The organism is Roseiarcus fermentans, assembly GCF_003315135.1.
GTDB lineage: Bacteria > Pseudomonadota > Alphaproteobacteria > Rhizobiales > Beijerinckiaceae > Roseiarcus > Roseiarcus fermentans.
On the sequence record NZ_QNRK01000007.1, the window covers coordinates 1 to 56,401 of the forward strand.

Consider the following 56,401-nt stretch of genomic DNA (forward strand, 5'->3'; position numbering starts at 1 on the left):
TGGAACCCGGTCACCAACCTGAACTTCGACCTCGAGTTGATGTATCAGAGCACGAACCAGACCAAGCCCTCGGGCTTCCTCGGCACCGTCTACAACGTCGGCGGCGCCGGCGGCGCGGTCTTCGCCCCGGGCGCCTGGGAAGGCAACTCGAGCGGCTTCGCCGGCCGTCTCCGCATCACTCGTTACTTCTGATCGCAACCCGATCGGTTGAAACGCCGAACCCCGGAGCGCAAGCTCCGGGGTTTTTCGCGTCGCCGCCCCGGGAACGCGCGCAGGGGCGCCGGGACGGCCGCTGACCGCGCGCGCGCGCCCGGCGCGGCGACGGGAGCGAACCTCGAAGCGCGCATCCGCCAGCCGCCGCCGTCCAGGGCGATGGCCAATCGGCGCCGGAAGAGCTAGCCTTCAGGCTTTCCTTCGTCACCGGAGCGTCCATGGCCGAGACAAGGGTCCCATCGCCGGCTCGTCCCGCCGCCGCGCCCCCGAGCTTTCACCTGCTCGCCAAGCCGAGCGGCTCGACCTGCAACATCGATTGCGCCTACTGCTTCTTTCTGTCGAAGGAGGCGCTCTATCCCGACGACCGGCATCGGATGTCGGAGGCGACGCTCGAGACCTACATCCGGCAACTGCTCGAAGCGCATCGCACGCCCGAGGTGACCGTCGCCTGGCAGGGCGGCGAGCCGACCCTGATGAAGCTCGCGTTCTTCGAGAAGGCCGTCGCCCTCGTCGAGACATACCGCAAGCCCGGGCAGCGGATTCAGCAGACCTTCCAGACCAACGGCCTTCTGCTCGATGACGCCTGGTGCGCCTTCTTCAAGAGGCGCGGCTTCGTCGTCGGCCTCAGCGTCGACGGGCCGCAGGCGCTTCACGACGCCTATCGGCGCGACCGGAGAGGGCAGGGCACTTTCGACCTGGTGATGCGCGCTCAGCGGCTTCTGGCGAAACACGGCGTCGAGTTCAACATCCTGTGCACCGTCAATGCGGCCAACCAGACGCGCGGCCGGGAGGTCTATCGCTTCTTTCGCGACGACCTCGCGGCGAAGTGGATCCAGTTCATTCCGATCGTCGAGCGCGCGACCGCCGAGACGCTCGCCATCGCCAATCAGGGGTGGAGCGACAAGGGGGGCGGCAAGCGCCTGCTGTACACCCAGACCGGCGACCTCGTGACCGACCGCTCGGTCGGGCCCGAGGCGTACGGGCGGTTCCTGATCGACGTGTTCGAGGAATGGGTGCGGCGCGACGTCGGAAAGGTGTTCGTGCAGCTGTTCGACGTGACGCTCGAGGCCTGGTTCGGCCGCCACCTCCTCTGCATCCATGCGCCGACCTGCGGCTTGGGGCCGGCGCTCGAGCACAACGGCGACGTCTACACCTGCGATCACTTCGTCGAGCCCGGGCAGCGGCTCGGCAACATCGCCGACACGCCGCTGGCAAAACTCGTCGCCTCGCCGCAGATGCGCCGCTTCGGCGACGCCAAGCGCGATACGCTGACGAGCCAATGCCGGTCGTGCGCCGTGCGCAATCTTTGCAACGGCGGCTGCCCCAAGGACCGGTTCGCGCTGTCGAAGGACGGCGAGCCGGGTCACAACTATCTTTGTCCCGGGCTGGAGCTGTTCTTCACCCACACGCGCACGCTGATGGCGGTGATGGGGCGCCTCTACCAGCGCGGCCGCCCGCCCGCCGACGTCATGCTCTGGGTGGCGAACGAGGACGCCAAGCGCGATCCTCGCGCCCCGTGCCCGTGCGGAAGCGGGCGGGCGTTCGAGTTCTGCCACGGCGACAAGGCGAAGGCGGCGGCGTCGGCCTGAGCCGGGCCCATCAGCGCCGCTGCCGCCCGTCCGCGCCGGCCGCCGGCGCATCCTCGCCGATCGCCTGGGTTTCCCGGATGTCGCGCTCGAGGAAGAAATTGAGGAAGGTGCGGATCAGGGCGATCGCCGCCAGCCGGCCGATGTCGTCCCAGCTCGGCGCGCGCGCCGAGACGATGATGTCGTTGGCGAGCTGGAACGTCAGCCCGGCCATCAGCCAGCGCGCGTAGCGCAGATAGCCGTCGCGCAGCTCGCGGCCGGTCGGCGAGGGCGAGAACGCCGAGCGCACGCAGGTCACAAACATTTCCAGCGTGCCGACGACGATGATCGCCACCGCCATCACGTCGATCGCCACGATCGCGCCGTCGGTGAAAAGCGAAATCCAGTCCTTCACGACGCGCTCCCCGGGCCCACGCCTCGCCGCCCCGCTCACGCCCCCGGCGAGGACGAGGGGCGGCGTCGACCCGAGGTCGGCGCCGCCCCGTCACGACCCTGCGCCTCGCGCCGGCGACAGGCGAAGCGTCAGTGCCCGGCGCTGCTGTGCGCTTCCTGCAGCGTTCGCATCACCGCGTCGAGGTTGAACGAAGCCGGCTTCTGCCGCGGCGGGAACGCTTCGAAATCCTTGATCTGGCCCGCCACCACCGCCTGCATCCCATACAAGATGTAGGCGTGCGAAATGACCCAGTCCCAGTAGGTGTTCGAGTTCTCGTCCGCCCGCTCGAACGGATCGCGGCGCAAATTGAACATCTTCGGCGCCCGGAGTTTCACGAACGGCTCGAACCAGCACATCAACTGCTTGGCGCGCTGCTCCATCAGCACGACCTTCCAGTCCTTCATCCGGATGCTGAGGATGTCGCCGTCGTCGCTCATGTAGAAAAAGAAGTTCCTGGGGCTCTCCTTCGCTTCGCCGCTGAGATACGGCAACATGTCGAGACCGTCGATGTGAACCTTGTAGGTCCTGTCGCCGACCGTGTAGCCGTCGTGGAGCTTCGTGGCGATGTCCGTTTCGCCCGCGGCCGCCAGCAGCGTCGGCAGCCAGTCCTGATGGCTGACGATGCCGTTGAGCACCGTGCCCGCCTTGAATTTCGCCGGCCAGCGCACGAAGGCCGGGACTCGCCAGCCGCCTTCCCAGTTGGTGTTCTTCTCGGAGCGGAACGGCGTGATGCCTGCGTCCGGCCACGAGTTGTAGTGCGGACCGTTGTCGGTCGAATACATCACGATGGTGTCGTCAGCGATGCCGAGCTCGTCGAGTTTGGCGAGCATCCGGCCGATGTGCTCGTCGTGCGCGACCATCACGTCGTTGTAGTCGCCCTGGCCGTTGCTCTTGCCCTTGTGCTTGGCGGCGGGATGCGTGCGGAAATGCATGCCAGTCGTGTTGTACCAGAGGAAGAACGGCTGGCCGGACTTCACCGTCTCGTCGATGAACGTGAGCGCGCGGTCCGTCACTTCGTCGTCGATCGTCTCCATCCGCTTCCTGGTCAGCGGCCCGGTGTCCTCGATCGTCTGTCCGCCCTGGCCGTCCGCCTTGCAGTGCAGGACGCCGCGCGGGCCGAAATGCTTCTTGAACTCCGGGTCCTTGGGGTAGTCCGGGTCCTCCGGCTCCTCTTCGGCGTTGAGGTGATAGAGGTTGCCGAAGAACTCGTCGAAGCCGTGCACGGTCGGCAAGTACTGGTCCTTGTCGCCGAGATGGTTCTTGCCGAATTGTCCGGTCGCGTAGCCGAGCGGCTTCAGGAGCTCGGCGATCGTCGGGTCTTCGGCGCTCAGGCCGACGTCCGCCCCGGGCATGCCGACCTTGGTCAGGCCGGTGCGAATCGGGTTCTGCCCGGTGATGAACGCCGCGCGGCCCGCGGTGCAGCTCTGCTGCCCGTAATAGTCGGTGAAGGCGACGCCCTCGTTGGCGATGCGGTCGATGTTGGGGGTGCGGTATCCCATCTGCCCGCGGCTGTTGTAGCTGATGTTCCACCAGCCGATGTCGTCGCCCCAGAGAATGAGGATGTTCGGTTTCTTCTCAGGCATCTCGCTCTCCTGCCAAGGATCTTGGTTCTCGCTCGCGAGTCGAACCCGCGTCGGACGCGTTCGTGTTCCTATCCGAACGGTCCGATGTCAAATTGCATGCTGGCGATCGCCGCGACCCCCGTCGCCAGCAGCAGCAGCGCCGTGATCAGGGTCAGCGACACGGGAAACGCCGTCTCGCCGTGGATCAGCCCCTCGTCGCGCATCGACTGGCGCAGGCGGCGCAGGCCGAGCATGAACTGGACGTGATAAGCGATCCCCAGGGCCAGCATCAAAACGCCGAGCCAGACCAGCGCCATGCCGAAATGACGCGGCGCGCCGGCGTGGGTGACCAGATTCTGATCGCGCAGCTTCTGGAAGAACTGGAAGATCGTGAAGCCGAAGCCGATCAGCGACAGCGCGGTGCGGATCACCGCCATCAGCGTGCGGTCCTCGGCGAGGCGGGTGCGCTGGAACGCCATGCCGGTCCGGCGCGCCGCAAGCTCGGTGTTGACGTCCAGCTTGAGTTCCGGTCCCGCCATCCTCATCCTCCCGCAAGCGTTTTCCCCCTTTTCCCTTGCGACCGCCGCCCGCGGCGGCCGCAACGGAGCACGACAGGCCCGCGCCGGCAAGTCCGGTCGGGCGCGTCCCGGTCACGGGCCCGCTTGCGGCGGCCGGTTTCGCGCGCCCTTCAGCGGCAGGCGCGCGGCGCGACCCAGCGCCGCGCGATCCGGCCGATCGGGCCGCGCAGCAGGGCGTAGGGCGCGAAGGCCAGCAGAACCGCGACGATCGCAGCCTCCGCCGGAAAGAACTGACCGAGCACGGCGACCTGATAGACGATGTCCATGACGACGCCGAGTATGAGAATTCTCGACGTCGACAGGGCGCCTTCCCACAGCAGCGCGCCGCGTCGCTCCGCGCCGGACAGGACCGCGGACAGGTAAGGCGTGCGGTCGAGCCGCGCGTCGGCGACGCCGTCGCTGAACGCCGCGATCGCCGCCATGGTCGGCTGGAGGACGAACCGGAACGTCATCGGCCCGCCGGGCCGGGCTGCGAGGCTGCGCCAGATGCGAACGAGCACGTCCGTCGAAACGCCGTACCAGACGAGGCCTGCGACCGCGAGACCGACGATCAGGGCGACCGCCGCCCGGGCGAGAAGGATCTGCGTCTTCGACGGAGCCTCGGGCAACCTGTCGCCCTCCCTGCGCTGCGCAGTGTCCCGACTGCGCCTTCGACGGACGGCGCCGCACGCTTTCGAGACGTCCCGAGGGCGCGCCTCAGTTCGTCTTGCAACCCAGCCGTCGTTGCTGGCGGGCGATGTCGTTCACCCGCCTCTGGTCCCTGTACGTCAGTTTGCCGTAGGGACGGAAACACTTCTGGCCGAACACCCTGAGCGCGCGCTCGTCCTTGAAACACATGCCGCGCCGGGCGTAGATCGCAGTGCGATTGTACCACAGGCTGTCGCAGGTCGGCGCCGATCGCGCCGCAGCGGGCGACGGGCCGACATCCGCAGCGATCGCCGCGAGACAGACCAGAAGAAGCCATCTCTTCATATCGGATCAACCCCCGTGGAATCCCTGCGCCGCCCCGGCTCCGCGACTGGCGGCCCCGTCGGGCTCGCTTCGGCCGACGGCCGGCGCAAAGCGCCGGCCGTCCCGGATTCTCGTCGCGATGCTACGTCATGCGGATCGGCGGGGCTAGGGGCGGCGGCAAGCCGCCCTCGCGCGACCGCCCCGACCACTTTCGGCTTGCGCGCCCGTCGCCGCGGGCCGATGATCGACGGGAAGCCTGCGCGGAAGCGTGCGGCGAGACGCGTCCGGTCCGGGCAGCTGGCCTTTGCGCCCAGATCTCCCTGTCGCATGGTCTTGGCCGTTGGCGCAGGCGACCACAGTCGGCTCCGGGAGACGTTGAGATTCTGCGGCGATGATGCGGCAATACGAATTGGTGGAAAGGGTCCGCCGCTACAATCCCAACGCCGACGAAGACCTGCTCAATCGCGCCTACGTCTTCGCCATGAAGGCGCACGGCACGCAGAAGCGGGCCTCCGGCGATCCCTATTTCTCGCATCCGCTCGAAGTCGCGGCGATCCTGACCGATCTCAAGCTCGACGACGCCACGATCGTCGCGGCGATGCTGCACGACACGATCGAGGACACCGAGACCTCGCGCGAGGACATCGACAAGGCGTTCGGCGAGGAGATCGGCGGGCTGGTCGACGGCCTGACCAAGCTCGGCAAGCTCGACTTCGTCACCAAGCACGCCCAGCAGGCGGAGAATTTTCGCAAGCTCCTGCTCGCCATCGCCGACGACGCGCGCGTGCTCATGGTCAAGCTCGCCGACCGGCTGCACAACATGCGCACCCTTCAGTACATGCCGGAGGCCAAGCGCGCCCGCATCGCCCAGGACACGCTCGACATCTACGCGCCGCTCGCCGGCCGCATGGGCATGCAGTCCATGCGCACCGAGCTCGAGGACCTGTCGTTCCGCTGCCTGATGCCGGAAGCCTACAAGCTGATCGTCACCCGCCTCGAGGCGCTCAAAGGCAAGAACGGCGCGCTGATCGCCCGCATCGCCGCCGAGCTCACCGACCAGTTCGTCCGGCGTGGCATCAAGGTCGAGGTCAAGGGCCGGCAGAAGGCGCCGTATTCGATCTGGAAGAAGATGGAGCGCCGCTCGATCGCGTTCGAGCAGCTCAGCGACATCTACGGTTTTCGCATCCTGGTCGACACCGTCGCCGACTGCTACGCCGCCGTCGGCGTCGCCCACACCACCTGGCCGGCCGTGCCCGGCCGGTTCAAGGACTATGTCTCGACGCCCAAGCAGAACGACTACCGCTCGATCCACACCACCGTCATCGGCCCGGGCAGCCAGCGCGTCGAATTGCAGATCCGCACCCACGAGATGCATCAGATCGCCGAATACGGCATCGCTGCGCACGCGATCTACAAGGACGGCCGCCCCGACACGCCGGGGGTGAGCGAGAGCCGCGCCTACCGGGGGTTGCGGCAGACGATCGAAGCGCTGGCGAGCGACGATTCGGAAAAATTCCTCGAGCACACCAAGCTCGAGCTGTTCCACGACCAGGTGTTCTGCTTCACCCCCAAGGGCCGGCTGATCGCGCTGCCGCGCGGGGCGACGGCGATCGACTTCGCCTACGCCGTTCACACCGACATCGGCAATTCGGCGGTCGGCTGCAAGATCAACGGCCGGATCGCGCCGCTGATCTCGATTTTGCAGAACGGCGACGAGGTCCAGATCTCGCGCTCGGACCGCGCCACGCCGCCGGCCGCGTGGGACAGCGTGGTCCTCACCGGGCGGGCGCGCGCCGCCATCCGCCGCGCCACCCGCGAGGCGGCCAAGCAGCAGTTCGGCGGGCTCGGACGACAGATCATTGAACGCGCCTTCGAGCGCGCCGGCAAGAAGTTTTCCGAATCGAAGCTCAAGGCCGCGCTGCCGCGGCTCGCCCGCGCTTCCGTCGACGACGTGCTGGTCGGCGTCGGGCGCGGCGAGATCTATTCCAGCGACGTCGTGCGCGCCGTCCATCCGGACTTCAAGGACGAGCGCAAGGCCGGGCCGGCGGTGCCGCAGAACGAGACCGGCTGGTTCGAACTGCCGAAGGCGGCCAACCTCGTCTTCCGCGTGCCGGGGAAGTCGGCGCCGGGCGACGCGCCCTCGCCGCTCCGGGGCCTCGACCCCGACACCGCCGTGCGCTTCTCGCCCAAGGGCGGCGCCGTGCCCGGCGAGCGCATCATCGGCATCCGCGGGCCCGAGGGGATCACCGTCTACCCGATCCACTCGCCGGCGCTCGCCGACTTCAACGACGAGCCGGACCGGTGGCTCGACGTCCGCTGGGATCTCGAGGCGGCGGACAAGGCGGTCTATTCGACCCAGATCGTGATCACCATGCTGAACGAGCCGGGCGCGCTCGGCGTGATCGCGACGACGGTGGGCGAATACGGGGCCAACATCGACCAGATCGCCTCGGCGCCGAGCGGGCCGGACTTCCGCGACCTGCGCATCGACCTGCAGGTGCGCGACATCCAGCACCTCAACGCCATCCTCGCCGAACTGAAGGGCAAGAGCGTGGTCCACAAGGTGGAAAGGCTGAGCGGGTAGATGCCTCTCGTCTTCGCCTACGGCTCGAACATGGACACGACCGCCATGGCGCGCCGCTGCCCGCGCTCGACCCCCGTCGGCCTCGCCCGTCTCGAGCGCCACCGCCTCGCGATCATGCGCGAGGGCTGGCTGACCGTGGTGCGCGCCCCGCGCGGCGCGGTTCACGGTCTCCTGTGGGACCTCGCGCTCGCCGACCTCAGCGCCCTCGACCGCTACGAGGGGCTGCACGCGGGCCTCTACGCCAAGGTGGTCCAGCCGGTGGTCACGGGCGCGGGGGCGAAGCGGGCGATCGTTTATGTCGGGGCCGACGCCGGGCCGGGCGTCGCCAAGTCGGACTACCTGGCCGCGGTCCTCGCCGCCGCCCGCGCCGCCGGCCTGCCGGCCGAGGGCGTCGCGGCGCTGGAGGCGCTGGGGCAGGGGGGATCGCCGGAGCCCGCCGTGCGCCGCCCGCTGCCCCGCGCGCCGCTTTCGACCCTGGACTGACCCTCTTGGGTCGTCCATCCCCGGCGAGGCCGGGGATGGGAGGCCGCGCGCCGTCGGCGCCTAGAGCGAGCGCGCGAGACGCGCGGCGCCGCGCGGGCCCTTGATCACCAGGTCGCCGTTGACCAGGTCCCAGGTCGGACTGCCGAGCAGGGTCGACAGGAAGCCGATTTCGATCTGCATCACGTCCTTGCCGCACTGCTTCTTGGTCAGCGCGAACGGGCCGACCATCAGGTGCTGGTCCTTGACCGGATAGAGCGTCGCCGACCAGGAGTTGCAGCCGGTGAAGCCGGAGCCGCGCAAGGTGCCGTCGATCTTCAGGCTGGCGTCGAGCCCGGCAGGCACCGGCTTGCCGTTGAGCTCCTTCAGCGACCACGTCTGATCGAGCGGAAAGTTCTTCTGCAGCGGCGGCAGCGGCTTCGGCTTCTCGTCCTCCTCGTCGACCGGCCCCTTCGGCGCGGCCAGCGCCGGAACGGCGAAGCTCAAGGCGAGTGCGGCGGCGAGCGCGGCCGCCAAAAAAGACTTCAGCATGCGTTCATCACCCCATCGATCGGAGGCCTCAGCCTCCCGGTTCGGCGCTATATCGGGCGGCCCTCGGCCGCGCAATCCGCGCCATGGCCGACGAGGTTGTGTTTTTGATGGCGCCGCCCCGCCCTTGACGAATCCTGTTCCCGTCCCATCTCAAGCGTGCGGGGTCCATGACGGAACCGCAAGCGGAAAGCGCCGCCGATCGGGGCGATTTTCCGCCATGTCGCTCAATGAGGATGTGACCGATGCTCAACTATGATCTTTCCCCGTTCTACCGCTCCACCGTCGGCTTCGACCGGCTGCTCTCGATGCTCGACAAGGCCGTCGGCGCCGAGCAGAACGCTCCCACTTATCCGCCCTACAACATCGAGCGGACCGGCGAAAACGCCTACCGGATCACCCTCGCGGTGGCCGGCTTCGCCGACAAGGAGCTCTCGGTCGAAAGCCGCGAGAACACCCTGACCGTGCGCGGCTCGAAGGAGACGGGCGTCAAGGACGAGAAGCGCGATATGCTCTACCAGGGCATCGCCGCGCGTGCGTTCGAGCGCCGCTTCCAGCTCGCCGACCACGTGGTCGTGACGGGCGCCGCGAGCGAGAACGGGCTGCTTCACATCGACCTCGTCCGCGAGGTGCCGGAGGCCCAGAAGCCCCGGACGATCGCGATCAACGGCGCCGCCAAGCCGGCGCGGACGATCGAGGCCGCGCCCGAGAAGCAGGCTGCGTAATTCGAACGCGCGAGCGTTCGAGGAGGGGCGCCCGGACGGGCGCCCTTTTTTTGGTGACGCGGTCGCGGACGCGTCCGTCGCGATCGGCGATCGCGGCTACAGAGCTGGCGCGACGCCGAGCGTCGAATTGCCTCCGTTCTCTTTTCGGTTCTCCTTGTCAAACGAGTCGTGAAGTCCGGCGATGTCCCACCGAGGGAGCGCTGGGCGCCCTGACGTTCGGGCCCTCGCCCGCCTGACGGAAACGGACTATGCTTCTCGTCATGACTCGCTTGCTCGACGAAGCCGTGGCCGTAGCCGCTCGCTTGCCGGAAGATCAGCAGGACGAACTCGCGCGCGTTCTGTTGCAACTCGCAGGGCACGAACCCCCGCCATACATTCTGACGCCGGACGAAGACGCCGACATCGACGCTTCGACGGCGGCCGAGGCGAACGGCGCGTTCGCCACAGACGACGACATGCGCGCGATCGGCGCCAAATACGGCCGGTGAAGATACGGTATACCCGGCCGGCCTCGCGACAGCCCGAGCGAGCAGCGTCGAGGTCGTGGGCCACGGCATCCGCCACACGTCGCGCTGACCGCGGGACGAATAGCCCCGCTGCAAAAAATAAACTTGATCTCTGCTCCACCGCGCGGCGCGCGGATTTAACCGTTGAGCGAAATTCTATATCCTCGACAAAATCCATTTGGGACCACCCGCACATGCCATTACACATTCGGGCGGCAAAGAACGACGATTTTCCTGTTCTGGCGCAACTGAGCGAGCCAGTACAAAAACTTCATGCAGCATTGTATCCAGTAGATTTCAAGAGAGACGTTGATGCGGTGAACGTCGCATCCTTTTTCGAACGCGTGGCGGCGAGGCCGGAAAGCGCGATCGCCATTGCTGAACAGGACGGCGTTCCGGTCGGCTACATTTGGTTCGATATATCGTCCCGCCCCGAAAATGCGTTCAAGCCTCCTCAGTCATTTGTTTATATCCATCACGTCTCAGTCGCCCCCGACGCTCGACGCAGAGGCGTCGCCTCCGCAATGCTCGCCTATGCCAAGGAAAAAGCTCATGCGGCCGGGGTCGATGAAATTCGGCTCGACACGTGGATCGCCAATGTCGAAGCTCGCCAATTTTTCGAAGCTCACGGCTTCGCGCCCTTCATCGTAATGCTTCGGCGACCCGCCTTCACCCCGTAATCTCGATCTGTCGAGAGCCGCCGATTTTCCGCCTGAAAGATTCCTGCGCCAGCCTCGTCACCGCGAGGGGCGGAGCGGCGATCCAGGGGGCGGGCCGATGTCTGCCGCATGCGGGCGCCGCCTCTCTTCCACCCCGGCGCAGGCGGCCCCTGGATCGCCGCGTCGCCTTCGGCTCCTCGCGAGGACGGCGGACTGCGCTGTCGCGCCGGACCGCTTGCCCCTCCCGGACCCGCCGGACGGCGAGTCGCGCGCTCTAAGCGGGCGCCGCCGCGAGCCCGACCAGCCGCTCGATCTCCTCCGGCGCCGTCTCGAACGAGGTCACCAGCCGCACCAGCGTCTCCCCGGCGCGCGGCGCGCGCTCCGGCGCGAGCGACCGGGTGGTCCACTCGTAAAACTTCGCGCCGGCCTCCCGCCACGCCGCGGCGGTCGCGTCGGGCGCGACGGCGAAGACTTCGTTCGCCTGCGTCGGCCAGGCGATGCGGACTCCTGGCGCGGTCGAGAGCCCCCGGCTCAACCGCGCCGCCGCGCCGTTGGCGCGCTCCGCAAGCTGAAGCCACAGGTCCCCTTTCAGATAGGCCTCCATCTGGGCGCCGAGGAGGCGGCCCTTGGACAGCGTGTGGCCGCCGCGCTTGCGCAAATAGGCGAAGCTCTCCGCCAGCGTCGGATCGAAGAACACCACGGCTTCGCAGGCGAGCGCGCCGTTCTTGGTCGCCCCGAACGACAGCGCCTCGATCCCGGCGCGCCAGGTGAGGTCGGCGGGCGACCGGCCGCTCGAGACGAGCGCGTTGGCGAACCGGGCGCCGTCCATGTGCGTCCTCACGCCCGCGGCGCGCGCGATCGCGCATAAGTCCGCGATCTCGTCGGCGCGGTAGATCGTTCCGGCCTCGGTCGCCTGCGACAGCGACAGCGCCCCCGGCTGGGGCGACTTGACGAGACCGCGGGGAAAGCGCGCCAGCGTCTCGCGCAGCGCGTCGGGCGTCAGCTTGCCGGCCTCGCCCGCAACCCCCACGAGCTTCGCGCCGCCGGTGAACAGTTCCGGCGCGCCGCATTCGTCGTCGTGGATATGCGCCTCCTCGTGGCAGAACACCGCCTCCCACGGCCGCGCCAGCGCCGACAGCGCCAGCGCGTTGGCGGCCGTTCCGGTCGCGACCAGGAAGGCCGCGACCTTCGTCTCGAACACTTCGCTCAAGGCGGCCGCCGCGCGCGCGCTGAAGTCGTCGGCGCCGTAAGCCGGCGCGTTGACCCGCGACGACGCCGCGATCGCCTCGAGAATTTCCGGCGCGACGCCCGCCCCGTTGTCGCTCGCGAACTGCATGTCGAAACACCCCTTGCTCTGGTCTTCCGTCCCGTTTGCCAAAAGTTTCGGCGCCTTGGCAAATCGACGGCGCCTCCGTGGCCGGCGCCCGCGAAAGCGCCCGAATTGCGCTTGTGTCCGGGGTCCGTTTCTGGCAAGGTCCTAAATTAGGACAGTTTTGCTGACCATTTGCGTGTCGAGGCTGTGGGGCCGGGGCGCGCGCCAATTCGCGGGGCCACGGCGTTGTCGTATCGAACGACGAAAACGGATAGAAAAAAATCCGACGCGTGACGCCGTTACGGCCGCGCGCCGCGCAGCCCTCGCAAGCCCACGAAACGCCTTCAAAATTTGGAACGACAGTTGCATAACAGCGGCGACTGTGCCCCCGGGGAGCAGAAAGATGAACGCCAGATCCGTTGAGACGCCGATCGAGAGCCGCGCGGCGACGCAGGCGCTCCACATCGTCGGCGCCGACCCGCTGACCCCCCGCGCCCAGGGCCTGTACGACCCCGCCAACGAGCACGATTCCTGCGGCGTCGGCTTCGTCGCCGACATGAAGAACCGCAGGTCGCACGCCATCCTCGAGAAGGGCCTGCAGATCCTGGCCAACCTCGACCATCGCGGCGCGGTCGGGGCGGACCCGATGCTCGGCGACGGCTGCGGCGTGCTGACCCAGATCCCGCACGCGTTCTTCGCGGCGGAATGCGAGAAGCTCGGCTTCACTTTGCCCGAGCCCGGCCATTACGCGATCGGCCAGTTCTTCATGCCGCGCGACGCCGCCGCGCGCGCCCAGGTGCGCGAGACGGTCGACTTCACCGTCGCCGGCGAAGGCCAGACGGTGCTCGGCTGGCGCGACGTTCCGGTCGACAATTCGGTGATCGGCGAGCGCGTCAAGGCGGTCGAGCCGGTGATGCAGCAGATCTTCGTCGGCCGCTCGCCCAAGCTCGCCTCCGAGGACGACTTCGAGCGCCGCCTGTTCATCATCCGCAAGGTGGTCTCGAACCGGCTGTACGACACCAAGGACCTCAAGCTCGCCGAGTACTATCCGGTGTCGTTCTCGGCCCGCACGATCACCTACAAGGGCATGGTTCTGGTCGGCCAGCTCGCGCCCTATTATCGCGACCTTCAGGACCCGCGCTACGAGACCGCGCTGGCGCTGGTGCACCAGCGCTTCGCCACCAACACCTTCCCGTCCTGGCGGCGCGCGCATCCGTATCGGATGGTCGCCCACAACGGCGAGATCAACACGCTGCGCGGCAACGTCAACTGGATGGCGGCGCGGCAGGCGAGCGTCGATTCGGATCTGTTCGGCAACGACATCCAGAAGCTGTGGCCGGTCTCGTACGAGGGGCAGTCGGACACCGCCTGCTTCGACAACGCGCTCGAATTCCTCATGCGCGGCGGCTATTCGCTGAGCCACGCGATGATGATGCTGATCCCGGAGGCCTGGGCGGGCAACCCGCTCATGGACGAGGAGCGGCGCGCCTTCTACGAGTATCACGCCGCGCTCATGGAGCCTTGGGACGGGCCGGCGGCCGTGACCTTCACCGATGGGCGGCAGATCGGCGCGACCCTCGACCGCAACGGCCTGAGGCCGGCGCGCTACTACGTCACCACCGACGACCTCGTCGTGCTGGCGTCCGAGATGGGCGTCCTTCCGGTGCCCGAGGAGACCATCGTCTCCAAGTGGCGCCTGCAACCCGGCAAGATGCTGCTCGTCGACCTGGTCGAGCACCGCATCGTGTCCGACGCCGAGATCAAGCAGACGCTTTCGCGCGCCCACCCTTACGCCGAGTGGCTGAAGAAGACGCAGATCGTGCTCGAGGACCTGAACCCGGTCGAGCCGCGCGCGCCCCGCACCGACGTCAGCCTGCTCGATCGCCAGCAGGCGTTCGGCTATTCGCAGGAGGACCTGTCGTTCCTGCTGTCGCCGATGGCGGCGACCGGCCAGGAGGCGATCGGCTCGATGGGCACCGACACGCCGATTTCGGCGCTGTCGTCGCGGTCCAAGCTGCTCTACACCTATTTCAAGCAGAATTTCGCCCAGGTGACCAACCCGCCGATCGATCCGATCCGCGAGGAGCTGGTGATGAGCCTCGTCTCGTTCATCGGGCCGCGGCCGAACCTGCTCGACCTCGAGGGCACGGCGCGCCACAAGCGGCTCGAGGTGCGCCAGCCGATCCTGACCAACGAGGACCTCGAGAAGATCCGCTGCATCGGTCAGATGGAGGATTCGTTCGACACCAAGACGCTCGACATCACCTATGCGGCGCAGCGCGGCGCCGACGGGATGCGCGGGGCGCTGACGCGGCTGTGCGAACGCGCCGAAGCCGCCGTCCACGGACGCTACAACATCATCGTGCTCTCCGACCGGATGGTCGGGGCCGACCGGATTCCGATCCCGGCGCTGTTGGCGACGGCCGCGGTCCATCATCACCTGATCCGCAAGGGCCTGCGCACCTCGGTCGGCCTCGTGGTCGAGACCGGCGAAGCGCGCGAGATCCATCACTTCGCTTGCCTCGCCGGTTACGGGGCGGAGGCGATCAACCCCTATCTCGCCTTCGAGACCCTGACGGCGATGGCGAAGGACCTGCCGGAGCCGATCAGCGGCTACGAGGTGGTCAAGCGCTTCATCAAGTCGGTCGACAAGGGCTTGCTCAAGGTCATGTCCAAGATGGGCATCTCGACCTATCAGTCCTATTGCGGCGCGCAGATCTTCGACGCCGTCGGCCTGTCGAAGGCGTTCGTCAACGAGTTCTTCTTCGGCACCGCGACCGTGATCGAGGGCGCCGGCCTGCAGGAGGTGGCCGAGGAGACGGTGCGGCGGCACAGGGACGCCTTCGGCGACTCGCCGGTGCTGCGCTCGTCGCTCGATGTCGGCGGCGAATACGCCTACCGGGTGCGCGGCGAAGCGCACAGCTGGACGCCGGAGACGGTGTCGCTGCTGCAGCACGCCGTGCGCGGCAACGCGCGCGACCGCTACGACGCCTTCGCCAGGACGCTCAACGAGCAGAGCGCGCATCTCCTCACCATTCGCGGCCTGTTCCGGATCAAGGGGGCCGAGGAGGACGGGCGCGGCGCGGTCGCGCTCGACGAGGTCGAGCCCGCGTCCGAGATCGTCAAGCGCTTCGCCACCGGCGCGATGTCGTTCGGCTCGATCTCGCGCGAGGCGCACACCACGCTCGCGATCGCGATGAACCGGATCGGCGGCAAGTCGAACACCGGCGAAGGCGGCGAGGAGCCCGACCGCTTCAAGCCGATGGCCAACGGCGATTCGATGCGCAGCGCGATCAAGCAGGTCGCGTCCGGGCGGTTCGGGGTGACGGCCGAATATCTCGCCAATTCCGACATGATGCAGATCAAGATGGCGCAGGGCGCGAAGCCCGGCGAGGGCGGCCAGCTGCCCGGCCACAAGGTCGACGCCGTGATCGCCAAGGTGCGCCATTCGACGCAGGGGGTCGGGTTGATTTCCCCGCCGCCGCACCACGACATCTATTCGATCGAGGACCTGAAGCAGCTCGTCTACGACCTCAAGAACGTCAACCCGGACGCCGACGTGTCCGTCAAGCTCGTCAGCGAGGTCGGGGTCGGCACGGTGGCGGCGGGCGTCGCCAAGTGCAAGGCCGACCACGTCACCATCTCGGGCTTCGAGGGCGGGACCGGCGCGTCGCCGCTGACCTCGATCAAGCACGCCGGCAGCCCGTGGGAGATCGGCCTCGCCGAAACCCACCAGACGCTGGTGATGAACGGCCTGCGCTCGCGCATCGTGGTGCAGGTCGACGGCGGCCTGCGCACCGGCCGCGACGTGGTGGTCGGCGCGCTGCTCGGCGCCGACGAGTTCGGCTTCGCCACCGCGCCCTTGATCGCGGCCGGCTGCATCATGATGCGCAAGTGCCACCTCAACACCTGCCCGGTCGGCGTCGCGACGCAGGATCCGGTGCTGCGCAAGCGCTTCGTCGGCAAGCCGGAGCACGTCATCAACTACTTCTTCTTCGTCGCCGAGGAGGTGCGCCGGCTGATGGCCGCGCTCGGCTACCGGACATTCGACGAGATGATCGGCCAGCGGCAGATGCTCGACAAGGCGGAGCTGGTCGCCCACGCCAAGGCCGAAGGGCTCGACTTCTCGCGGCTGTTCCTGAAGCCGGAGCCGTGGCCGGGCGACACGATCTACCAGAGCGCGATTCAGGACCACGAGATCGACCACGTTCTCGACCGGCGCCTGATCCGGGACGCCGAGGACGCGATCGAGCGCGGCAAGCACGTGCGGCTCGACCTCGCCATCCGCAACTCGGACCGCTCGACCGGCGCGATGCTCTCCGGCGCGATCGCCAAGCGCTACGGCCACGCCGGCCTGCGCGACGGGGCGATTCACGTCAAGTTCAAGGGCACGGCCGGCCAGAGCTTCGGCGCCTTCCTCGCCAGGGGCGTGACGCTGGAGCTCGAAGGCGAGGCCAACGACTATGTCGGCAAGGGCCTGTCGGGCGGGCGCATCGTCGTCTATCCGCCGCAGGAGGCGAAGCGGCTGGTGCCCGAGGAATCGATCATCGTCGGCAACACCGTGCTCTACGGCGCGATCGCCGGCGAGTGCTACTTCCGCGGCGTGGCGGGCGAGCGCTTCGGCGTGCGCAACTCCGGCGCGATCGCCGTCGTCGAGGGCGTCGGCGACCACGGCTGCGAATACATGACCGGCGGCGTCGTCGTCGTGATCGGGACGACCGGGCGCAACTTCGCCGCCGGCATGTCCGGCGGCATCGCCTACGTGCTCGACGAGGACGACAGCTTCGCCCAGCGCTGCAATCTGTCGATGGTCGAACTCGAGCCGGTCGCGGCCGAAGAGGAGGTGATGCTGAACCACCTGCATTCCGGCGGCGATCTGGCCTCGCACGGACGGGTCGACGTGATGAGCGACATGAGCCGGTTCGACGGCGAACGGCTGCATCAGCTGATCGTCAACCACGCGCGGGCGACCGGGTCGCTGCGGGCGCGGCACGTGCTTGAGAACTGGGACGTCTACCTGCCGAAGTTCCGCAAGGTCATGCCGGTCGAGTACCGGCGCGCGCTGGCGGAGCTGGCGGCGCGGAACGAGCACATGCTGGCGGCGGGCGAGTGAGGATCAATCCCGCTGCGGCGAGCGCGTCGGGCTCCGCACGGCCGAACGCGGCCTGCGGAGCGACCCGGCTCGTCGTGGCCTGAGTGGCTCACAAGGCGGAGAAAAGGCGATGAACACTCGACCGTCCGAAGCGGTCCTCGTCGTCCATTTCTGTGCGGCGAAAGTCGATCGGGTGGATGACGTCGAGGGCGTCCGCGTCGGCTATGACGACGGCGGCCTTATCGTCGATGTGGCTGTACCGGCCAGGAACGCGCCGGCGCTGCTCGACTTCGGGCGCCACGATGGCGGCGCGTTTCCCGCCAGAGTGACCTACGATGCGACGGCGGATGCGATCGCCGTCGATCTGGATACGTCGCCGTACGCGGACTCGGACGAGGTCGCGCCGGGTTTGATCGTCGACCGCGACGTCGACGGCCTCGTTCGCGGTCTGGAGATATTGAATGCGTCGCGTCTGTTGTCTGCGGAAGCGATGTCGGGGGTTCGCAAGCGCGCGATCCTGTTGTGATGTCGCGTCTCGCCCGTGAGGGCGGTCGACCTTGCATCGCGGGTCGAGATGGGAGATGGGATCGCGCATTGCGAGGCGGGGCGCCGGCTTGAACTCGGGAGCGGGGAAGAACAGGGTATGGGCAAGGTGACGGGTTTTCTCGAGATCGACCGCGCGGACCGGCGCTACGCGCCCGCCTCCGATCGCATTCGCAACTACCGCGAGTTCGTCATTCCGCTGAGCGAGGAGGCGACCCGCAACCAGGCGGCGCGCTGCATGAACTGCGGCATCCCGTATTGTCATAACGGCTGCCCGGTCAACAACCAGATCCCGGACTGGAACGACCTCGCCTATCGCGGCGACTGGGAGGAGGCGGCGCGCAACCTGCTCTCGACCAACAATTTTCCCGAATTCACCGGCCGCGTGTGCCCGGCGCCGTGCGAGGCCTCGTGCACGCTCAACATCCAGGACACGCCGGTGACGATCAAGACGATCGAATGCGCGATCATCGACCGGGCGTTCGCGGAAGGCTGGATCAGGCCCGAGCCGCCGGCCCAGAAATCGGGCAAGTCGGTCGCCGTCGTCGGTTCCGGTCCCGCCGGCCTCGCCTGCGCCCAGCAGCTCGCCCGCGCCGGCCATGACGTCCACGTCTATGAGAAGAACGCCAAGGCCGGCGGCCTGCTCCGCTACGGCATTCCGGATTTCAAGCTGGAGAAGCGCCACATCGACCGGCGCATCGAGCAGATGGAGGGCGAGGGCGTCACTTTCCATTACAACGCCCATGTCGGCGAGAGCGTGAGCGCGCGGGAGCTGGCGGACCGCCACGACGCCCTCGCGCTCGCGGGCGGCGCGGAAGCCTCGCGCGACCTGCCGGTCCCGGGCCGCGACCTCGCCGGGGTGCACTTCGCGATGGATTTCCTGCCGCAGCAGAACCGCCGCGTCTCGGGCGAGCCGGTGACCAGCAACCAGCCGATTCTCGCCGGCGGCAAGCACGTCGTGGTGATTGGCGGCGGCGACACCGGCTCCGACTGCATCGGCACCTCGATCCGGCAGGGCGCCGTCCGGGTGACCCAGCTCGAGATCCTGCCGATGCCGCCCAAGCACGAGGACAAGATGCTGACGTGGCCGGACTGGCCGCTCAAGCTCAGGACCTCGTCGAGCCACGAGGAGGGCGCCGAGCGCGAATTCGCGGTGATGACCAGCGCCTTCGAGGGCGAGAACGGCGTCGTCACCGGCCTGAAATGCATCCGCGTCGACGACAAGATGAAGCCGGTTCCGGGCACGGAGTTTACCCTCAAGGCCGATCTCGTGCTGCTGGCGATGGGCTTCGTCTCCCCGGTCAAGGAGGGTCTGCTGGCCGAGCTCGGCGTCGCGCTCGACAGGCGCGGCAATGTCGAAGCCAACACCCTCGGCTACGCCACGTCGCTGCCCAAAGTGTTCGCCTGCGGCGACATGCGCCGCGGCCAGTCGCTCGTCGTCTGGGCGATCCGCGAGGGCCGCCAGTGCGCCGCGGCGATCGATCAGGCGCTGATGGGCGCGACGGCGCTGCCGCGGTAGCGCGCGCCGGAAGATATTCGACGCGGGCGCGCGGCTTTCCCGTCAGAGGATCGCGCGCCGGGCGTGCTGTCGCGTCAATTCACACACGCATTATGAGACAAAACCGCCCGCGCTTGTCAGTCGAGCGACGGTCGCGGTAGATTCCGCTTATGACCGATTACGAGACCGATCTCCACGAATGGACGAAGGCGCAGGCCGACGCCCTGCGCCGTCGCGCCTCGAACGAGCTCGACTGGGACAATCTGGCGGAGGAAATCGAAACCTTGGGGAGAAGCGACCGCCATCAGATCGAATCCCGCCTGGAAAACTTGATCTTGCATCTCCTGAAGTGGCGCTATCAGCCCGAGAGCCAATGCGGCAGCTGGCGCGGATCGATATTCGAGGCGCGACATCGGCTCGAACGGCTCCTCGCCGACAGTCCGTCATTGCGATCCTATCCCGCAGAATACCTGGCGCGGGCCTATCCCTATGCGCGGACAAAGGCTCTCGAAGAAACCGGCCTCCTGCGCTTGCCCGACGATTGTCCGTGGACGGTCGACGAGATTCTTTCGCCCGATTTCCTTCCCTGAACGGAAGTCGCCGCCGAGCCTATTCCGCCGCGGTCGCCGCCTCCACCGTCGCCGGCCGCCCCTCCTCGCCCGGCACGAAGGCGATGCGGCGCTTGTGGAAGGCGTTGAGGGTCGAGCGGTGGCCGATCGACACCAGCGTGGTGTCGGGCAGGGTCGCGGCGATGGCGCGGTAGAGGTCGGCTTCGCTGGTTTCGTCGAGCGATGCGGTCGCCTCGTCGAGGAACAGCCAGTCGGGTCTCGCCAGCAGGGCGCGCGCCACCGCCAGCCGCTGCTGCTCGCCCCCCGACATGCGCATCTGCCAGTTGTCGTGGTCGTCGAGCCGGTCCTGGAAGCGGGGCAGGCCGACCTTGACCAGCGCCTCGCACAATTGCTGGTCGGTGTAGGCCGAGGCCGCGGCCGGGTAGGCGAGGGCGTCGCGCAGGGCGCCGATGGGGATGTAGGGGCGCTGCGGCAGCAGCATCAGTTTGGCGTAGGCCGGCTGCCGGATCGCGCCGGCGCCGAACTGCCAGATGCCGGAGATGGCGCGGAAGAGCGTCGACTTGCCGACCCCGGAGGGCCCGGTGACGAGCGTCGATTCCTGCGGGATCAGCGCGAGATCGCCGACATGGGCGAGCTTGCGCCCGTCCGGCAGCGCGAGGTCGACGCCGGGGAGGGCGAGGATGGGGCCGTCGCCGGGTTCGGCCCGGATGCGCGGCTCGCGCTTGTCCTGTTCGCGCGCCTGCGCGAAGGCGTCCTCGAACGAGGTCAGACGGCGGATCGCCGCGCTGAAGTCGGCGAGGCCGATGTAACGGTCGACGAAGAAGTTCATCGAGCCGTTGACGGCTCCGAAGGCGTCGGCCGATTGGCTGAAGCGGCCGAAGTCGACGATCTTCAGGTAGTAGAACGGGGCGACGACGACATAGGGGATGATGACGGAGATCTGGCTGTAAAACTGGTTGAAGGCGATCAGCCAGGTTCGCACCTGAATGATGCGCTGGATGGTGTGGAACACGTCCTCGAACACGGTCCCGGCGCGGGCGATCTCCCGGTCCTCGCCCTTGAGCAGCGCGATCTGCTCGCTGTACTCGCGGATGCGGGCGAGATCGAAGCGGAAATTCGCCTCGACCGCCTGCTGGCGGAAGTAGAGGCGCGAGAGACTCCGGCCGATGAGATGAGTGATCCCGGTCGCCACCGCCGCGTAGAGGGTGGCGACCCAGAACAGGAAGCCGGGAATCTTGACGCCGAGGATCGGCGCGTCGAGCGCGTTCGAAATCCCCCACAAAATGATCGAGAACGAGACCAGATTCGTCGCCGACGAGATCAACTGGATCGTGTAGTTGTAGATGCCGGCGTTGCCGGAATTGATGCCGGTGCCGCTGCCGTTGATGAAGCCGCCGACGTCCTGCGAGATGCGCTGGTCGGGGTTGTCGGCCTCGCCGGCGTTGAGGGCGAGCTTGTAATGCATCGACTGCAGCAGCCAGCGCGAGGTGAAGGACGCGGTCATCCAGCGCCGCCATTGCAGCACGAAGTTCGAGGCGACGAAGAACTCGACGAGGCCGGCGAGAATGGCGATGAAGGCGAGCGGCACGAAGACGTAGACGAGCTGAAACCAGAAGGCGGCGCGGTGGGCTTCGTCGGCGACCTGGATCGCGTTGCCGAAATCGCGCTGGAAGAAGTTGAACCGCAGGGCGAGGGCGACCTGGAACTGGTTGACCAGGATCAGGAACCAGATGTTGATGCGGGCGTAGACGTCCTGCCGGACGATTGTGCGGGGAAGCGGCCAGGGGCGGATTGAGATCGGCGTGCGGGCTTCGAAGAACGGGTCGGCGATGCTCGTCATCCGCCGGACCATGCCGAAATGCGAGACGGCGAAGATCGCGAGCACGAAGATGGCGGTCGCGAGCGGCAGGTAGGTAGGCAGCTGGTATTCCTCGTACGCCTTCGGCCAGTAGCCCAGGAGCGCGACGATGTCGGCGAGGCCGAAAACCACCGTCTCGACCACGAACAGTTCGGAGAGAATGGTCAGGAAGGTCGACAGCCGCCAGCGGGGCAGGGAGGCGACAGCGGCCAGCGCCGAGACGACGCCGATCAGGATCGTCATGCCGCTCTCCTCCCAGGCGCCGACCGTGAGCGCGATGACGGCGAAGACGGCGAGGCTCAGCATGCGCATGGGGCGGTGTGACCTTTGCGGCGGACGACAGACGGGAACGCGGGCGATAGCAGAGGCGGGCGGGCAAAAGAAGGGCGGCCGGATTTCGGCGCGGTGAAATGATGGAAAGGTTTGCCCGTGCGCCTGAGGCGCGAGGGGGCGGCCGGCCGCGCGAGGCTCCGCGCATCTCCGTGGTGAGCCCGTCGTTTCGCGAGACCTTCTTCCCGGTTGTGCGCCGCGCCCCGAGGCGCTACGTGGCGGGGCGCATGTCGACGCGAACCCGTTGCGGTGCGGACAAGGGGAATGGATCGAAAGAGAGCCGGCAAGCGCAGGGGGAAGGCGGTCCTGGTCCAGTACGGCGCGCTGCCCTATCGGTTCACCGCCGATGCGGCGCTCGAGATCCTCGTCGTCACGACGCGCCAGACCCGACGCTGGATCATCCCCAAGGGCTGGCCGATCAAGGGCCTGAGGCCGGCGAAGGCCGCCGCGCGGGAAGCGTTCGAAGAGGCCGGCGTGACCGGCCGGATCGGCGTCCGGCCGCTCGGGCGCTTCGGCTACGACAAGGCGCTCGACGAATCGGGCCGGCTCGCAGCCTGCGAGGTCACGGTCTATCCGCTGCTGGTGCGGAGCCAGAGCGAGACCTGGCCGGAATTCGATCAGCGGATGACGCAGTGGGTCGAGCCGAGCGAGGCCGCGGCCATGGTCAACGAGCCGGAACTCAAGGCGCTGATCGCGGTCTTCGCCAAGCGCGTCGCGGCGGCGGCGAGCAAGCTCGCGTTCTGACGCGCGCGGCGCGCCTGGCCGAAATCGTGTGCATTCCGGCAGCAGCAGGCCGGGAAGGGGTCCGTCACCCCGTGCCCGGGCCGCTGTCCTCGGCGATCCGGGTCTGCATCAGCTCGCCGGCCGCCTCCAGCACCGGGTAGGCGGCGCCGGCGACGAGGTGATCGTTCAGCCGCTTGATGTCGCGCAAGAGGTCGAGCGGCGCTGCCCGAGGTCCGACGTCGCCGCTTCGCAGCTCGGCGAAATGGCTCCTGACGGCTTCCGCCTCCCGGCGCCGGAACTCCGCCTTCTGTTGCGACAGAACCCTCGCGGCGCGCCGGTCGCCTGTCGTGAACACCGATGCAGCCGAGCGGAGGTTGGCGCGCACCGCGGCGAGGGCGTCCTGCACCGCGCGCTCGTTCTCTGGCGCGAGCGCGACGCCGCGCTTGAGAAGCCTGGCGACGAAGCCCGAGATATTGCGCTCGACGACGTCGCCGGCGGCCTCGAGGTTGAGACAGAAGGTCAGGACGGCCTCGATCCGCCGGTGCTCTTCGTCGGTCAGGCTCTCGGGGTCGAGGCGGGTCAGGTAGCGCTTGATCTCGCCGTTCAGGGCGTCGAGGATGTCGTCCTGCCGCCGGGCCCGCGCCATCGCCTCCCGGTCGCCGTCTCGAAGCGCGTCGGCCGCCGCCTCGATCATCGAGTCGAGCATGTCGACCATGCGCAGGGCCTCTCTTGCCGCATGCCCGAGCGCCAGCGACGGAGTCTCGAGCGCCGCCTCGTCGAGATAGAGCGGACGCGAGGGGTCGGCCGGACTGACGCGCGCCGGCATCAGGCGCTCGAGGAGACGAGCCAGAGGCCCGAGCAGAGGCAGGAAGGCGAGCGCGACGACGAGGTTGAACGCCGTATGGAAGTCGGCGACCGCGCGGGAGAAGCTCGGCTCGATCTGGACGAGCTGAATTCCAATAGGCGTCAGCAGCGGCAGCGCGACGGCCGCGCCGGCGAGCCGGGTGACCACGTTGCCGACGACCACGCGCCGTCCCGCCGCGTCGCCGCCGCGCGCGCCTTCGAGCAGCGGATTGAGCGCCGTGCCGATGTTGGCGCCGATCATCAGCGCCAGCGCCGCGTCCAGGGGCACGACGCCCTTCTCCGTGAACGACATCACCAGCAGCGCGACCGCGACGCTGGAATGGGCCGCCCACGCGAGCAGCGCGCCGAACGCCACCGAGATCAGACGATCGGTCGCGATCCCCCCCATGAGGACGCGCAGGCTCGGGAGGTCCTCGTAGGGAGTCACGATGTCGAGGAGGCGGCTGAGCGCGATCAGCATCAGCCCGAGCCCGATCGCGACCCTGCCGACGTCTCGCGTCCGGCCGCTGGCTGTTCGGAACATCGCCACACCGGCGACCAGAAGCAGCGGCGACAGGCGCGACACGTCGAACGACAGGACTTGAACGATCAGGGTCGTCCCGACGTTGGCGCCGAGCATGGCCGCGAGCGCGGGAACGAGCCCGACGAAGCCGGCGCTGGCGAAGGAGGCGATCATCAGGCCGGTCGCGGTGCTGCTCTGCAGGACCGCGGTCACGCCGAGCCCGGCGGCGGCGGCGCGGATCCGGCCGCCGAGCGCATTTGCGAGGAACCGCCGCAGATCCGGGCCCAACGCGCGCTGCACGCCGCTCTGGACCATGTGCACGCCCCACAGCAGCAGGGCGACCGCCCCGGCGAGGTCGAGCAGGCTCAGCGTCGCATCCATCGCACCCTCCGTCGTCCGGGTCGAGCGATCGGCGTTCGGGAGGAGCGCCGGGCGTCGGCGACAATCGCCAAAATCGGCGGAGAGTTCCAGACTCGCGGCGGCGCGGCGGCGAAATCGTTCGTGCGCTCACGCCGGCGCCGGGCGGCCCGACCTCCTTCCCGGGCTCGAGGTCCGGGAAGGAGGAATGCGCAGGCGCGTTACGCCGCCTTCTTCTGCCGCAGGCTGTCGTAAAACGCGGTCTCGAAACCGACGTAGCCGGTGAACGACACCGGATCGCCGAACGGCAGGATCTGCGTCGCCCAGAAGCCGCCGAAGCCGTTCTTGCGGTCGATCCAGTAGAACAGGTTGGCCAGCCCCGCCCAGCCGAGCGCGCCGGCGGGCCGCCCGGTCGGCGCCTCGTCATCGTTGACCATGAAGGTCAGCGCCCACGACTTGGACAGGCCGGGGAAGAACTCGGCGTCGTTCGACAGCGACGGGATCACGCCGGGCAGCATGGTCACCTTGAGGTCGCCGAGGTGGTTTTGCTCCGCCATCCGCACCGTCTCGGGCTTGAGCACGCGGCCGTGTTCGCCGGCGCCGTCGTTCAGCCACATGCGGATGAAGCGCATGTAGTCGCCGACCGTGCTGTAGAGCCCGTGTCCGCCCATGTGCAGCTCCGGCGGCGAGGGGAGCTCGAAGCCCATCGGCGCGAGCGAGCCGTCGGCGTTGCGGGCGTGCACGTCGGCGAGCCGCGCGCGCAGGCCGTCGGTGAGCTCGAACGACATGTCCCGGATCCCGAGCGGCTGGAAGATGCGCGTCTCGAACACCTCGCCCAGCCGCTTGCCGGAGACCGCCTCGATGATCTGGCCGACCCAGTCGATGTTGCTGCCGTATTCCCACTTCTCGCCGGGGTCGAACAGCAGCGGCGTCATCAGCGCCTTCTTCGAGGCCGTGATGACGCTCGGCTGGCCCTTCTCCTGGGCGAGGCGATTGTAGTTCGCGTTGAAGAAGTCGTAGCCCATGCCGGCGGTATGGGTGAGCAGCATGCGGGTGGTGATGTCGCGTTTCGGGGCGCGCAGGCGCGGCTCGCCGTCCGCCTCGAAGCCCTCGATGACCTTCAGTTCGCCGATCTCGGGCGCGTAGCGGCTCGCCGGCGCGTCGAGGTCGAGCTTGCCGTCCTCGACGAGTTGCAGCGCCGCCGTGCCGGTGATCGCCTTGGTGGTCGAGAAGATCGCGAACACGGTGTCGGTCGTCATGTCGGCGTCGCGATCGAGCCGCCGCTTGCCGAACGCGCCCTCGTAGATGGTGCGCTCCCGGTCCGTCGCCATGGCGACGACGCCGGGCACGCGCGGGCTCCCCGTGACGACGCCGCTCAGAATGGCGTCGGCGGCCGATTTGAAGTCTTGCATGTGCGTTCCCTCCTTGTTGCTTCCTCTGTCCCCGGCCCGCCGCCGTTCCGACGGCGGACCCTTCCTGTCCCGCGTCCGCGCCGCGCTCAGCGCATGGCGAAACCCGGGTAGCCGGACGCCGCCGCTGCGTCGCACCGCTGCTTGTAGGCGCCGACGCCGCCGATGTAGGAGAGCAGACGCCGGGGCTTGCCCTCGACGTTCGAGCCCATGTACCAGGAGTTGGTCCTGACCACGAGCGTCTGCGAGGCGATCGCCTCGTGGTGCGCGACCCAGGCGTCCTCGGCCTCCCGCGTCGCCTCGCAGACCGCGAGGCCGTTCTCGCGCATGTGACCGATGCAGTCGCTGATCCACTCGGCCTGCTGCTGCAGGCAGGTGGTCATGTTGCACAGCGCCGCGGAGGGGGCGAGCGGCGTCGCGGTGGTGAACAGATTCGGATAGCCGTGCACCTGCAGGCCCATGGTCGTGCGGATGTCGCGGCTCCAGTCCTCCTTCAGCGACCGGCCGTCGCGCCCGCGGATGTCGATCCGCGTCAGCGCCCCCGTGCCGGCGTCGAAGCCGGTGGCGAAGATCAGCACGTCGAAGCCGTATTCCGTCCCGTCCTTCAGCCTGAGCCCGGTCGGCGTCACGCGCGCGATCGGGTTGTCCTTCACGCTCACCACTGCGACGTTATCCCGGTGGAACGCCTCGAGGAAGCCGACCTCGAGCGGCACGCGATGCGTGCCGAAGCCGTAATCCTTCGGGATCAGGATGTCGCACAGGCGCGGGTCCTTCAGCCGCTCGCGCATCTTCTCGCGCACGAATTCCGAGATTTCCTCGCTGACCGCCGGATCGAAGAACATCTCTCCGAACGAGGCGAGCCAGAGCTTCAGCGAGCCGTCCGCGTGGACGTCTTCCAGGATCTGGCGCCGCCGCTCCGGCGTCGTGTCCGCCCAGGCCTGCTCGAAGTCGTATTCGAATCCCGTGAACGTGGTCGGCAGCCGCTTCTGGAACCATTCGAACTTGGCCTTGTAGGCAGCCTGCTCCTCGGGCGTGTATTTTGGGTTCTTCATCGGCAGCACGTATTGCGGCGTGCGCACGAACACCGTCATCGCGCCGACCGTGTCGGCGATGGTCTGGATGACCTGGATGCCGGTCGCGCCGTTGCCGACCATGCCGACCCGCTTGCCGGCGAGGTCGACCGGCGCCTTCGGCCACTTCGCGGTGAACAGGATCTGGCCCGCGAAGCTGTCCTGCCCCGGGAAGACCGACGTCAGCGGCGCCGACAGCATGCCGCAGCAGGTGATCAGGAACCGCGCGTCGATCGTCTCGCCCTTGTCGGTCGTGATCGTCCAGCGGCCGGCGTCCTCGTCCCAGCGGGCGCTCGCAATCGTCGTGTTGAAGACGATGTCCTTGCGCAGGTCGAGCGTGTCGGCGACGTAGTGCAGCCAGCGTTCGATCTCCGGCTGGCCGGGGAATTTCTCGCTCCAGCTCCAGCCCTTGTAGAGGTCCTCGTCGAACAGGTACTGGTAGATGTAGCCTTCCGAATCGAACCGGGCGCCGGGATAGCGGTTCCAGTACCAGGTGCCGCCGACGTCTGAGGCGCTGTCGAACGCCTTCACCGCAAGGCCCTGCTTGCGCAGCAGGTGCAGTTCGTAGAGGCCCGCCACCCCGGCGCCGATCACGGCCGCATCGAGAGTCCAGGTCGCCTTCGGCCCGCCGGCCGCCGTCGCGAGCGTCGCAGTCTCCGCCATCGTTTCCTCTCCTTCTGTTCCCTGACTTGTCTTGTCGGCGCCGGGTTCGGAACGACCGGCGCGGTCCGGCAGCATCGAGGGTGGGCGATCATCGGGTCTTGAACGAAAGCGGCGCGCGGCGTCGTACGATCTTGCTGCGCCGGGCCGCGGCCGGGACGGTCATGAGGTCCTCGCCTTGCGGGAGTCCGCGGGCGTCACGCCCATGGCCCGGCGGAACAGCCGGGTCATGGGGCTCTGGTCGAAAAAAGCCGCACGCGGCCGCGACCGCCTTGAGCGGAACGGCCGGATTTTCGAGCAGGCCTCGCGCGCGTTCGATGCGCCTGCGCACAACGTAGGCGTAAGCTGGGCAGCCGAACTCCTCCCGGAATTTGCGCGCGAAATGGAATGCGCTGAGCCTGACGACGCCGGCGAGTTCGTCGAGCGACAGCGCCCGCTCGAGGTGTTCGTCGACGTAATTCGCGAGCGTTTTCGCCTGCACGTGGCTGAAACCCCCGCAGCGGCCCTCGTCCCGGAAGACGCTCCAGCGCCAGTGCGACTGGGCCGCGTGGGTGAGCAGCGACACGACGCCCGGACCGACCCGCTCGTTGCGCCAGTCGCCGGCGCAGCGGCGGTTCATCTGCGTCGTCCCGTCGCAATAGGCGACGATCATGTCGTCGCACAGGCCGGGAATGGGCGCGTCCAGCCCGGTGTAGCGCCAGCGGCGAACCCGGACGCCAGCCGAGGCGCGCGCTGTCGACGGTCGACACGCCGTGGACCCACGCGGGCAGATCGTCCGGAGTGATCAGTCCGGTCATCTGTTTCCTCCCGATCGCCTGCGGTTTTCCGCATGGCTCATCGTCTGGTCCGCCCCGCTCCGAAGCGATGATCGTGCGTAGACGGAGGTGATCGTGCGTAGACGGAAGGGTCAGGCTTCGCCGACCGAGAGCGTAAAATAAACTGGCAAGACTCCGGCGGCCGGGTCTTTCAACTTTAGGCTAGGATAGCGTAGTCGGGGGGTAAATCAAGGCAATCAGAAAGAGATGCCGGTCCGTGTGGGTAACTCCCAAGCCGGTAGCCAACAGCGCCGTCATCGCGAGCGAAGCGAAGCGATCCAGGGCCGCTGGGCCGCTGTCGCGCCCTCTGGTCGTCCCGCCGCCCTTCGTTGCGAGCAGAAGACGGAGCGAATTTTTCCGCAGGAAGCAAGCGGCGGCATGGATTGCTTCGTCGCTTTGCTCCTCGCAATGACGGGGTTGGGAGTTACCCGCGTCGTGAGACCAGGCGCAACCGCGCTCTTTCCGCTGGCGCCCGCGGCGCGACAGCGCCGGACCGGCCGGAGCCGTTCCCGCGCGCTTCCTCAGTCGCCGGTCGGCGACCAGGGGTCGACGACGGCGACCGGCATGGCGCGGAAGTCGGCGACGTTGCGCGTCATCAGCGTGAGCTTGTGAACGATCGCCGTCGCGGCGATCAGCGTGTCGACGAGCGGACGCGGGTCCGGAACCTGAAGCGCCGCGCAACACTCGGCCACGGTCTCGTCGATCGGAAGCACCCGCCCGCGAAAGGCCTTCGCCAGCCGCTCGCTTTTCCAGCGGCGCAGGACCGCGCCTTGACGCGGATCGCGGCGTTCGAGACGCCGGACCCCGACCTCGATTTCGAGAAGGGTTGCAGCGGACAGGAACAAGGCGTCGGCTTCGAGGCCGCCGATAAAGTCCCGCGACCCGTCCCGGCAGACGCTCCGGGCGCCGCATCTCCGAGACTACATTCGTGTCGAGAAGGTAGGTCACGACAAGTCGATGTCGCGGACCCGCTCGATCTTGCGCTCGGGCAGGTCCAACTCGATGTCCTCGGCGCCGGGCATCGCCAACAGATCGAGAATGTTTTGCCGCTTGCCGGCGAGGCGTCGGTAGTCGTCGTAGGTCATGAGCACGTTGGCCGGTTCGCCGCGCTCGGTGATGATGACGGGACCGTTCTTCGCCTCGCGCTTGGCGCGGGAAAAATCCTGATTGGCCTCGCGGCTGGTCATCGTCGTCATCGGGCGGCCTCGGCGCATTCCCTTTGAAGGTATGTAGCTACAAGGAAGCGGTGGTCAAGCCGGGACGCTTTCCATGACGCTCGGCCCTACACGCGTGGCTGCCTTCGCCTCGCGCTCGCAGGCGATTTACAGTGCCCTGTCGATGATATAATTGGAACTCATCGAGTTGGCGGAGACCAGCAGGACGAAGGCGTCGCAACCGCGAAGGTTGCGCTCGATCTTCGGGTCCGATTTCGTACCGCCAAGCATCAGGCGGTCGTCCCATATCGTGAATTCGCCGCTCTTCACCGCCGGCCGCAGGAACTTCATGACAAAGCTCAGCCACTGAACCTCCTCGCCGCGCGGCTTTTCCGGCTCGTCGAGATGGGCGTAGCTGATGAAGATGAGCGGCTTGGCCGAAGACATAGGACGCGCCTCCGTTCGTAGAACCAGCGGGTGCGTGACGGACGTCAACAGGTAGGGCGGCCAGAGCGCGCGATTGCAGCCAGAGACGGCGGCTGGAACAATTCCTTGCGGTCTAACGGCGGGCGTGATATTCTGAAAATTGAGATTATTGATAATGTAAGTTTTCTTTATCAGAATAAGACAGCGAAGCGCCTCTTCGGACGCGGCATCGCGGCAAACGCGCGTTCCCTGAGCGGCTCTGGGCGCGAGGCGCTTCGCGGAACGAGATGGCCATGTCGGAGCGCGAGAGGCGGTGCGCGATTTTGTGACGTAACAGCCAAGGTGGACGCCGAAGAACGCCGTCATCGCGAGCGAAGCGCGGCGATCCAGGGGCCGCTGGGCTACTGTTGCAGCTCGTGGACCGCCAGGCCGTCCTTCGGGCTTCGTTGCGAGCAGAAGACGGAGCAATCCTTGCAAAATGCACGCAAACAGCGCCGTGGATTGCTTCCTCGCTTTGCTCCTCGCAATGACGGGGTTGGGAGTGACTTTGTGACAGCTTTTGGCGCCCAAACGTCTGAAAACATGGCGCCGGCGCCAGACCTGCCGGCGCAGATGAAGGCAAGCGCTCTTGCCACGTCCGCGAACGGCGAGGCGCGCGAAGGAGGTCGTAACGCTTTGATCGTCTTGGCGAGGATGACGGTGTGCGCGGACCGGCGGCGCCCTCGTTCGGGAGCAGTTCGCCGAAGGCGGCCCGCCTCGAACATCGCGCCCAACAAAAAGGGCGGCCGAAGCCGCCCTTTCCATTCTCGTTGGCGAGAGGCGTTGGACTCAGAAGTCCATGCCGCCCATGCCGCCCATGCCGCCGCCGCCGCCCATCGGCATCGCCGGCTTGTCCTTCGGCACTTCGGCGACCATCGCCTCGGTGGTGATCAAGAGGCCGGCGACCGAGGCCGCGTCCTGGAGCGCCGTGCGCACGACCTTGGCCGGATCGACGATGCCGGCTTCGATCATGTCGACGTACTTCTCGGTCTGGGCGTCGAAGCCGAAGGTCTCCGACTTGTTCTCGGTGATCTTGCCGACCACGATCGAGCCCTCGACGCCCGAGTTCTCGACGATCTGGCGGATCGGCGCCTCGAGCGCGCGCAGCACGATCTTGATGCCGGCCTCTTCGTCGGGATTGTCGCTCTTGAGCTTGGCGACCGCGAGCTTGGCGCGCAGCAGCGCGACGCCGCCGCCCGGGACGATGCCTTCCTCGACCGCCGCGCGGGTGGCGTTGAGGGCGTCGTCGACGCGGTCCTTCTTCTCCTTGACCTCGACCTCGGTCGCGCCGCCGACACGGATCACCGCGACGCCGCCGGCGAGCTTGGCCAGACGCTCCTGCAGCTTCTCACGGTCGTAGTCCGAGGTGGTGTCCTCGATCTGCGCCTTGATCTGCCCGACCCGCGCCTCGATGTCCTTCTTGGCCCCGGCGCCGTTGATGATCGTGGTGTTTTCCTTCTCGATGCGGATGCGCTTGGCCTTGCCGAGCATCTGCAGCGTGACGTTCTCGAGCTTGATGCCGAGGTCCTCGGCGATCATGGTGCCGCCGGTGAGAATGGCGATGTCCTCGAGCATCGCCTTGCGGCGGTCGCCGAAGCCCGGCGCCTTGACCGCCGCGACCTTCAGGCCGCCGCGCAGCTTGTTGACCACGAGGGTGGCGAGCGCCTCGCCCTCGATGTCCTCGGCGATGATGACGAGCGGCTTGCCGGTCTGCACGACCGCCTCGAGCACCGGCAGCATCGGCTGGAGCGACGACAGCTTCTTCTCATGGATGAGGATCAGGGCGTCCTCGAGCTCCGCGATCATCTTCTCGGCGTTGGTGATGAAGTACGGCGACAGGTAGCCGCGGTCGAACTGCATGCCCTCGACCACGTCGAGCTCGGTCTCGAGGCTCTTGGCCTCCTCGACCGTGATGACGCCCTCGTTGCCGACCTTCTGCATCGCGTCGGCGATCATCTGGCCGATCGACTTGTCGCCGTTGGCCGAAATGGTGCCGACCTGCGCGACTTCCGCCGAGTCCTTGATTTTCTTCGCGCGCTTGGCGATGTCCTTGACCGCTTCCGCGACCGCGAGATCGACGCCGCGCTTCAGGTCCATCGGGTTCATGCCGGCCGCGACCGCCTTCGCGCCTTCGCGCACGATCGCCTGGGCGAGCACGGTCGCCGTCGTGGTGCCGTCGCCGGCGGTGTCATTGGTCTTCGAGGCGACCTCGCGCACCATCTGCGCGCCCATGTTCTCGAACTTGTCCTCGAGCTCGATCTCCTTGGCGACGGTGACGCCGTCCTTGGTGATCCGCGGCGCGCCGAACGACTTGTCGAGCACGACGTTGCGGCCCTTGGGGCCCAGCGTCACCTTGACGGCGTTGGCGAGAATGTCGACGCCGCGCAGCATGCGCTCGCGGGCGTCGGAGGAAAAGCGTACGTCTTTGGCAGCCATCGAATGATTTTCCCTGGATTTCGGTTTGATTGAAGAGCGAACGGCGAGTGGCGAATGGGCGGAGGAACGGCGAGACTGCGAAGTCTATTCGCTACTCGCTGCTCCCCATTCGCCAGAGCGTCACGCGATCACGCCCATGATGTCGGACTCCTTCATGATCAGGAGCTCCTGGCCGTCGATCTTGACTTCGGTGCCGCTCCATTTGCCGAACAGCACCTTGTCGCCGGCCTTGACGTCGAGGGCGACCAGCTTGCCGCTCTCGTCGCGGGCGCCGGGGCCGACGGCGATGATTTCGCCCTCTTGCGGCTTCTCCTTGGCGGAGTCCGGAATGATGATGCCGCCCTTCGTCTTTTCCTCGCTGTCGAGGCGACGGACGACGACGCGGTCATGCAGGGGACGGAATTTCATGAGTTCGCTTTCCTCTCGCGAAAACGCCCATTTTCTGGGCGCAAAATGCAGTTAGCACTCACAAGGACTGAGTGCTAACGGGCCTCAGATAAGGCCGGCGCCCGATCGCGTCAAGAGCCCGTTGATCGCTCTTTGTCGCGATTGGGAACGCAGAGCCTTCCAGAACGTTGACAGGCATCTGGGTTGATTTTCGACGCCGCCGAGGGGCGGCGCCATAGCGGCGGGAGACGGCCTTGTCCATGAGTTCTTTTCGCTTTTTGGGAATAGCTGCTTACGCAGTTTTGGCCAGTTCGGTGGGGGCGCCCGCGCAAGCGGCGACTCATCCGCACGGCGGACACCCGGCCCACGGCGGGGGAATGCACATGGCCCACGGCGGGGCGATGCATATGGCGCACCGCGGCGGGATTCACATGGCGCGCGCGGTGGGCTTTCACGGCAATTACGCCCACGGCCACTATGGCTGGCGTGGCGGCTACGCCTACGGGCGCCGCTACGGCTGGCGGACCGGCTACGCCTATGTCGGGACGGTCGGCGGCTACGCGCCCTATCCCTACGCCGCGGGCGGCTACTACGCTGGCGGGTATGGCTATCATCATCACCACGGCTGCTGGTGGTACCGGCACTACGATCCCTACGCCATCCCGTCCTGGTGCGGCGTCTATTCCGGACCGAGTTATGTCTATTCCGGCCCGACCTACAGCTATTCCTATGGCTACTCCGTTCCCTATGCCTATCGCTACCGCGTCAATGAGGGCGGCTGGCGCGATCACGGCCATTACGCCGCCATGGGCGGCTGGCGCGGCGGATGGCATGGCGGCCCTCATCCGGGCGGCCCTCATCCGGGCGGCGCGCACTGGGCGGGAATGCAGGGCGGCGGCCGTCCGCATGGCATGCCGCACGGATTCGCCGTCGCCCACGCCGGCGGCCACATCGGCGGCATGGGCGGCCATTCGCACGTTCCTATGAACCACTGACGCCGTTCGCTTGCGAACGGCGCGTGCGCAACCGGGGGCGTCGACCGTGCCTGCGCGGCGGCGGGCGCACGCTTCCAGCGCGCCCCGCGCCTGCCGCCTCGCTCCTTTCCCGAGGCGCCCGCCGAGTTCTCGGCAGAAGGAAGGAACCTCCGATCGATTCGCGGGTTGCTCGCACAAGGCGCGCCCGCTTCGAGCGCCGCGCCGGGACCATCATCGAACGAAAGGGAGATCGCCATGTCTTGCAGAGGCATCTCGGCCATCGCATTCGGCGTCGCCGCCCTCGCCTTATGTCCGCTTCAGGCCGCCTATGCGGATTCCGCGCCGCCGGCCGGCGCGTCCACGCCATCGCTCAGCGAACCGGCGCCCACGCCGGGCTGGGTGGAAGGCAGTCCGTCGTCGAGCGAAAGCGCGACGACCGCCATCCATCAGCGCCCGCGCGTCCACGTCCGTCACCTCGGCTATCGCGACGAGCATAGACGGGCGCGCGGAAACAACGTGTTGGCCGACGCGGCCAACGGCGTGGTGGGCGGCGTCGCCGACCTCGGGTCCGTCGCCGCCTATCCGATCTACTGTTTTCCGAACTATGGCCGCTGCTCGGTACGCGTGCCCTACCGCTACTGAGCGAGCGTCCACCCCGGACAAGGCCAGGCGGTGACCGGGCGGCGCCGGCGCCCGGCCCGTATGCGCCGCCCTTGCGCCCCGCGGCGAGGCGTATCCGACCGGAGAGGTGGAAGACGCGGGCGGGGCCAAGCGTGGCAAAGTCAGAACGCATCGGCGCGCGTGAGGGTTTGCGCGCGGGCCGCGGACGCGTCAGGGGAGCCACTTCGTCTCGAGCGCCTCGAGCGCTCCTGTGTCCTTCATCTTGCGCAACCAGCGGTCGACGGCGGCCTCGAGCGCTGGATCGGGCGGCATCCAATAAGCTTTTTGCGCAACCTCGAACGGCGTCTCGGGGTGGATGGCGCACAGCGTCCCCGGATGCAGCGTCTGCTGGAGCCGGGTTTCCGACGCGTCGGTGATCATCACGTCGGCGCCGCCGGCGGCGAGCGTGTCGAAGATCGAGGCGTTGTCGGGCTGGACCACGATCTCGGCCTGATGAAGTCGGGCCCGGTCGAAGCGCTCGTTGGTCCCGCCGGGATTGACGATCACCCGCACGCCCGGTCGGTCGATGTCGGACAGCGTCTGATATTTCGACCGGTCGGCGCATCGGGCGATCGGGGTCTTGCCGTCACGAAGATAGGGGTCGGAGAAGACGCCGATCGCCTGCCGCTCGGGGGTGATCGAAACGCCGCCCATCGCGATGTCGAAGGCGCCGCTCTGAAGGTCGTGGGCGAGGTTCGGCCAAGTGGTGGGAACGAAGGCGACCTGGACGCCGAGCGCCTCGCCGAGCGCGCGCGCCATCTCGACGTCGAAGCCGGAGCGGTCGCCCGCCTTGTCGAGAAACGTGTAGGGCTTGTAGTCGCCGGTCGTGCCGACCCGGATCACGCTGGCGGCGACGATGGCGTCCAGCCGGGAGGAGTCCGCCGCCGCCGGAACAGCCGCGGCGGCGAGAGCGATCGCGATCGCGATCCTTTGCGCAAGGCGCATCGCTCTTGCGGCGCGCCGTTACGCCGCCCGCAGAAGCCGCTCGACCTCGGAGACCAGTTCGCGCAGGTGGAACGGCTTCGACAGGATTCGCGCGTCCTTCGGGGCGTTGTTGTCCGGGTTGAGCGCCACCGCGGCGAAGCCGGTGATGAACATGACCTTGATCTCAGGGTCGAGTTCGGTCGCGCGCCGCGCGAGCTCGATCCCGTCCATCTCCGGCATGACGATGTCGGTGAGCAAGAGCTCGAACGGCTCCTCGCGCAGTCTGTTGTAGGCGGACATGCCGTTGTCGAACGATGCGACCGCATAACCGGCGTTCTGCAGCGCCTTGACGAGGAAGCGACGCATGTCATTGTCGTCCTCGGCCAGCAGAATCTTGGCGGAAATCTCGACCGGCGTTTGCATATGGGTCCCCTGCTTCGGCTTGCACCTTGCGGCGCCCCGGGTAAAAATTCCTTGAAAAGGGGCGAGGGTTTCTGGCGCCTCCGCCGGTGGCTCGCAAATATGTTAAAAGGGATGCGCGCGCCAAGAGCAAGCGCGTCCTTCGCCACGGAGCACCGATGAACGACCTGGAGAGGGCTGAACTGGCTGAATTCGATCCTCCCGCGGAGACGATCGAACCGGAACGTCTGACCTCGCCGCTCGTCTTCAGCTCGCCGCACTCGGGCCAGCGCTATCCCGACCGTTTCCTCGAGGCCTCGCGCCTCGATCCCCTGACCCTGCGAAGGTCGGAGGATTCCTTCGTCGACGAGCTGTTCTTGCCCTGCGTGGCGCTCGGGGCGCCGATGCTGCGGGCGGTGTTTCCGCGCGCCTACCTCGACGTCAACCGCGAACCTTACGAACTGGACCCGAAAGTGTTCGACGGGCCGGTGCCCGATTACGCCAACACCCGCTCACTCAGGGTCGCCGTCGGCCTCGGCACCATCCCGCGCGTCGTCGGCGACGCCCAGCCGATCTACAAGCAGCCGCTGCCGGTCGGCGTCGGGCTGGCGCGGATCGAGGTTCTCTACCGCCCGTACCATGCGCGGCTCGAGGCGCTCGTCGCCCGCGCCCGCAAGCGGTTCGGGCGGGCGCTGCTGATCGATTGCCATTCCATGCCGAGCAACGCCGCCGACGTCGGCGGCTGGGACATCGTGCTCGGCGACAGGTTCGGCGCGAGCGCCGCTTCGATCGTGATCGAGACGCTGGAGACGAGCCTGCGCGACTCGGGCTACAGGGTCCGGCGCAACAAACCCTTCGCAGGCGGCTACATCACCGAGCATTTCGGCGCTCCCGCCGAGGGAGTCCACGCCGTGCAGATCGAGATCGCCCGGGCGATCTACATGGATGAGCGGAGAATCGTTAGGAACGAACGCTGGAGCCGGCTGTCCCACGACCTTTTCGCGGCCGCCCGGGCGCTCGACAGCGAGTTCAGCGGCGCCCGATCCGCGCGCCTCGCGGCCGAATGATCGCGCCGCGGCGCACAAAACCAGCGGTCGGAGGGGGCTCCTCAGCCGTCCCGGCGGGGGGCTGCACAAAAAAGGAGGCCGCCATGTTGCCACGGCGGCCTTCAGTCTAGGGAGGAAACGCCCAAGGAGGGCATATGCGGCAGATCATGCCGCACCGCAACAATATCGGCGGCTCAGACCGCTCTTGCAAGTGTTTTCTTCCTCCTTTACGCGGGGCGCTGTGGAAGGCGTTCCCGGCGAACCGGCCGGTCAGAGCGGACCTGGTCGTCGATTCGCGAAGAATGCGCTCAAATTCAGAGCGTTACTCGCCTGATTGGTGGTTATGGGCGGTTGAGCTCATTTAAGAGGGGATATCAGACATGCGCAAACAGCATGCCTCTGGCCGCTGCGTCCGGGGCGGATCATGACCGCGGTGGATTTCGCCAGCTTCGTCGAGCGCCTGGCGCAGGTTTCCGGCGACGTGATTCTGCCGTTTTTTCGCAGCGCGATCGGGGCGGAAGACAAATCCCGCGGCGGCGTCTTCGATCCGGTGACGGAAGCCGATCGCGGCGCCGAGGCGGCGATGCGGCGCCTGATCGGCCAGACCTTTCCGGCGCACGGCGTCATCGGCGAGGAATACGGCGTCGACCGCCCGGACGCCGAATACGTTTGGGTGCTCGACCCGATCGACGGCACCAAGAGCTTCATCTCCGGCATGCCGACCTGGGGGACCCTGATCGGGCTCATGCACAACGGCCGGCCGGTCTACGGCATGATGGCGCAACCCTTCACCCGCGAGCGCTTCACCGGCGACGGCAAGCGCGCCCGCCTGCGCACCCTCGCCGTCAGCCGCGGCGATGCGCCGCCGTCCGACTGGACGACCCGCGCGTTGCGGACCCGCCCCTGCGCCTCGATCGCCGAGGCCACCCTCTCGACCACCCATCCGGCGCTGATCCGCGACCCGGCCGACCGCGCGGCCTTCCATCGGGTCGAGGCGCAAGCGCGGCTCTCCCGCTATGGCGGCGACTGCTACGGCTATTGCGCGCTCGCCGCCGGTTTCATCGACGTCGTCATCGAAACCAACCTGAAGCCGCATGACGTCGTGGCGCTGGTGCCGATCGTCGAGGGCGCGGGCGGAATCATGACGACCTGGGAGGGTGACGAGGCCTCGAAGGGGGGGCGGATCGTCGCCGCTGGCGACCGGCGCGTCTACGAAGAGGCGCGCGCCCTGCTGACGTCGGTCTGACGGGCCGCCGAAGTCGAGGGGCGGGGCCCGCGTCAGCGACAGCCCTTCGATAGACGTCGACCAGCCTGCACGGGCGGGAATCAGGCGGATTTCGGGGTCTTGCCCGTGCCGGTCTTGCCGGTCTTGCCCGCGGCTTTCACGGCGGCGGCGGGCGCATAGGCATGCGGGCCGCACCAGCCGGGCAGGTAGTCGGCCTCGCCGAGCCTCGCGAGCGCCTGCGCCTCGGCGACGGAGGCCTCGAAGTCCGTCTTGATGGTCTTGGCCTTGATCCGCGCCCGCAGGTAATCGGCCCAGAGGAATTCGGCGAACGGCGCCGAGTCCTTGGCGAATCCGCCGCTGTTGCGCAATGCGCCAGCGAGCGAACGATAAGGGTCGTCCTCCATCCCGGCCACGGTCTTGGGCAGATCGGCGAAGGGACGCCTGACCCCCTTGGCGTCATAGGGGTGCGTCCAGCCCTGGAAGCTCATCATGTTCCAGAAGAGGTCGTCCGGCAGGCGTCCGAGATCGGCGACCAGAGTGACGAACACGCTCTCGACCCCCTCCTCGTGCAAGGCGAGGGCGAGATGATGGTGGTCGATGAGATAGCGCCGGCCCCCCGGTCCGATGACGGTCGGAACCATGTGCTGGCCGAGGAACTTCGCCAGATCGGTCGATGTGTTCGTCTTCCAGGCGTCGCGCTTGCGGCGCACCTCCTCCATCCCGACCGTCATCTGCGTCGGCCGCAGGCTGAGGATCGGGGTGGGGTGCAGGACCGGATCTCGGGCGTTGACGGACAAGGTCGACTCCTTCGTGCGCAACGTCGCAGACCTGTCATGTTTGCGCGGCGCAGTCGAGCGGTTTCGCCTTCCGCCGCCGATCGGGAGGGCCCGCGGCGCCTGCGTCAATTGACCCTCCTGTCAAATCATGATTTGTCCGCCGCGAATTCCAGACCCGCGGCCTTCTTCATGCGAGACCACCCGGCGATGCGCCCTGAACGCTACAACATGCGCGAAGCGGAAGCGAAATGGCGCAAGGCCTGGTCCGAGGCGGGCGTCTTCAGGACGCTGAACGCCGATCCGCGGCCGAAGTACTACGTCCTGGAAATGTTCCCTTATCCGTCCGGCCGCATCCATATGGGGCACGTGCGCAATTACGCGATGGGGGACGTGGTGGCGCGGTTCCGACGCGCCCGCGGCTTCAACGTCCTGCATCCGATGGGCTGGGACGCCTTCGGCATGCCGGCGGAAAACGCCGCCATGAAGAACAACACCCATCCGGCGGCCTGGACCTACGCCAACATCGATTCGATGCGGGCGCAATTGCAGTCGATGGGCCTGTCGCTCGACTGGTCGCGCGAGATCGCCACCTGCGATCCGAGCTACTACCGCCACCAGCAGAAGCTGTTCCTCGACTTCCTCGCGGCGGGGCTCGTCGCGCGCAAGAAGTCGAAGGTCAACTGGGACCCGGTCGACCACACCGTGCTCGCCAACGAGCAGGTGATTGACGGACGCGGCTGGCGCTCGGGCGCGGTGGTCGAGCAGCGCGAACTGACGCAGTGGTTCCTCAGGATCACCGATTTTTCCGAGGACCTGCTGTCCAGCCTCGACCGGCTCGAGCGCTGGCCGGAAAAGGTGCGCCTGATGCAGCGCAACTGGATCGGCCGCTCCGAGGGGCTGATGGTCCGGTTCGTCATCGATCCGGCGTCGGTCGGCGCGCTCGAGGGCGAGCCGGGAACGAACGAGCTCGAGATCTACACCACCCGCCCCGACACCCTGTTCGGGGCGAAGTTCATGGCGATCGCCCCAGATCACCCGCTGGCGGCCGCAGCCGCGCGCCACGATCCGAAGCTTCAGGCCTTCATCGAGGAGTGCCGAAGAGTCGGAACCTCGGTCGCGGCGATCGAGACCGCGGAGAAGAAGGGTTACGACATCGGCCTGAGGGTCTTCCATCCCTTCGATCCCGAGTGGCGCTTGCCCGTCTATGTCGCCAACTTCATCCTGATGGACTACGGCACCGGCGCCATCTTCGGCTGCCCGGCGCACGACCAGCGCGACCTCGACTTCGTCAACGTCTACGGTCTCGGCGCGACGCCGGTCGTCTGTCCGCCGGACGTCGATCCGGCGACCTTCACCGTCAACACGGTCGCCTACGACGGCGACGGCGTGATGATCAACTCGCGCTTCCTCGACGGCATGACGATCGAGGCGGCCAAGGAGGAGGTCGCGCGCCGGCTCGAGGCGGTCACGATCGGCAACGCGCCGCAGGCCCGGCGCCAGGTGAACTTCAAACTGCGCGACTGGGGAATCTCGCGCCAGCGCTATTGGGGTTGCCCGATCCCGGTGATCCATTGCGAGGACTGCGGCGTCGTGCCCGTTCCCGAGACGGACCTGCCGGTGCGGCTGCCAGAGGACGTGACCTTCGATCAGCCCGGCAACCCGCTCGACCGCCATCCGACCTGGAAGCACGTCGCCTGTCCGCGCTGCGGCAAACCGGCGCGGCGCGAGACCGACACGATGGACACCTTCGTCGACTCGTCCTGGTATTTCGTCCGCTTCACCGATCCGACCAACGAGACCGCTCCGACCGACCCGGCGGTGGCGAACCACTGGCTGCCGGTCGATCAGTACATCGGCGGCATCGAACACGCGATCCTGCATCTGCTCTACTCGCGCTTCTTCACCCGCGCGATGCGCAAGTGCGGTCACGTCGGGATCGACGAGCCGTTCGCCGGTCTCTTCACTCAGGGGATGGTGGTGCACGAGACCTACCGCGACGGCTGCGGGCAGTGGGTGGCGCCGAATGAGGTCCAGATCGACGCTGAGGGCGGCGCGCGGCGCGCGATCATGATCGACACCGGCGAGCCGGTCGAGATCGGCCCGGTCGAGAAGATGTCGAAGTCGAAGCACAACACCGTCGACCCGGACGAGATCATCGAGACCTACGGCGCGGACACCGCGCGCTGGTTCATGCTGTCCGATTCGCCCCCCGAGCGCGACGTGATCTGGACCGAGGCCGGCGTTCAGGGCGCCTACAAGCAGACGCAGCGGCTGTGGCGGCTCGTGTGCGAGATCGAGCGCGTCGTCGGGCCCGAGCGCCCGGCCCGTCCGCAGGCGTTCGGCGAGGAGGCGAAGCGCATCCGGCAGGTCGCCCACGCGGCGCTGGCCCGGATCGAGGACGAAATCGAGAAGCTGCGCTTCAACGTCTGCATCGCCCAGATCTACGAATTCGCCAATGCGCTGTCCTCCGCCGTCGGCGCGATCGACGCCGCGCCGGTCGCCGACGATCTGGCTTATGCCTTCGCCGAAGCCGGCGACATTCTGGTCCATTGTTTTGCGCCGATGATGCCGCACCTGGCCGAGGAGTGCTGGGAGGTTCTCGGCCATGACGGCTTCGTGTCCGGCTCGCCGTGGCCCGAAGCCGATCGCGGGCTGATCGTCTCCGACAGCGTGACCTATGTCGTCCAGGTCAACGGCAAGAAGCGCGGCGAACTGACGCTTCCGCGCGAGGCCGGCAATCCGGCGATCGAAAGTTCCGCCCTCGCTCTCGACGCGGTCGCCCGCGCGATGGATAACAAGCCCGTCCGCAAGGTGATTATCGTTCCGAACAGGATCGTCAATGTCGTGGTCTAGGGTTGCGTCGTCGCTCGCCGCGCTCGCGCTCGCGTCGGGGCTGGCCGGCTGTTTCCAGCCGCTCTACGGCGAATCGGCGCATCCCGGGCTGGTCGAGGACCTGCGCGCGATCGAGGTCGCGCCGATTCCCGCCCGCATCGGCCATTATCTCGGCGAGGACCTGATCGCCGACCTCAACGGCACGGGCCAGACGGCGGCGACGCCGAAATATCGCCTGACGGTGGCCGTTTCCACCGGCACGCAAACGCCGACGGTCAATTCCGAGATCAATGTCGCCACATCCGCCACGATGACGGGGGACGCGACCTATTCGCTGACCAAGGTCGACGGCGGCGCGGAGGTGGTGAAGGGCGCGGCCAGCGCCGCGGCGGCCTACGACCGCACGACTCAGCGTTACGCCGACCTGCGCGCGGCGCGCGACGCGGAGATCCGCCTCGCCCGCGCGCTGTCGCAGGAGATCTCGCTGCGCCTCGCCTCCGCCCTCGCCGCCAAGACGCCGTAGCGCCTTGCGCCGGCTTCGCGTTCCGCACTAGCCTCGCGACCGATGGCGCTTTTTCTCCTGCAGCGGTTGGCGGTGCTCGCGGCGACTCTGGTCGTCGCGTCGCTGGTGGTGTTCGCCGTGATGGAAATCCTGCCGGGCGACGCGGCCGAGACGATGCTCGGGCCGACCGCGACGCCGGAGGCGGTCGCGGCGCTGTCGCACAAGCTCGGCCTCGACCTCCCGCTGTCGGTCCGCTACGCGCGGTGGATCGCCGGACTGGCGCGCGGCGATCTCGGCGTCTCGGCCGCCTACGGCTCGGCGATCGCGCCCCTGATCGGGGCGAGCCTGCTCGTCAGTCTTCCGCTCGCCGCCATGGCGATGGCGCTGGCGGCGGCGATCGCGCTCGCCGCCGGAGTCTACGCCGCCGACCGGCGCGGGCGCGCGGGCGACGCGGCGGTCATGGGCCTGACCCAGATCGGCCTCGCGGTGCCGAATTTCTGGCTCGCGATCCTGATGGTGATCGTGTTCGCGGTCACGCTGCGCCTGGTTCCCGCCGGCGGCTTCCCCGGCTGGGGCGATCCCGCCCGGGCGGTCGCCGCCCTGATCCTGCCGGCGATCGCGCTCGGCGTGGCGCAGGCGGCGATTCTCACCCGCGTCACGCGGTCGGCGCTGCTCGAGGCCCTGAACGAGGACTACATGCGCACCGCGCGCGCCAAGGGCTTGTCCCGCCGCGCTGCGCTCTGGCGCCACGCCCTCCCGAACGCGCTCGTTCCGGTGCTGACGATCATGGGCCTGCAGTTCGCCAACCTGATCGCCGGCGCGATCGTGGTCGAGAACGTGTTCGTCCTGCCGGGCCTCGGCCGCCTGATGCTGCAGTCGATCTCGAACCGCGACACGCTGGTGGTGGAGGACGGCGTGATGCTGATCGCGGTTCTGGTGATCGGGCTCAACTTCCTCGTCGACGTCGCCTGCGCGGCGATCGACCCGCGGCTGAGGCAGCGCGCCGCATGAGGGTCCTGTTGCGCGGGAACTTCAGTCTGTGGCTCGGGGCGGTCCTGACCGGCGCCCTGCTGCTGATGGCGGCGGTTTCCCTCGTCTGGACGCCGTACCCGCCCGCGGCGATCGACATTCCCCACAAGCTCGCGCCGCCGTCGCTCGCGCACTGGTTCGGCGCCGACGCCCTCGGCCGCGACGTGGCCTCGCAGATTCTCGCCGGGTCGCGCGTCTCGATCCTGGTCGGGGTCGTGGCGGTCGGGATCGGGCTCCTGTTCGGCGTCGCGCTCGGGCTGTTCGCCGCGTTCCGGAAGGGCGTCGCCGAGGACGCGATCATGAAGGCCTGCGACTTCGTGTTCGCCTTTCCGGCGCTCTTGTCGGCGATCATGCTGACCTCGGCCTTCGGCCCCGGCGTGGTCAACGCGATCGTCGCGATCGGCGTCGCCAACGTGCCGATCATCGCCAAACTCACCCGCGCCACCGCCAATTCGGCGCTCGCGCGCGAGTACGCGCTCGCCGCGCGCGCGTCGGGGCGCGGGCCTGTGGCGATCGCCTTCGACCACGTGCTGCCCAACATCGCGCCCGCCCTGATCGTCCAGGCGACGATCCAGTTCGCGATCGCGATCCTCGCCGAGGCGGCGCTCTCTTATCTCGGGCTCGGCGCGCAGCCGCCGCAGCCGTCGTGGGGCCGGATGCTGTCGGACGCGCAGACCGTGCTCTACAACGCGCCGCGCCTGGCGATCTATCCGGGCGCGGCGATCGCGCTCAGCGTGCTCGGCCTCAACCTGCTCGGCGACGGCCTGCGCGACGCCCTCGACCCGAAGCTCAGGGCGCGCCGGTCGTGACGCTGCTCGCGGTCGAGGACCTGACTGTCGACCTGCCGGCGGCGGACCGCGCGGTCCGCCTCGTCGACGGCGCGACCTTCCGCCTGCGCGCGGGCGAGAGCCTCGGCGTGGTCGGCGAATCGGGCTCCGGCAAGACGATGACCGCGCTGGCGCTGATGGGGCTTCAGCCGCCGCTGGCGCGGGTCGGCGGCTCGATCCGCTTCGAAGGCCGCGAGCTCGTCGGCCTCGACGAAGACGCGATGCGGCGGATCCGCGGCGATCGGATCGCGATGATCTTTCAGGAGCCGATGACGGCGCTGAACCCGCTCGTCCGGGTCGGCGCGCAGGTCGCCGAGCCGCTCGTCCTGCATCGCGGCATGAGCCGCAGGGCGGCGGGGGCGGAAGCGGCGCGGCTGCTCGCGCACGTCCGCCTCGCCGATCCGGAGCGGGCGGCGCGGGCCTATCCGTTCGAGCTCTCGGGCGGCGAGCGGCAGCGGGCGATGATCGCCATGGCGATCGGCTGCTCTCCGCGCCTCGTCATCGCCGACGAACCGACCACTGCGCTCGACGTCACCGTCCAGGCGCGCATTCTGGCGCTGCTCGACGGTCTGCGCGCCGAATCGGGGATGGCGCTGATCCTCGTCAGCCACGATCTCGCGGTGGTGGCCGGCCATTGCGACCGCGTCGCCGTCATGTACGGCGGGCTGATCCTCGAGAGCGGGCCGACCGACGTCGTGCTGCGCCGCTCGCGCAACCCCTATACGCGGGCGCTGCTCGAGGCGCGGCCCGAACCCGGCGCGCCGCGCGGCGCGCGGCTGAAGACGATCCCCGGCTCGCCGCCCCACCACCGCGACGTCGGCCCCGGCTGCCCGTTCGCCGGCCGCTGCGCCCTGACCCTCGACGTCTGCCGCAGCGCGCGCCCGCCGGCGATCGCCTTCGCCGCCGGCCACGTGTCGCGCTGCTTCCGGGCGGCAGAACTCGAGGACGCGGCGTGAGCGCGGCCCCGCTGCTCGACGTCGCCGACGTCCACAAGGCCTACCGGCTGCCGCGGCCGCGGCCGTTCGCGGCGCACGGCTTCAAGCCCGCGCTGAGCGGCGTCAGCTTCGCGGTGATCGCCGGACGGTCGTTCGGCGTCGTCGGCGAATCGGGATCGGGCAAGTCGACGCTCGCCCGCATCGCGCTCGCCCTCGACCGGCCCGACGCGGGGGCGGTCCGGCTCGAGGGGCGGTCGCTGTTCGACCTCGGGCGCCGCGATCTGCGCGCCCAGCGGGCGCACATGCAGATGATCTTCCAGGACCCCTTTGGCTCGCTCGATCCGCGCATGCGGGTGGAGCGGATCATCGCCGAGCCGCTGGCGGCGCAGGGGGGCGTGTCGCGGGCGGAGCGGCGCGCCCGCGTCGCCGCCCAGCTTCAGGCGGTGGGCCTGAGGCCCGGCGACGCCCAGAACTATCCGCACGAGTTTTCCGGCGGGCAGCGGCAGCGGATCGCCATCGCCCGCGCCCTGATCACCCGGCCGAAGCTGGTGATCGCCGACGAGCCGGTGTCGGCGCTCGACGTGTCGGTGCAGGCGCAGGCCTTGAACCTGATGACCGACCTGATGCGCGACGCGGGCGTCACCTTCCTGCTGATCAGCCACGACCTCGCCGTGGTCGCCCACATCTGCGAAACCACGGCGGTGATGTTCCGCGGAAAGATCGTCGAGGCCGGGCCGACGGCGGCGCTGTTTGCGTCGCCCGCGCACCCCTACACCCGCGAACTGGTCGACGCGACGCCGCGGCTCGACCGCGCGCCCAAAGCCGCCGCGCCGCTGTCCGCCCCGCCCGCGCCCGCGAGCGGCCGGGGCTGCCCCTACGCCCCGCGCTGCCCGCAGGCGCGGCCGCGCTGCGGCGAGGACGCCCCGGCGCTGACCGAGGCGGGCGAGGGGCGGCGCGTCGCCTGCTGGTTTCCGCTCGGCTGAACGGGCTGCGTCCGAGCCGGTTTTCAGCCTTTTCAGGGGTTTGCGACGGAATTTCCGGGCGACTGTCACTCCCGGGGCGAGCGAAACGATCCCTTGCCCGTCATCGCGAGGAGCGAAGCGACGCGGCGATCCAGGGGGGGCACGGCGAATATGGCGACCTGACGCGCACCGCCGCTCCTCAGCGTCCGTGGATGCGGCTCTGGATCGCCACGTCGCCCTTCGGGCTCCTCGCGATGACGGGCAACGGCGCCCTCGTAGGGAGAGACCGGCGACGACTTCCGGTTCCGCGCTCTCCCGGCCTCTTTCCTTGCGGAAGACGGTCGCCGAGGCGCTTGGTCGGTCCGCAGCGCTCGCGTCCCGGGTCCGCTCTTCGCGACCCTGGACCGCCAGGGGGAGGAGACCGGCACATCGGCTCCGGAAACGAGAGTTTTCAGGACCTTGCGGCCCGTTTTGGTTCCGCACGTAACTCCCAAGCCGGCAGCGAACAGCGCCGTCATCGCGAGCGAAGCGAAGCGATCCAGGGCCGCTGGGCTGCTGTTGCGCCCTCTGATCGTCCCGCCGCCCTTCGTTGCGAGCAGAAGACGGAGCGATTTTTTCCGCAGGAGGCAAGCGGCGGCATGGGTTGCTTCGTCGCTTCGCTCCTCGCAATGACGGGGTTGGCAGTTACTTCCGCACGCGCCGCCGCTCGAAGCCGTGACGGCGGTCGAACTCGCGCGCGATCCCGGCCACGGGGCCGATCGCCGCGAGGGTCTCCCCCGCCATCGCGCCGAAGCCGACCGGGAGCGTTTCGCCGAGCCGGCGCGTGGGCGCCGGGATGAACCAGCGGTCGCCCCGGCGCCCGGCCTTTTCGGGGCGTGGGCGCGGCGGAGGGCGCCCGTGGGAGAGCGACGGAGTTCGGACAAGGGCGGCCTCGTTGCTGCCTTGTAAGAACAAATATAGAACAAACCAGCGAGGCCGGCAAGGACTTGTCGAACGCGAGCTCTTCAGATCGACCGGGCGAGCGTCACCGAGAAGCCCCCGAAAACGGTGGGCGTCGCGCCGACGATCGTCCGGGGTGAAGCCGACGCCTTCACAAGACTTCCACGCGGGCTCGGAGACCCGGAGCGGCGGCGAGGCGGCGGTCGCGGGTGACGAGGGGCGCGTCGAGCGCCTCGGCGAGCGCGACATAGGCGGCGTCATAAGCGGTCAGATTGGCGCGTAACGCCCAAACGCGGGGAAGGAGCGCGTCATGCGGCCAGCGTGCGAGACGCAGCGCGCCGAGGTCGTCCAGCGCTTCGCGACCGCGGCCTGCCGGCATCTGTCCTCCACGGACGTAGCGACGCAGGACCTGCGCGATCTCGAGATCGACGAGATGGGGAGCGTGCAGGGCTTCTCCGGCGGAGAACAGTCGCTCCTCGACCGCCGACGCGGCCGGCGTGCGCAGGAGGAACTCCAGGAGCGCGGACGCGTCGACGACGATCACCGGCCGTCGCGCTCCTCGCGCACGGCTTGCGCGGGCTCAGGCGTCGGCGACACCGGCGCGCGCTCGGCGAGGCGCGCGCGCAACTCGTTGATCGTCGGCCGCTCGGCCGCCTCGGCGATCTCGGTCAGGAGATAGTCGGACAACGACTTGCCGGCGATCGCGGCGCGCGCCTTGAGCTTTCGATGCAGGATTTCCGGAACGTTGCGGATCTGGATCATCGTCGACATGCGAAAAAGATGGTCGCATGCGACCTGCAAGTCAATTGTCACCGCTGGCCGTCTTGCGCCGGCGGACCATGACCACGTTCACTGGACCAAGTCCGGGAGAGTCAGCCCCGGCGCCGCCCCAGGAACGGCGCCATGCCGTCGCGCGCGAGCCGGTCGGCGCGCTCGTTGAGTTCGTCGCCGGCGTGCCCCTTGACCCACAGCCAGTCGACGTCGTGGCGCTGGGCCGCGTCGTCGAGGCGGCGCCAGAGGTCCTCGTTCTTGACCGGCTTCTTGTCGGCCGTGCGCCAGCCGTTGCGCTTCCAGCCCTTGAGCCAGCCGGTGACGCCGCCGCGCAGATACTGCGAATCGGTGTGCAGGCTCACCGGGCACGGACGCTTGAGCGACTCGAGCGCCGCGATCGCCGCCATCAGCTCCATGCGGTTGTTGGTGGTGAGCTGTTCGCCGCCCTTCAGCTCCTTCTCGTGCTCGCCCCAGCGCAGCACCGCGCCCCAGCCGCCCGGGCCCGGGTTGCCCGAGCAGGCGCCGTCGGTCCAGATCGCCACCCGTTCCGTCACCGGACGAGGCCGTAGTCGGCGGCCGAGCGCACGCGCTGGTGGAAGCGCAGCTTGTCGCGATATTCGAGCGGGTTCTTCGGCGCGACCTTGGCGCCGGCGGGCACGTTCAGCCAGTCGACCAGCCGCGTCAGCAGGAACCGCAGCGCGGCGCCGCGCGCGAGCAGCGGCAGCGCCGCGACCTCGTCGTCGCCCAGCCGGCGCACCCGCTCGTAGGCCGAGATCAGCGCCTGGCCCTTCGACACGTTGAAGGCATTGTCCGGCTCGAAGCACCAGGCGCTCAGACAAATGGCGAGGTCGTAGGCGAAGGCGTCGTTGCAGGCGAAATAGAAGTCGATCAGCCCGGACAGTCTTTCGGCGAGAAAGAACACGTTGTCGTTGAACAGGTCGGCGTGGATGACGCCGCCCGGCAGGCGGTTCGGCCAGCGCGCCGCGAGGAAGGCGAGTTCGGTCGCGGCCTCGTCCCGCAAGCCCGGCGCCACCGAATCGGCTTGCGCCTCGGCGGCGTGGAACAGCGGCGGCCAGCCGGCGAGCGACAGCGCGTTTTCCCGCCGCAGGGAAAAGTCCGCGCCCGCCAGGTGCATCCGCGCCATCGCCTCGCCGACGCCGGCGCAGTGCCGGACATTGGGCCGGCGGATCCACAGGCCGTCGAGAAAGGTGACGATCGCGGCGGGACGGCCCGCGAGCGTTCCCAGCGCCTCGCCCGCCCGGTTGCGCACCGGCTGCGGGCAGGTCACGCCGCGCCGGGACAGATGCTCCATCAACCCGACGAAGAACGGCAGGTCCGCCGCCGCGACGCGCTTCTCGTACAACGTCAGGATGAATTGGCCCTTCGTCGTGCGCAGAAGAAAATTGGAGTTCTCGACGCCCTCCGCGATGCCCTTGAACGAGACGACCGAGCCGACGTCGTAGAGGGCGAGAAATTCGGTCAGCGCCTCGTCCGAAACCTCAGTGTAAACGGCCATGCGGAGCTTTTGCAGGTGCGAAGGGAAGACTCGGACCGCTTAGCGGGGCGGGCAAAGCGCGTCAATCCGCCCCTGGCCGGCGAGCGGCCCGCGTCTTGGCAAAGCGGGGGAATCGTCTATGACTGCGGCGCTCTGTCGTGGCGCAAGGTGTTGACAATGCGTATCGTGATGGTCGGCGCAGGCTATGTTGGACTGGTGTCGGGAACCTGCCTCGCCGATTTCGGACACGAGGTGGTCTGCGTCGACAAAGAAGAAGAGAAGATCGCCAAACTTCGTCTCGGCGCCGTTCCGATTTACGAGCCCGGCCTCGGCGAGCTGCTTCTCGCCAACCAGGCCTCGGGACGGCTCTCTTTCTCCACCAGCCTGAAGGACGCCGTCGAGGGAGCCGACGCGGTGTTCATCGCGGTCGGGACGCCGTCGCTGGCGGAAGTCGGCTCGGCCGACATGCGCTACGTGTACGATGCGGCGCGCGCGATCGCCGAGGTGATCGAGGGCTTCACCGTCGTCGTCATCAAGTCGACGGTGCCGGTCGGGTCGGGCGACGAGGTGGAGAAAATCCTCGCCGCGCGTCTGCCGAAGGACAGGTTCGCCGTCGTCTCGAACCCGGAGTTCCTGCGCGAAGGCGCGGCGATCGAGGACTTCAAGCATCCCGACCGGGTGATCGTCGGCGTCGAGGACGACCGGGGGCGCTCCGTGATGCACGCAATCTATCGGCCGATCGAGCGGAACGCCGGGCCGATCCTCTACACCACCCGGCGCAGCGCGGAAATGATCAAGTACGCCGCCAACGTGTTTCTCGCCATGAAGGTGACCTTCATCAACGAGATCGCCGATCTGTGCGAACAGGTGGACGCCGACGTGCTCGACGTGTCGCGCGGCATCGGCCTCGACGACCGCATCGGGGCCAAGTTCCTCAATCCCGGGCCGGGCTTCGGCGGCTCCTGCTTTCCCAAGGACACGCTTGCGCTGACCAAGCTCGCCATCGAGGCCAAGGCGCCGATCCGGCTGGTCGAGACGCTGGTCGACGTCAACGAGAAGCGCAAGATCGCGATGGCGCGCAAGATCGAGCGCGCCTGCGGGGGCTCGGTCGCCGGCAAGCGGATCGCGGTGCTCGGGCTGACCTACAAGCCGAAGACCGACGACATGCGCGACGCGCCGAGCCTCGTGATCGTTCCGGAATTGCAGGCCGCGGGCGCGCACATTGTCGCATACGATCCCGAGGGGGTGAAGGCCGCGCGCGCCCTGCTTTCGGGGGTCGAGTTCGCCGACAATGCCTATGCATGCCTCGCCGGGGCGGACGCGGCCGTCGTGATCACCGAATGGGACGAGTTCCGCGCCCTCGACCTGCAAAAGGTCAAGGCGGCGCTCGGCAAGCCCGTGGTGATCGACCTGCGCAATATTTACCCGATTAAAACAATGCGGGCGCTAGGCTTCCGGTATGTCTGCGTCGGCAGGGGGTTGGCCGGGGAGGGAGGTTGAGCCGCTTTTCGCGCTCAGGACGCCCGCGCGCCGGAGCCTCTCCCCGGCTCACGAATATGTGAATGGCCCGGCGAACGAGAATAGGTGAGCCCATTTACACGCTCCTGGCCAGTTCGTGCCGCTTCGCGCGCGCTGGTCCGCGAGTCCCGCTGAAACAGGAGATATCATGAGAATAGCCGTTTACGGTCTCGGATATGTCGGTCTGACGGGAGCCATCTGCCTCGCGAGCGAGGGGCACGACATCGTCGGCGTCGACGTCAGCGAGCACAAGATCCGCCAGATCATGTCCGGCGTCTCCCCGATTCGGGAGCCGGGCCTCGATCAGATGCTCGCCGAAGCCATGGCGAGCAGGCGCTTGCGATGCACGAGCAATCCTCTCGAACCGGCGCGGGACTGCGACATGGCGATCGTGTGCGTGGGAACCCCCAGCGCCGCCGACGGCTCGCACAACATGCGCGACATCGCCGAAGTCACGCGGCAACTCGCCGACGGCGTGCGCGCGGCCGGCCGGAAGGAAAAATTTACGGTCGTCTACCGGAGTACGATCCGCCCCGGCACGGTCGAAGGCCTGATCCTGCCGATCTTCGCCTCCGCGCTCGGCGATGCGCGCGATGCGATCGAGGTGGTCTACAATCCGGAGTTCATGCGGGAGGCTTCCGCGGTCAAGGACTTCTTCAATCCGCCCAAGATCGTCATCGGCACCGCTGACGGCGCTCCGTCGGCGCGCGTCGAGGCGTTGAACAGGAACCTGTCCGCCCAGACGTTCACGGTCAAGTATCGCGAAGCGGAATTGACCAAGTTCGTCGACAACAGTTTCCACGCCCTAAAAGTGGCTTATGCGAACGAAATCGGGCGCATTTGCGTCAAGCTGGACATCGACGCCAAGGTCGTCCACAAGATTTTCGTCTCGGACACCAAACTGAACATCTCGCCCTACTATCTCCGGCCGGGCGGGCCGTTCGGCGGATCCTGCCTCCCCAAGGACGTGCGCGCGCTGCAATACATCGCCAACGATATCGGCGCAAACACCCATGTCATCGACTCGCTGATGCGGTCGAACGACGCGCACAAGCATTTCCTGTTTAGCCGGGCGGTCAAGGCGCTGCCGGAGGGCGCGAGCGTGCTGATGCTGGGGCTCGCGTTCAAGTCGGACACCGACGACCTGCGCGAAAGCCCCAACATCGATCTCGCCCGGAAGCTGCTTCAGGGGGGGTATGCCCTGTCGATTTTCGACCCGTCGCTCAGGCCGGAACATCTGTTGGGGCAGAATCTCGGCTACGCCTACACACACCTGCCCCGCCTGAACGACCTCCTGATCGACAAGGCGACCGCGGAAAGCCGTCCCTTCGATCTCGTCGTCGACACGAACGGCTCCGCGGACAGATTGTCGCTCAATTGCGCCACTGTCCTCGACTTTTACGCTTTGTAACGCCGGGAGGCCGTGGGTGAAGCCGAACACGCCTGGCCTGTCCGTCGCGGCGTCGAATCTCGAGCCTCGTTCGCGCGCGCGCGGAGGCGCCGCGACGGACACCGCCGCACGAGGGGGGGAAGCGGGTTTGAAGACGCAACAGGGGCTGTCGCCCGAAGCCCGTGACGGCGCCGCGCTGCTCGGGCGGAAGATCCTCGTCATCGTCGAGAACCTGCCCGTCCCATTCGACCGGCGGGTGTGGCAGGAATCTCTGGCGCTGGTCGCCGCCGGCGCCCAGGTCTCCGTCATCTGCCCGAAGGGCAAGGGCTACGAAGCGGACGAGGAGACGATCGAGGGGGTTCATATCTATCGCCACGACCTTCCGGCCGAAGGCGACTCGCCGGCCGGATATCTGAGCGAATACGCCGCGGCGCTGTTTCACGAGATGCGCCTCGCCTGGCGCGCCTATTTCCAGCGCGGATTCGACGTCATTCACGGCTGCAATCCGCCCGATCTGATCTTCCTCGTCGCGCTGCCGTTCAAGCTGCTGGGCAAGAAGTACCTGTTCGATCACCACGACATCAATCCGGAGCTGTTCGAGGCGAAATTCAACAAGCGCGGGTTCTTCTGGAGGCTGCTCGTGCTGTTCGAGCGCCTGACCTTCGCCAGCGCCGACATCGTCATCTCGACCAACGAGAGCTATCGCAAGATCGCGATCGAGCGCGGCGGCAAGCATCCCGACAAGGTCTTCGTGGTGCGCAGCGGGCCCGACCTGCGCCGTGTCCGCATCATGCCGGTCGATCCGAAGTGGAAGAACGGCCGGACCTTTCTCGTCGGGTTCGTCGGGGTGATCGGCGACCAGGAAGGCATCGACCTCCTCCTCGCCTCGGCGCAGCGCATCGTGTTCGATCTCGGCCGCGACGACGTCCAGTTCGTTCTGGTCGGCGACGGCCCGAGCCGAAAGCGGATGCAGGAAAAGTCGGACGCGATGGGCCTCTCCGATTGCGTGACTTTCCTCGGGCGCGTGCCCGACGACGAATTGTTCTCGGTGCTGTCGACCGCCGACGTCTGCGTCAACCCGGACCGCGTCAATCCGATGAACAACCTCTCCACCATGAACAAGATTCTCGAGTACATGGCGATGAAGAAGCCGATCGTCCAGTTCGACGTCGACGAGGGGCGCGTGTCGGCGGGAGAGGCGTCGCTCTACGCCAAGCCGAACGACCCGATCGATTTCGCCGACAAGATCCTGGCGCTGCTCGCCGACCCGCTGCTGCGGGCGACAGCGGGCGAGATCGGCCGCCGCCGGATCGAGAGCGAACTCTCTTGGGAGCGCCAGACCACGAAGCTGACCGCCGCCTACACCGCCCTGTTCGCGGGCTAGGCAATCCGCGCCGGCCGTCGCGCGAACGCCGGCGACAGGCCGAGCGGCGCCGGCGGCGCGCCGCCGAGAAGGGCTATGACATCGCGCTGTCGCATGTGATTTTTCCCGTACTCGACTTCGAATCCCGGCTGGCACGACTTTCCGAGTCGAGTCATAACCGCTAGCCGAGCCGATCCAACGGCCGGTGGAAATCGGGGGTGAAGTGGAAAACGATCGCCCCCTTGTTCTCGGTTCGACCGAGATGCCGTACACTCGGAACGCTTTCTTCATTCTGGCGACCTTCATTCTGGCGACGCGCGGCGCCGGTATGCCGGCGGGATGGCGGTGGGCGCGAAGCGATTCGGCTCTTCCCCCGAAAGACCGTCGCGGACGCGACGCGGACCATTGACGCGGGCCCGGCGGTGGCCGGGGCTCGGCCCAGCGAAGTTACAGGAGCGGAACGATGCAACTCGGCATGATCGGATTGGGACGCATGGGCGCGAACATGGTCGAACGCCTGATGAAGGCGGGCCATGAACTGGTGGTCTACGACGCGCACGCGGATGCGGTGAAGGACCTCGCCTCGCGCGGCGCGCACGGCGCGGCCAGCCTGAAGGAACTCGTGGCCGGGCTGGAAAAGCCGCGGGCCGTCTGGCTCATGGTTCCGGCGGCGGTCGTCGATCCGGTGCTCGCCAGTCTCGTCCCGCTCCTCGAGCCCGGCGACACCGTGATCGACGGCGGCAACTCCTATTATCACGACGACATCCGCCGCGCCTCGGAGCTCGGGGGGAAGGGCCTGCACTACGTCGACGTCGGGGTTTCCGGCGGCGTCTGGGGCAAGGAGCGCGGCTATTGTCACATGATCGGCGGGGAGACGGCGATCGTGACCCGTCTCGATCCGATCTTCCGCGCGCTCGCGCCCGGCGTCGCCGCCGCGCCGCGAACCCCGGGCGCGACGGGCGAGCCCGATCAGGCGGAGCAGGGGTATCTCCACTGCGGCCCGAACGGCGCCGGACACTTCGTCAAGATGGTCCACAACGGCATCGAATACGGCCTGATGGCGGCCTACGCCGAAGGGTTCAACGTGCTGCGCCACGCCAACGTCGGGATGAAGGACCAGGTAGCGGACGCCGAGACGACGCCGCTGCGCCATCCGGACCTCTACAAGTTCGACATCGACGTGGCGCGCGTGGCCGAGGTGTGGCGGCGGGGCAGCGTCGTCGGCTCGTGGCTCCTCGACCTGACGGCGTCGGCCTTGCGCGGCGACCCGTCGCTCGGCCATTTCGCCGGCCGCGTCTCCGATTCGGGCGAGGGCCGCTGGACGCTTCAGGCGGCGATCGACGAGGGCGTGCCGGCGCCGGTGCTGAGCGCCGCCCTGTTCGGCCGGTTCGAATCGCGCGGCGCGGCCGAATACGCCGACAAGCTGATGTCGGCGATGCGCTTCGAGTTCGGCGGCCACCACGAGAAGCCGGAGGGGGCGTGAATGACCGAGCCGCAATCGGACGCCATCGTCTTCTTCGGCGCGACCGGCGATCTCGCCAAGAAGCAGATCTTCCCCGCCCTGCTCGGGCTCGTCCGCGACGAGGGGGTCGACGTGCCCATCGTCGGGGTCGCCAAGGCCGGGTGGGGGCTCGAGCAACTGAAGGCCCGCGCGACGGAAAGCCTCAATGAGCACGGCGGCGCCGACCCGGCGGCGCTCGCCAGGCTCCTGTCTCTGCTCCGATACGTCGACGGCGACTACAACGACCCGAACACCTTCGCGCAGCTCGGGCAGGCGCTCGCCGGGGCGAAGCGTCCGCTGCACTATCTCGCGATCCCGCCCTCGCTGTTCGGCGTCGTCGTCTCCGCGCTCGCCAAGGCGGGCCTCGCCGAGAACGCCCGGCTCGTGGTCGAAAAACCGTTCGGACACGATCGCGGGTCGGCGGCGGCGCTGAACCGCATCCTCAGCGCGCACTTTCCCGAAGAGGCGATTTTCCGCATCGACCACTACCTCGGCAAGGAGCCGGTGCAGAATATCGTCTATACCCGCTTCGCCAATGCGATTTTCGAGCCGCTGTGGAACCGGCAGTCCGTGCGCTCGATCCAGATCACCATGGCCGAGTCGTTCGGCGTGCAGGACCGCGGCGCGTTCTACGACGCCACCGGGGCGCTGCGCGACGTGGTGCAGAACCACATGCTCCAGGTGCTCGCCAACCTGATGATGGACCCGCCGACCGGAGAAGACCACGAGGCCTCGCGCGACCAGAAGGCTGCGCTGCTCAAGGCGGTGCGCCCGCTCGACGCCGGGTCGATCGTGCGCGGCCAGTATCGCGGCTATCGCTCCGTCCCCGGGGTGAAGCCCGATTCCGGCGTCGAGACCTACGTCGCCGTCAAGCTTTTCGTCGACAGCTGGCGCTGGTCGGGCGTGCCGATCTACATTCGCGCCGGCAAATGCCTGCCGGTGACGGCCGCCGAGGTGCTGGTCGACTTTCAGACGCCGCCGCGACCGGTCTTCGCGGAAGCCGATCCGGCCGTCGGCCATATGCGCTTCCGGCTGAGCCCGGACGTCTCCGTCGCGCTCGGCCTCAAGGTCAAGCGCCCCGGCGAGAAAATGACCGGCGAGCCGGTCGAACTGGCGCTCCGCGAGCAGGCCGCCGCCGACATGCCGCCCTATCAGCGGTTGCTCGGCGACGCGATGCGCGGCGACGGCGAATTGTTCAGCCGCGAGGACATCGTCGACGCGCAATGGCGCGTCGTCGAGCCGATCCTCGCCAACCCGCCGCCGGTGATCGAATACGAGCCGGGAACGTGGGGTCCGGAGGCCGCCGAGGCGCTGCTGGGCGCGGACGGACCGTGGCGAGATCCGGTCCCCTCCGGCGCCGACGGCTCCCGATAGGCAGGCAGGAGGAACGCGCCATGCCGACATCGCTCGTCATCACGGCCCCCGACGGCTCGGTCGCCGACGCGATCGTCTATCCCGACGCCGGGGCGTTCGTCGCCGGCGCC

At 68.0% G+C, this 56,401-nt stretch carries 52 protein-coding genes (1 of these 52 cut by a window edge); 28 read left to right on the plus strand and 24 right to left on the minus strand.

Annotated features, from left to right (window positions below):
• Positions 1-192 (plus strand): hypothetical protein (locus tag DFR50_RS31955; RefSeq protein WP_170153094.1); only part of this gene is annotated, 192 nt, incomplete at its 5' end.
• A 239-nt stretch (positions 193-431) separates the two neighbouring features.
• Positions 432-1,802 carry an anaerobic sulfatase maturase gene (locus DFR50_RS07395; protein WP_113888569.1) on the plus strand — a complete coding sequence of 457 codons (1,371 nt, stop codon included), beginning with the start codon at positions 432-434 and terminating at the stop codon, positions 1,800-1,802.
• 10 nt (positions 1,803-1,812) lie between these two features.
• On the opposite strand, the gene DFR50_RS07400 is transcribed toward DFR50_RS07395, so the two are convergent.
• The 5 genes from DFR50_RS07400 to DFR50_RS07420 form a co-directional block, all read right to left on the minus strand.
• Complete coding sequence (locus DFR50_RS07400; RefSeq protein WP_245427434.1) at positions 1,813-2,193, minus strand: DUF1622 domain-containing protein; 381 nt, start codon at positions 2,191-2,193, stop codon at positions 1,813-1,815.
• Positions 2,194-2,321: 128 nt separating this feature from the next.
• Entirely contained in the window at positions 2,322-3,815 is a 1,494-nt protein-coding gene (locus DFR50_RS07405; protein ID WP_113888570.1) for an arylsulfatase, read from the minus strand.
• A 68-nt stretch (positions 3,816-3,883) separates the two neighbouring features.
• Positions 3,884-4,333: a YidH family protein gene (locus DFR50_RS07410; RefSeq protein WP_245427436.1), complete on the minus strand. Its 450-nt coding sequence runs from the start codon at positions 4,331-4,333 to the stop codon at positions 3,884-3,886.
• 149 nt (positions 4,334-4,482) lie between these two features.
• Positions 4,483-4,980, minus strand: a complete 498-nt coding sequence (locus DFR50_RS32845; protein ID WP_245427438.1) for a hypothetical protein — start codon at positions 4,978-4,980, stop codon at positions 4,483-4,485.
• 88 nt (positions 4,981-5,068) lie between these two features.
• On the minus strand, positions 5,069-5,344 hold the full coding sequence (locus DFR50_RS07420) for a YARHG domain-containing protein (protein ID WP_113888571.1): 276 nt from the start codon (positions 5,342-5,344) through the stop codon (positions 5,069-5,071).
• A 370-nt stretch (positions 5,345-5,714) separates the two neighbouring features.
• On the opposite strand from DFR50_RS07420, the gene DFR50_RS07425 reads away from it, so the two are divergent.
• Together DFR50_RS07425 and DFR50_RS07430 are read left to right on the plus strand one after the other, a co-directional pair.
• The gene (locus tag DFR50_RS07425; RefSeq protein ID WP_113888572.1) at positions 5,715-7,907 is read left to right on the plus strand and encodes a RelA/SpoT family protein; all 2,193 of its coding nucleotides are present in this window, start codon (positions 5,715-5,717) and stop codon (positions 7,905-7,907) included.
• Positions 7,908-8,390 carry a gamma-glutamylcyclotransferase family protein gene (locus tag DFR50_RS07430; protein ID WP_113888573.1) on the plus strand — a complete coding sequence of 161 codons (483 nt, stop codon included), beginning with the start codon at positions 7,908-7,910 and terminating at the stop codon, positions 8,388-8,390.
• Between the two features lie 60 nt (positions 8,391-8,450).
• On the opposite strand, the gene DFR50_RS07435 is transcribed toward DFR50_RS07430, so the two are convergent.
• Positions 8,451-8,918 carry an META domain-containing protein gene (locus tag DFR50_RS07435; protein ID WP_113888574.1) on the minus strand — a complete coding sequence of 156 codons (468 nt, stop codon included), beginning with the start codon at positions 8,916-8,918 and terminating at the stop codon, positions 8,451-8,453.
• 242 nt (positions 8,919-9,160) lie between these two features.
• Here DFR50_RS07435 and DFR50_RS07440 point away from each other — a divergent pair, with 242 nt between their 5' ends.
• The 3 genes from DFR50_RS07440 (at position 9,161) to DFR50_RS07450 (ending at position 10,826) form a co-directional block, all read left to right on the plus strand.
• Entirely contained in the window at positions 9,161-9,640 is a 480-nt protein-coding gene (locus DFR50_RS07440) for an Hsp20 family protein (RefSeq protein ID WP_113888575.1), read from the plus strand.
• A 248-nt stretch (positions 9,641-9,888) separates the two neighbouring features.
• The gene (locus tag DFR50_RS07445) at positions 9,889-10,128 is read left to right on the plus strand and encodes a hypothetical protein (RefSeq protein WP_425376070.1); all 240 of its coding nucleotides are present in this window, start codon (positions 9,889-9,891) and stop codon (positions 10,126-10,128) included.
• A gap of 212 nt (positions 10,129-10,340) precedes the next feature.
• Positions 10,341-10,826, plus strand: a complete 486-nt coding sequence (locus DFR50_RS07450) for a GNAT family N-acetyltransferase (protein ID WP_113888576.1) — start codon at positions 10,341-10,343, stop codon at positions 10,824-10,826.
• A gap of 253 nt (positions 10,827-11,079) precedes the next feature.
• On the opposite strand, the gene DFR50_RS07455 is transcribed toward DFR50_RS07450, so the two are convergent.
• Complete coding sequence (locus DFR50_RS07455; RefSeq protein WP_113888577.1) at positions 11,080-12,141, minus strand: threonine aldolase family protein; 1,062 nt, start codon at positions 12,139-12,141, stop codon at positions 11,080-11,082.
• 379 nt (positions 12,142-12,520) lie between these two features.
• On the opposite strand from DFR50_RS07455, the gene gltB reads away from it, so the two are divergent.
• The 4 genes from gltB to DFR50_RS07475 all read left to right on the plus strand — a co-directional run bounded on the left by gltB (position 12,521) and on the right by DFR50_RS07475 (position 19,840).
• Positions 12,521-17,230, plus strand: coding sequence for a glutamate synthase large subunit (gltB, locus tag DFR50_RS07460; protein WP_113888578.1), 4,710 nt, complete (start codon positions 12,521-12,523; stop codon positions 17,228-17,230).
• 172 nt (positions 17,231-17,402) lie between these two features.
• Complete coding sequence (locus tag DFR50_RS07465) at positions 17,403-17,735, plus strand: DUF2283 domain-containing protein (RefSeq protein WP_210208832.1); 333 nt, start codon at positions 17,403-17,405, stop codon at positions 17,733-17,735.
• 117 nt (positions 17,736-17,852) lie between these two features.
• Positions 17,853-19,271: a glutamate synthase subunit beta gene (locus tag DFR50_RS07470; protein ID WP_113888580.1), complete on the plus strand. Its 1,419-nt coding sequence runs from the start codon at positions 17,853-17,855 to the stop codon at positions 19,269-19,271.
• A 149-nt stretch (positions 19,272-19,420) separates the two neighbouring features.
• The gene (locus DFR50_RS07475; protein WP_113888581.1) at positions 19,421-19,840 is read left to right on the plus strand and encodes a DUF29 domain-containing protein; all 420 of its coding nucleotides are present in this window, start codon (positions 19,421-19,423) and stop codon (positions 19,838-19,840) included.
• A gap of 19 nt (positions 19,841-19,859) precedes the next feature.
• Here the strand turns inward: DFR50_RS07475 and DFR50_RS07480 are convergent, their stop codons facing one another.
• The gene (locus DFR50_RS07480; protein WP_113888582.1) at positions 19,860-21,989 is read right to left on the minus strand and encodes an ABC transporter ATP-binding protein/permease; all 2,130 of its coding nucleotides are present in this window, start codon (positions 21,987-21,989) and stop codon (positions 19,860-19,862) included.
• A gap of 282 nt (positions 21,990-22,271) precedes the next feature.
• Between DFR50_RS07480 and DFR50_RS07485 the strand changes: the two genes are divergently transcribed.
• The gene (locus DFR50_RS07485; RefSeq protein WP_113888583.1) at positions 22,272-22,751 is read left to right on the plus strand and encodes an NUDIX hydrolase; all 480 of its coding nucleotides are present in this window, start codon (positions 22,272-22,274) and stop codon (positions 22,749-22,751) included.
• 64 nt (positions 22,752-22,815) lie between these two features.
• Here the strand turns inward: DFR50_RS07485 and DFR50_RS07490 are convergent, their stop codons facing one another.
• The 9 genes from DFR50_RS07490 to groES all read right to left on the minus strand — a co-directional run bounded on the left by DFR50_RS07490 (position 22,816) and on the right by groES (position 32,870).
• Complete coding sequence (locus DFR50_RS07490) at positions 22,816-24,477, minus strand: Na/Pi cotransporter family protein (protein ID WP_113888584.1); 1,662 nt, start codon at positions 24,475-24,477, stop codon at positions 22,816-22,818.
• 197 nt (positions 24,478-24,674) lie between these two features.
• A complete protein-coding gene (acmB, locus tag DFR50_RS07495; RefSeq protein WP_113888585.1) occupies positions 24,675-25,865 on the minus strand; it encodes a methyl acetate hydrolase AcmB in 1,191 nt (396 codons plus the stop codon).
• 86 nt (positions 25,866-25,951) lie between these two features.
• Entirely contained in the window at positions 25,952-27,595 is a 1,644-nt protein-coding gene (locus DFR50_RS07500; RefSeq protein ID WP_113888586.1) for a flavin-containing monooxygenase, read from the minus strand.
• A gap of 88 nt (positions 27,596-27,683) precedes the next feature.
• Complete coding sequence (locus DFR50_RS07505; protein WP_113888587.1) at positions 27,684-28,244, minus strand: helix-turn-helix domain-containing protein; 561 nt, start codon at positions 28,242-28,244, stop codon at positions 27,684-27,686.
• A 684-nt stretch (positions 28,245-28,928) separates the two neighbouring features.
• A complete protein-coding gene (locus tag DFR50_RS07510; RefSeq protein WP_342634540.1) occupies positions 28,929-29,252 on the minus strand; it encodes a type II toxin-antitoxin system VapC family toxin in 324 nt (107 codons plus the stop codon).
• A 99-nt stretch (positions 29,253-29,351) separates the two neighbouring features.
• Positions 29,352-29,603: a type II toxin-antitoxin system Phd/YefM family antitoxin gene (locus tag DFR50_RS07515; protein ID WP_113888588.1), complete on the minus strand. Its 252-nt coding sequence runs from the start codon at positions 29,601-29,603 to the stop codon at positions 29,352-29,354.
• A gap of 126 nt (positions 29,604-29,729) precedes the next feature.
• Complete coding sequence (locus DFR50_RS31960) at positions 29,730-30,008, minus strand: toll/interleukin-1 receptor domain-containing protein (protein ID WP_113888589.1); 279 nt, start codon at positions 30,006-30,008, stop codon at positions 29,730-29,732.
• A gap of 807 nt (positions 30,009-30,815) precedes the next feature.
• Positions 30,816-32,462, minus strand: a complete 1,647-nt coding sequence (groL, locus tag DFR50_RS07525; RefSeq protein ID WP_113888590.1) for a chaperonin GroEL — start codon at positions 32,460-32,462, stop codon at positions 30,816-30,818.
• 120 nt (positions 32,463-32,582) lie between these two features.
• The gene (gene groES, locus DFR50_RS07530; protein ID WP_113888591.1) at positions 32,583-32,870 is read right to left on the minus strand and encodes a co-chaperone GroES; all 288 of its coding nucleotides are present in this window, start codon (positions 32,868-32,870) and stop codon (positions 32,583-32,585) included.
• A 356-nt stretch (positions 32,871-33,226) separates the two neighbouring features.
• On the opposite strand from groES, the gene DFR50_RS07535 reads away from it, so the two are divergent.
• Together DFR50_RS07535 and DFR50_RS07540 are read left to right on the plus strand one after the other, a co-directional pair.
• Complete coding sequence (locus tag DFR50_RS07535) at positions 33,227-33,844, plus strand: hypothetical protein (protein ID WP_113888592.1); 618 nt, start codon at positions 33,227-33,229, stop codon at positions 33,842-33,844.
• A 234-nt stretch (positions 33,845-34,078) separates the two neighbouring features.
• On the plus strand, positions 34,079-34,465 hold the full coding sequence (locus DFR50_RS07540; RefSeq protein WP_113888593.1) for a hypothetical protein: 387 nt from the start codon (positions 34,079-34,081) through the stop codon (positions 34,463-34,465).
• Positions 34,466-34,654: 189 nt separating this feature from the next.
• On the opposite strand, the gene DFR50_RS07545 is transcribed toward DFR50_RS07540, so the two are convergent.
• Positions 34,655-35,428 carry a transporter substrate-binding domain-containing protein gene (locus DFR50_RS07545; protein WP_113888594.1) on the minus strand — a complete coding sequence of 258 codons (774 nt, stop codon included), beginning with the start codon at positions 35,426-35,428 and terminating at the stop codon, positions 34,655-34,657.
• Between the two features lie 18 nt (positions 35,429-35,446).
• Positions 35,447-35,830, minus strand: a complete 384-nt coding sequence (gene cpdR / locus DFR50_RS07550) for a cell cycle two-component system response regulator CpdR (RefSeq protein ID WP_113888595.1) — start codon at positions 35,828-35,830, stop codon at positions 35,447-35,449.
• Between the two features lie 155 nt (positions 35,831-35,985).
• Between cpdR and DFR50_RS07555 the strand changes: the two genes are divergently transcribed.
• Positions 35,986-36,873, plus strand: coding sequence for an N-formylglutamate amidohydrolase (locus DFR50_RS07555; RefSeq protein ID WP_113888596.1), 888 nt, complete (start codon positions 35,986-35,988; stop codon positions 36,871-36,873).
• Positions 36,874-37,276: 403 nt separating this feature from the next.
• Positions 37,277-38,098, plus strand: a complete 822-nt coding sequence (gene hisN / locus DFR50_RS07560; RefSeq protein ID WP_113888597.1) for a histidinol-phosphatase — start codon at positions 37,277-37,279, stop codon at positions 38,096-38,098.
• An 80-nt stretch (positions 38,099-38,178) separates the two neighbouring features.
• Here the strand turns inward: hisN and DFR50_RS07565 are convergent, their stop codons facing one another.
• Complete coding sequence (locus tag DFR50_RS07565) at positions 38,179-38,874, minus strand: ParB-like protein (RefSeq protein WP_170153095.1); 696 nt, start codon at positions 38,872-38,874, stop codon at positions 38,179-38,181.
• 186 nt (positions 38,875-39,060) lie between these two features.
• Between DFR50_RS07565 and leuS the strand changes: the two genes are divergently transcribed.
• From leuS to DFR50_RS07595, 6 genes are read left to right on the plus strand one after another with little or no spacing between them, the layout of a single operon-like run.
• Complete coding sequence (gene leuS, locus DFR50_RS07570; protein ID WP_113888598.1) at positions 39,061-41,706, plus strand: leucine--tRNA ligase; 2,646 nt, start codon at positions 39,061-39,063, stop codon at positions 41,704-41,706.
• Positions 41,693-42,208: a hypothetical protein gene (locus tag DFR50_RS07575; RefSeq protein WP_113888599.1), complete on the plus strand. Its 516-nt coding sequence runs from the start codon at positions 41,693-41,695 to the stop codon at positions 42,206-42,208. Before leuS ends, DFR50_RS07575 begins: the two co-directional genes overlap by 14 nt.
• A 42-nt stretch (positions 42,209-42,250) precedes the next feature.
• Positions 42,251-43,198, plus strand: coding sequence for an ABC transporter permease (locus DFR50_RS07580; protein WP_113888600.1), 948 nt, complete (start codon positions 42,251-42,253; stop codon positions 43,196-43,198).
• Entirely contained in the window at positions 43,195-44,025 is an 831-nt protein-coding gene (locus DFR50_RS07585) for an ABC transporter permease (RefSeq protein ID WP_113888601.1), read from the plus strand. Before DFR50_RS07580 ends, DFR50_RS07585 begins: the two co-directional genes overlap by 4 nt.
• Positions 44,022-44,999: an ABC transporter ATP-binding protein gene (locus DFR50_RS07590; protein ID WP_113888602.1), complete on the plus strand. Its 978-nt coding sequence runs from the start codon at positions 44,022-44,024 to the stop codon at positions 44,997-44,999. Before DFR50_RS07585 ends, DFR50_RS07590 begins: the two co-directional genes overlap by 4 nt.
• A complete protein-coding gene (locus DFR50_RS07595) occupies positions 44,996-45,961 on the plus strand; it encodes an oligopeptide/dipeptide ABC transporter ATP-binding protein (RefSeq protein ID WP_113888603.1) in 966 nt (321 codons plus the stop codon). Before DFR50_RS07590 ends, DFR50_RS07595 begins: the two co-directional genes overlap by 4 nt.
• Positions 45,962-47,030: 1,069 nt before the next feature.
• Here the strand turns inward: DFR50_RS07595 and DFR50_RS07605 are convergent.
• The 4 genes from DFR50_RS07605 to DFR50_RS07620 form a co-directional block, all read right to left on the minus strand.
• Positions 47,031-47,423, minus strand: a complete 393-nt coding sequence (locus DFR50_RS07605; RefSeq protein ID WP_113888605.1) for a type II toxin-antitoxin system VapC family toxin — start codon at positions 47,421-47,423, stop codon at positions 47,031-47,033.
• Positions 47,420-47,650 carry a FitA-like ribbon-helix-helix domain-containing protein gene (locus DFR50_RS07610; RefSeq protein ID WP_113888742.1) on the minus strand — a complete coding sequence of 77 codons (231 nt, stop codon included), beginning with the start codon at positions 47,648-47,650 and terminating at the stop codon, positions 47,420-47,422. The genes DFR50_RS07605 and DFR50_RS07610 overlap by 4 nt, the downstream gene beginning before the upstream one ends.
• Before the next feature lie 101 nt (positions 47,651-47,751).
• Positions 47,752-48,204: a ribonuclease HI gene (gene rnhA / locus DFR50_RS07615; protein WP_113888606.1), complete on the minus strand. Its 453-nt coding sequence runs from the start codon at positions 48,202-48,204 to the stop codon at positions 47,752-47,754.
• Positions 48,201-49,166: a homoserine kinase gene (locus DFR50_RS07620; RefSeq protein WP_113888607.1), complete on the minus strand. Its 966-nt coding sequence runs from the start codon at positions 49,164-49,166 to the stop codon at positions 48,201-48,203. The genes rnhA and DFR50_RS07620 overlap by 4 nt, the downstream gene beginning before the upstream one ends.
• A gap of 156 nt (positions 49,167-49,322) precedes the next feature.
• Between DFR50_RS07620 and DFR50_RS07625 the strand changes: the two genes are divergently transcribed.
• The 6 genes from DFR50_RS07625 to pgl all read left to right on the plus strand — a co-directional run.
• Positions 49,323-50,645 carry a UDP-glucose dehydrogenase family protein gene (locus DFR50_RS07625; protein WP_113888608.1) on the plus strand — a complete coding sequence of 441 codons (1,323 nt, stop codon included), beginning with the start codon at positions 49,323-49,325 and terminating at the stop codon, positions 50,643-50,645.
• Positions 50,646-50,811: 166 nt separating this feature from the next.
• Positions 50,812-52,074, plus strand: coding sequence for a nucleotide sugar dehydrogenase (locus tag DFR50_RS07630; protein WP_113888609.1), 1,263 nt, complete (start codon positions 50,812-50,814; stop codon positions 52,072-52,074).
• Positions 52,075-52,201: 127 nt separating this feature from the next.
• Positions 52,202-53,437: a glycosyltransferase family 4 protein gene (locus tag DFR50_RS07635; RefSeq protein WP_245427440.1), complete on the plus strand. Its 1,236-nt coding sequence runs from the start codon at positions 52,202-52,204 to the stop codon at positions 53,435-53,437.
• A gap of 442 nt (positions 53,438-53,879) precedes the next feature.
• Complete coding sequence (gene gnd, locus DFR50_RS07645) at positions 53,880-54,899, plus strand: phosphogluconate dehydrogenase (NAD(+)-dependent, decarboxylating) (RefSeq protein ID WP_113888611.1); 1,020 nt, start codon at positions 53,880-53,882, stop codon at positions 54,897-54,899.
• Positions 54,900-56,291, plus strand: a complete 1,392-nt coding sequence (gene zwf / locus DFR50_RS07650) for a glucose-6-phosphate dehydrogenase (RefSeq protein ID WP_113888612.1) — start codon at positions 54,900-54,902, stop codon at positions 56,289-56,291.
• Positions 56,292-56,311: 20 nt separating this feature from the next.
• Positions 56,312-56,401: the 5' portion of a 6-phosphogluconolactonase gene (gene pgl, locus DFR50_RS07655; RefSeq protein ID WP_113888613.1), read on the plus strand. 669 nt of this gene lie beyond the right edge of the window; 90 of the gene's 759 nt are visible here — the first part of the coding sequence; its start codon is at positions 56,312-56,314; the stop codon falls past the right edge of the window.

What these genes read in the sequence shown, in the direction of transcription:
- DFR50_RS07620 (WP_113888607.1), bottom strand. Translation starts at nt 49,166, where the DNA reads ATGGCCGTTTACACTGAGGTTTCGGACGAGGCGCTGACCGAATTTCTC.
- DFR50_RS07445 (WP_425376070.1), top strand. Translation starts at nt 9,889, where the DNA reads ATGCTTCTCGTCATGACTCGCTTGCTCGACGAAGCCGTGGCCGTAGCC.
- DFR50_RS07395 (WP_113888569.1), top strand. Translation starts at nt 432, where the DNA reads ATGGCCGAGACAAGGGTCCCATCGCCGGCTCGTCCCGCCGCCGCGCCC.
- DFR50_RS07585 (WP_113888601.1), top strand. Translation starts at nt 43,195, where the DNA reads ATGAGGGTCCTGTTGCGCGGGAACTTCAGTCTGTGGCTCGGGGCGGTC.
- acmB (WP_113888585.1), bottom strand. Translation starts at nt 25,865, where the DNA reads ATGCAAGACTTCAAATCGGCCGCCGACGCCATTCTGAGCGGCGTCGTC.
- DFR50_RS07505 (WP_113888587.1), bottom strand. Translation starts at nt 28,244, where the DNA reads ATGATCGTCGCCTATTGCGACGGGACGACGCAGATGAACCGCCGCTGC.
- DFR50_RS07580 (WP_113888600.1), top strand. Translation starts at nt 42,251, where the DNA reads ATGGCGCTTTTTCTCCTGCAGCGGTTGGCGGTGCTCGCGGCGACTCTG.
- DFR50_RS07470 (WP_113888580.1), top strand. Translation starts at nt 17,853, where the DNA reads ATGGGCAAGGTGACGGGTTTTCTCGAGATCGACCGCGCGGACCGGCGC.
- DFR50_RS07490 (WP_113888584.1), bottom strand. Translation starts at nt 24,477, where the DNA reads ATGGATGCGACGCTGAGCCTGCTCGACCTCGCCGGGGCGGTCGCCCTG.
- DFR50_RS07450 (WP_113888576.1), top strand. Translation starts at nt 10,341, where the DNA reads ATGCCATTACACATTCGGGCGGCAAAGAACGACGATTTTCCTGTTCTG.
- DFR50_RS07625 (WP_113888608.1), top strand. Translation starts at nt 49,323, where the DNA reads ATGCGTATCGTGATGGTCGGCGCAGGCTATGTTGGACTGGTGTCGGGA.
- groES (WP_113888591.1), bottom strand. Translation starts at nt 32,870, where the DNA reads ATGAAATTCCGTCCCCTGCATGACCGCGTCGTCGTCCGTCGCCTCGAC.
- groL (WP_113888590.1), bottom strand. Translation starts at nt 32,462, where the DNA reads ATGGCTGCCAAAGACGTACGCTTTTCCTCCGACGCCCGCGAGCGCATG.
- DFR50_RS07575 (WP_113888599.1), top strand. Translation starts at nt 41,693, where the DNA reads ATGTCGTGGTCTAGGGTTGCGTCGTCGCTCGCCGCGCTCGCGCTCGCG.
- DFR50_RS07630 (WP_113888609.1), top strand. Translation starts at nt 50,812, where the DNA reads ATGAGAATAGCCGTTTACGGTCTCGGATATGTCGGTCTGACGGGAGCC.
- DFR50_RS07545 (WP_113888594.1), bottom strand. Translation starts at nt 35,428, where the DNA reads ATGCGCCTTGCGCAAAGGATCGCGATCGCGATCGCTCTCGCCGCCGCG.
- DFR50_RS07430 (WP_113888573.1), top strand. Translation starts at nt 7,908, where the DNA reads ATGCCTCTCGTCTTCGCCTACGGCTCGAACATGGACACGACCGCCATG.
- cpdR (WP_113888595.1), bottom strand. Translation starts at nt 35,830, where the DNA reads ATGCAAACGCCGGTCGAGATTTCCGCCAAGATTCTGCTGGCCGAGGAC.
- DFR50_RS07535 (WP_113888592.1), top strand. Translation starts at nt 33,227, where the DNA reads ATGCACATGGCCCACGGCGGGGCGATGCATATGGCGCACCGCGGCGGG.
- zwf (WP_113888612.1), top strand. Translation starts at nt 54,900, where the DNA reads ATGACCGAGCCGCAATCGGACGCCATCGTCTTCTTCGGCGCGACCGGC.
- DFR50_RS31960 (WP_113888589.1), bottom strand. Translation starts at nt 30,008, where the DNA reads ATGTCTTCGGCCAAGCCGCTCATCTTCATCAGCTACGCCCATCTCGAC.
- gltB (WP_113888578.1), top strand. Translation starts at nt 12,521, where the DNA reads ATGAACGCCAGATCCGTTGAGACGCCGATCGAGAGCCGCGCGGCGACG.
- DFR50_RS07455 (WP_113888577.1), bottom strand. Translation starts at nt 12,141, where the DNA reads ATGCAGTTCGCGAGCGACAACGGGGCGGGCGTCGCGCCGGAAATTCTC.
- DFR50_RS07425 (WP_113888572.1), top strand. Translation starts at nt 5,715, where the DNA reads ATGATGCGGCAATACGAATTGGTGGAAAGGGTCCGCCGCTACAATCCC.
- DFR50_RS07405 (WP_113888570.1), bottom strand. Translation starts at nt 3,815, where the DNA reads ATGCCTGAGAAGAAACCGAACATCCTCATTCTCTGGGGCGACGACATC.
- DFR50_RS07440 (WP_113888575.1), top strand. Translation starts at nt 9,161, where the DNA reads ATGCTCAACTATGATCTTTCCCCGTTCTACCGCTCCACCGTCGGCTTC.
- hisN (WP_113888597.1), top strand. Translation starts at nt 37,277, where the DNA reads ATGACCGCGGTGGATTTCGCCAGCTTCGTCGAGCGCCTGGCGCAGGTT.
- DFR50_RS07480 (WP_113888582.1), bottom strand. Translation starts at nt 21,989, where the DNA reads ATGCGCATGCTGAGCCTCGCCGTCTTCGCCGTCATCGCGCTCACGGTC.
- DFR50_RS07420 (WP_113888571.1), bottom strand. Translation starts at nt 5,344, where the DNA reads ATGAAGAGATGGCTTCTTCTGGTCTGTCTCGCGGCGATCGCTGCGGAT.
- DFR50_RS07610 (WP_113888742.1), bottom strand. Translation starts at nt 47,650, where the DNA reads ATGTCGACGATGATCCAGATCCGCAACGTTCCGGAAATCCTGCATCGA.
- DFR50_RS07485 (WP_113888583.1), top strand. Translation starts at nt 22,272, where the DNA reads ATGGATCGAAAGAGAGCCGGCAAGCGCAGGGGGAAGGCGGTCCTGGTC.
- DFR50_RS07410 (WP_245427436.1), bottom strand. Translation starts at nt 4,333, where the DNA reads ATGGCGGGACCGGAACTCAAGCTGGACGTCAACACCGAGCTTGCGGCG.
- DFR50_RS07435 (WP_113888574.1), bottom strand. Translation starts at nt 8,918, where the DNA reads ATGCTGAAGTCTTTTTTGGCGGCCGCGCTCGCCGCCGCACTCGCCTTG.
- leuS (WP_113888598.1), top strand. Translation starts at nt 39,061, where the DNA reads ATGCGCCCTGAACGCTACAACATGCGCGAAGCGGAAGCGAAATGGCGC.
- DFR50_RS07540 (WP_113888593.1), top strand. Translation starts at nt 34,079, where the DNA reads ATGTCTTGCAGAGGCATCTCGGCCATCGCATTCGGCGTCGCCGCCCTC.
- DFR50_RS07555 (WP_113888596.1), top strand. Translation starts at nt 35,986, where the DNA reads ATGAACGACCTGGAGAGGGCTGAACTGGCTGAATTCGATCCTCCCGCG.
- DFR50_RS07515 (WP_113888588.1), bottom strand. Translation starts at nt 29,603, where the DNA reads ATGACGACGATGACCAGCCGCGAGGCCAATCAGGATTTTTCCCGCGCC.
- DFR50_RS07500 (WP_113888586.1), bottom strand. Translation starts at nt 27,595, where the DNA reads ATGGCGGAGACTGCGACGCTCGCGACGGCGGCCGGCGGGCCGAAGGCG.
- gnd (WP_113888611.1), top strand. Translation starts at nt 53,880, where the DNA reads ATGCAACTCGGCATGATCGGATTGGGACGCATGGGCGCGAACATGGTC.
- DFR50_RS07475 (WP_113888581.1), top strand. Translation starts at nt 19,421, where the DNA reads ATGACCGATTACGAGACCGATCTCCACGAATGGACGAAGGCGCAGGCC.